Annotated in this window: 48 protein-coding genes, 11 tRNA genes, 3 rRNA genes and 2 other annotated features (1 of these 64 cut by a window edge); of the genes, 61 read left to right on the top strand and 1 reads right to left on the bottom strand. The window is 32.9% G+C overall.

Annotated features, from left to right (window positions below; genetic code table 11):
- Nucleotides 1-84: 84 nt before the first annotated feature.
- From ACSVC9_RS14040 to disA, 43 genes are all read left to right on the top strand, one after another.
- Complete coding sequence (locus ACSVC9_RS14040) at nt 85-1,296, top strand: S1C family serine protease (protein WP_446898061.1); 1,212 nt, start codon at nt 85-87, stop codon at nt 1,294-1,296.
- A 256-nt stretch (nt 1,297-1,552) separates the two neighbouring features.
- Entirely contained in the window at nt 1,553-2,116 is a 564-nt protein-coding gene (pth, locus tag ACSVC9_RS14035) for an aminoacyl-tRNA hydrolase (RefSeq protein WP_446899866.1), read from the top strand.
- 84 nt (nt 2,117-2,200) lie between these two features.
- Complete coding sequence (mfd, locus tag ACSVC9_RS14030) at nt 2,201-5,725, top strand: transcription-repair coupling factor (RefSeq protein WP_446898060.1); 3,525 nt, start codon at nt 2,201-2,203, stop codon at nt 5,723-5,725.
- 99 nt (nt 5,726-5,824) lie between these two features.
- Nucleotides 5,825-6,895, top strand: a complete 1,071-nt coding sequence (locus tag ACSVC9_RS14025; protein WP_446899865.1) for a peptidylprolyl isomerase — start codon at nt 5,825-5,827, stop codon at nt 6,893-6,895.
- 150 nt (nt 6,896-7,045) lie between these two features.
- The gene (gene spoVT / locus ACSVC9_RS14020) at nt 7,046-7,591 is read left to right on the top strand and encodes a stage V sporulation protein T (RefSeq protein WP_446898059.1); all 546 of its coding nucleotides are present in this window, start codon (nt 7,046-7,048) and stop codon (nt 7,589-7,591) included.
- A 185-nt stretch (nt 7,592-7,776) separates the two neighbouring features.
- Nucleotides 7,777-9,312, top strand: a complete 1,536-nt coding sequence (locus ACSVC9_RS14015; RefSeq protein WP_446898058.1) for a putative polysaccharide biosynthesis protein — start codon at nt 7,777-7,779, stop codon at nt 9,310-9,312.
- Between the two features lie 13 nt (nt 9,313-9,325).
- Nucleotides 9,326-10,771 carry a bifunctional methyltransferase/pyrophosphohydrolase YabN gene (gene yabN / locus ACSVC9_RS14010; protein WP_446898057.1) on the top strand — a complete coding sequence of 482 codons (1,446 nt, stop codon included), beginning with the start codon at nt 9,326-9,328 and terminating at the stop codon, nt 10,769-10,771.
- Between the two features lie 102 nt (nt 10,772-10,873).
- Nucleotides 10,874-11,149 (top strand): HU family DNA-binding protein, encoded by a 276-nt coding sequence (locus tag ACSVC9_RS14005; RefSeq protein ID WP_446898056.1) that lies wholly within the window; start codon nt 10,874-10,876, stop codon nt 11,147-11,149.
- A gap of 62 nt (nt 11,150-11,211) precedes the next feature.
- Nucleotides 11,212-11,469, top strand: a complete 258-nt coding sequence (locus ACSVC9_RS14000; RefSeq protein ID WP_446898055.1) for an RNA-binding S4 domain-containing protein — start codon at nt 11,212-11,214, stop codon at nt 11,467-11,469.
- A 49-nt stretch (nt 11,470-11,518) separates the two neighbouring features.
- Nucleotides 11,519-11,809: a sporulation protein YabP gene (gene yabP / locus ACSVC9_RS13995; protein WP_446898054.1), complete on the top strand. Its 291-nt coding sequence runs from the start codon at nt 11,519-11,521 to the stop codon at nt 11,807-11,809.
- A 30-nt stretch (nt 11,810-11,839) separates the two neighbouring features.
- Nucleotides 11,840-12,244: a spore cortex biosynthesis protein YabQ gene (gene yabQ, locus ACSVC9_RS13990; RefSeq protein ID WP_446898053.1), complete on the top strand. Its 405-nt coding sequence runs from the start codon at nt 11,840-11,842 to the stop codon at nt 12,242-12,244.
- Nucleotides 12,245-12,362: 118 nt separating this feature from the next.
- Nucleotides 12,363-12,638 (top strand): FtsB family cell division protein, encoded by a 276-nt coding sequence (locus ACSVC9_RS13985; RefSeq protein WP_446898052.1) that lies wholly within the window; start codon nt 12,363-12,365, stop codon nt 12,636-12,638.
- A gap of 54 nt (nt 12,639-12,692) precedes the next feature.
- Nucleotides 12,693-13,103, top strand: coding sequence for a S1 domain-containing RNA-binding protein (locus tag ACSVC9_RS13980; protein ID WP_446898051.1), 411 nt, complete (start codon nt 12,693-12,695; stop codon nt 13,101-13,103).
- 131 nt (nt 13,104-13,234) lie between these two features.
- Nucleotides 13,235-13,323 (top strand) — tRNA-Leu (locus ACSVC9_RS13975).
- A gap of 8 nt (nt 13,324-13,331) precedes the next feature.
- Nucleotides 13,332-13,407, top strand: a tRNA-Met gene (locus tag ACSVC9_RS13970).
- A 13-nt stretch (nt 13,408-13,420) separates the two neighbouring features.
- A tRNA-Met gene (locus ACSVC9_RS13965) sits at nt 13,421-13,497 on the top strand.
- Nucleotides 13,498-13,603: 106 nt separating this feature from the next.
- Nucleotides 13,604-13,679: transfer RNA gene (locus ACSVC9_RS13960), tRNA-Met, on the top strand.
- Between the two features lie 332 nt (nt 13,680-14,011).
- Nucleotides 14,012-16,399 carry a stage II sporulation protein E gene (spoIIE, locus tag ACSVC9_RS13955; RefSeq protein WP_446898050.1) on the top strand — a complete coding sequence of 796 codons (2,388 nt, stop codon included), beginning with the start codon at nt 14,012-14,014 and terminating at the stop codon, nt 16,397-16,399.
- A gap of 99 nt (nt 16,400-16,498) precedes the next feature.
- The gene (tilS, locus tag ACSVC9_RS13950) at nt 16,499-17,884 is read left to right on the top strand and encodes a tRNA lysidine(34) synthetase TilS (protein WP_446898049.1); all 1,386 of its coding nucleotides are present in this window, start codon (nt 16,499-16,501) and stop codon (nt 17,882-17,884) included.
- 3 nt (nt 17,885-17,887) lie between these two features.
- A complete protein-coding gene (gene hpt / locus ACSVC9_RS13945) occupies nt 17,888-18,433 on the top strand; it encodes a hypoxanthine phosphoribosyltransferase (RefSeq protein WP_446898048.1) in 546 nt (181 codons plus the stop codon).
- 78 nt (nt 18,434-18,511) lie between these two features.
- A complete protein-coding gene (gene ftsH / locus ACSVC9_RS13940; protein WP_446898047.1) occupies nt 18,512-20,314 on the top strand; it encodes an ATP-dependent zinc metalloprotease FtsH in 1,803 nt (600 codons plus the stop codon).
- Between the two features lie 158 nt (nt 20,315-20,472).
- A complete protein-coding gene (locus ACSVC9_RS13935) occupies nt 20,473-20,862 on the top strand; it encodes a thioesterase family protein (RefSeq protein ID WP_446898046.1) in 390 nt (129 codons plus the stop codon).
- Between the two features lie 178 nt (nt 20,863-21,040).
- Nucleotides 21,041-21,838 carry a type III pantothenate kinase gene (locus ACSVC9_RS13930; protein WP_446898045.1) on the top strand — a complete coding sequence of 266 codons (798 nt, stop codon included), beginning with the start codon at nt 21,041-21,043 and terminating at the stop codon, nt 21,836-21,838.
- Complete coding sequence (dusB, locus tag ACSVC9_RS13925) at nt 21,829-22,794, top strand: tRNA dihydrouridine synthase DusB (protein ID WP_446898044.1); 966 nt, start codon at nt 21,829-21,831, stop codon at nt 22,792-22,794. Before ACSVC9_RS13930 ends, dusB begins: the two co-directional genes overlap by 10 nt.
- Before the next feature lie 61 nt (nt 22,795-22,855).
- The gene (locus ACSVC9_RS13920) at nt 22,856-23,680 is read left to right on the top strand and encodes a hypothetical protein (RefSeq protein WP_446898043.1); all 825 of its coding nucleotides are present in this window, start codon (nt 22,856-22,858) and stop codon (nt 23,678-23,680) included.
- Between the two features lie 102 nt (nt 23,681-23,782).
- Nucleotides 23,783-24,262, top strand: a complete 480-nt coding sequence (gene greA / locus ACSVC9_RS13915; RefSeq protein ID WP_446898042.1) for a transcription elongation factor GreA — start codon at nt 23,783-23,785, stop codon at nt 24,260-24,262.
- A 17-nt stretch (nt 24,263-24,279) separates the two neighbouring features.
- Nucleotides 24,280-25,782, top strand: coding sequence for a lysine--tRNA ligase (gene lysS, locus ACSVC9_RS13910; protein ID WP_446898041.1), 1,503 nt, complete (start codon nt 24,280-24,282; stop codon nt 25,780-25,782).
- Between the two features lie 26 nt (nt 25,783-25,808).
- Nucleotides 25,809-25,976 (top strand) — a binding site (T-box leader).
- 76 nt (nt 25,977-26,052) lie between these two features.
- On the top strand, nt 26,053-27,438 hold the full coding sequence (locus ACSVC9_RS13905) for a glycine--tRNA ligase (protein WP_446898040.1): 1,386 nt from the start codon (nt 26,053-26,055) through the stop codon (nt 27,436-27,438).
- A 398-nt stretch (nt 27,439-27,836) separates the two neighbouring features.
- Nucleotides 27,837-29,216, top strand: coding sequence for a UDP-N-acetylmuramoyl-L-alanine--D-glutamate ligase (gene murD / locus ACSVC9_RS13900; RefSeq protein ID WP_446898039.1), 1,380 nt, complete (start codon nt 27,837-27,839; stop codon nt 29,214-29,216).
- 257 nt (nt 29,217-29,473) lie between these two features.
- Nucleotides 29,474-29,550: transfer RNA gene (locus ACSVC9_RS13895), tRNA-Ile, on the top strand.
- A gap of 3 nt (nt 29,551-29,553) precedes the next feature.
- Nucleotides 29,554-29,629, top strand: a tRNA-Ala gene (locus tag ACSVC9_RS13890).
- Between the two features lie 424 nt (nt 29,630-30,053).
- A 16S ribosomal RNA gene (locus ACSVC9_RS13885) occupies nt 30,054-31,562 on the top strand.
- Between the two features lie 254 nt (nt 31,563-31,816).
- Nucleotides 31,817-31,892 (top strand) — tRNA-Ala (locus tag ACSVC9_RS13880).
- 9 nt (nt 31,893-31,901) lie between these two features.
- Nucleotides 31,902-31,978, top strand: a tRNA-Ile gene (locus ACSVC9_RS13875).
- Between the two features lie 224 nt (nt 31,979-32,202).
- A 23S ribosomal RNA gene (locus tag ACSVC9_RS13870) occupies nt 32,203-35,091 on the top strand.
- An 88-nt stretch (nt 35,092-35,179) separates the two neighbouring features.
- Nucleotides 35,180-35,296, top strand: a 5S ribosomal RNA gene (gene rrf, locus ACSVC9_RS13865).
- Together the 16S, 23S and 5S rRNA genes with 5 tRNA genes alongside form the textbook arrangement of a ribosomal RNA operon.
- A gap of 12 nt (nt 35,297-35,308) precedes the next feature.
- A tRNA-Asn gene (locus ACSVC9_RS13860) sits at nt 35,309-35,383 on the top strand.
- 477 nt (nt 35,384-35,860) lie between these two features.
- Nucleotides 35,861-36,325 (top strand): CtsR family transcriptional regulator, encoded by a 465-nt coding sequence (locus ACSVC9_RS13855; RefSeq protein ID WP_446898038.1) that lies wholly within the window; start codon nt 35,861-35,863, stop codon nt 36,323-36,325.
- A 54-nt stretch (nt 36,326-36,379) separates the two neighbouring features.
- A complete protein-coding gene (locus ACSVC9_RS13850) occupies nt 36,380-36,913 on the top strand; it encodes a UvrB/UvrC motif-containing protein (protein WP_446898037.1) in 534 nt (177 codons plus the stop codon).
- A gap of 3 nt (nt 36,914-36,916) precedes the next feature.
- A complete protein-coding gene (locus tag ACSVC9_RS13845) occupies nt 36,917-37,957 on the top strand; it encodes a protein arginine kinase (protein ID WP_446898036.1) in 1,041 nt (346 codons plus the stop codon).
- Nucleotides 37,958-37,975: 18 nt separating this feature from the next.
- Nucleotides 37,976-40,417: an ATP-dependent Clp protease ATP-binding subunit gene (locus ACSVC9_RS13840; protein WP_446898035.1), complete on the top strand. Its 2,442-nt coding sequence runs from the start codon at nt 37,976-37,978 to the stop codon at nt 40,415-40,417.
- A 123-nt stretch (nt 40,418-40,540) separates the two neighbouring features.
- On the top strand, nt 40,541-41,908 hold the full coding sequence (radA, locus tag ACSVC9_RS13835) for a DNA repair protein RadA (RefSeq protein WP_446898034.1): 1,368 nt from the start codon (nt 40,541-40,543) through the stop codon (nt 41,906-41,908).
- 15 nt (nt 41,909-41,923) lie between these two features.
- Nucleotides 41,924-42,997, top strand: coding sequence for a DNA integrity scanning diadenylate cyclase DisA (gene disA, locus ACSVC9_RS13830; RefSeq protein ID WP_446898033.1), 1,074 nt, complete (start codon nt 41,924-41,926; stop codon nt 42,995-42,997).
- Between the two features lie 27 nt (nt 42,998-43,024).
- On the opposite strand, the gene ACSVC9_RS13825 is transcribed toward disA, so the two are convergent.
- Nucleotides 43,025-43,429 carry a DUF1573 domain-containing protein gene (locus tag ACSVC9_RS13825; protein ID WP_446898032.1) on the bottom strand — a complete coding sequence of 135 codons (405 nt, stop codon included), beginning with the start codon at nt 43,427-43,429 and terminating at the stop codon, nt 43,025-43,027.
- Between the two features lie 328 nt (nt 43,430-43,757).
- On the opposite strand from ACSVC9_RS13825, the gene ACSVC9_RS13820 reads away from it, so the two are divergent.
- From ACSVC9_RS13820 to rpoB, 18 genes are all read left to right on the top strand, one after another.
- The gene (locus ACSVC9_RS13820; RefSeq protein WP_446898031.1) at nt 43,758-44,864 is read left to right on the top strand and encodes a PIN domain-containing protein; all 1,107 of its coding nucleotides are present in this window, start codon (nt 43,758-43,760) and stop codon (nt 44,862-44,864) included.
- Between the two features lies 1 nt (nt 44,865).
- Nucleotides 44,866-45,561 (top strand): 2-C-methyl-D-erythritol 4-phosphate cytidylyltransferase, encoded by a 696-nt coding sequence (ispD, locus tag ACSVC9_RS13815; protein ID WP_446898030.1) that lies wholly within the window; start codon nt 44,866-44,868, stop codon nt 45,559-45,561.
- 150 nt (nt 45,562-45,711) lie between these two features.
- Nucleotides 45,712-47,109, top strand: coding sequence for a cysteine--tRNA ligase (cysS, locus tag ACSVC9_RS13810; RefSeq protein WP_446898029.1), 1,398 nt, complete (start codon nt 45,712-45,714; stop codon nt 47,107-47,109).
- The gene (locus tag ACSVC9_RS13805; protein ID WP_446898028.1) at nt 47,110-47,523 is read left to right on the top strand and encodes a Mini-ribonuclease 3; all 414 of its coding nucleotides are present in this window, start codon (nt 47,110-47,112) and stop codon (nt 47,521-47,523) included. It abuts the gene before it with no gap.
- Nucleotides 47,524-47,545: 22 nt separating this feature from the next.
- The gene (rlmB, locus tag ACSVC9_RS13800) at nt 47,546-48,322 is read left to right on the top strand and encodes a 23S rRNA (guanosine(2251)-2'-O)-methyltransferase RlmB (RefSeq protein WP_446898027.1); all 777 of its coding nucleotides are present in this window, start codon (nt 47,546-47,548) and stop codon (nt 48,320-48,322) included.
- Nucleotides 48,319-48,831, top strand: a complete 513-nt coding sequence (locus ACSVC9_RS13795; RefSeq protein ID WP_446898026.1) for an NYN domain-containing protein — start codon at nt 48,319-48,321, stop codon at nt 48,829-48,831. The genes rlmB and ACSVC9_RS13795 overlap by 4 nt, the downstream gene beginning before the upstream one ends.
- A 72-nt stretch (nt 48,832-48,903) precedes the next feature.
- Nucleotides 48,904-49,545 carry an RNA polymerase sporulation sigma factor SigH gene (sigH, locus tag ACSVC9_RS13790; protein WP_446898025.1) on the top strand — a complete coding sequence of 214 codons (642 nt, stop codon included), beginning with the start codon at nt 48,904-48,906 and terminating at the stop codon, nt 49,543-49,545.
- Between the two features lie 75 nt (nt 49,546-49,620).
- Nucleotides 49,621-49,695 (top strand) — tRNA-Gly (locus ACSVC9_RS13785).
- A 9-nt stretch (nt 49,696-49,704) separates the two neighbouring features.
- Nucleotides 49,705-49,780, top strand: a tRNA-Thr gene (locus tag ACSVC9_RS13780).
- An 89-nt stretch (nt 49,781-49,869) separates the two neighbouring features.
- Nucleotides 49,870-51,063: an elongation factor Tu gene (gene tuf, locus ACSVC9_RS13775; protein ID WP_291724456.1), complete on the top strand. Its 1,194-nt coding sequence runs from the start codon at nt 49,870-49,872 to the stop codon at nt 51,061-51,063.
- Between the two features lie 319 nt (nt 51,064-51,382).
- Nucleotides 51,383-51,532, top strand: coding sequence for a 50S ribosomal protein L33 (rpmG, locus tag ACSVC9_RS13770; protein WP_446899864.1), 150 nt, complete (start codon nt 51,383-51,385; stop codon nt 51,530-51,532).
- Between the two features lie 46 nt (nt 51,533-51,578).
- On the top strand, nt 51,579-51,806 hold the full coding sequence (gene secE, locus ACSVC9_RS13765) for a preprotein translocase subunit SecE (RefSeq protein ID WP_446898024.1): 228 nt from the start codon (nt 51,579-51,581) through the stop codon (nt 51,804-51,806).
- Between the two features lie 45 nt (nt 51,807-51,851).
- The gene (gene nusG / locus ACSVC9_RS13760) at nt 51,852-52,373 is read left to right on the top strand and encodes a transcription termination/antitermination protein NusG (protein ID WP_446898023.1); all 522 of its coding nucleotides are present in this window, start codon (nt 51,852-51,854) and stop codon (nt 52,371-52,373) included.
- A 12-nt stretch (nt 52,374-52,385) separates the two neighbouring features.
- Nucleotides 52,386-52,811, top strand: a complete 426-nt coding sequence (gene rplK / locus ACSVC9_RS13755) for a 50S ribosomal protein L11 (protein WP_446898022.1) — start codon at nt 52,386-52,388, stop codon at nt 52,809-52,811.
- Nucleotides 52,812-52,863: 52 nt separating this feature from the next.
- Nucleotides 52,864-53,553 carry a 50S ribosomal protein L1 gene (gene rplA / locus ACSVC9_RS13750; protein ID WP_446898021.1) on the top strand — a complete coding sequence of 230 codons (690 nt, stop codon included), beginning with the start codon at nt 52,864-52,866 and terminating at the stop codon, nt 53,551-53,553.
- A gap of 34 nt (nt 53,554-53,587) precedes the next feature.
- Nucleotides 53,588-53,717, top strand: a sequence feature (ribosomal protein L10 leader region).
- A gap of 24 nt (nt 53,718-53,741) precedes the next feature.
- Nucleotides 53,742-54,248 carry a 50S ribosomal protein L10 gene (gene rplJ, locus ACSVC9_RS13745; protein ID WP_446898020.1) on the top strand — a complete coding sequence of 169 codons (507 nt, stop codon included), beginning with the start codon at nt 53,742-53,744 and terminating at the stop codon, nt 54,246-54,248.
- 33 nt (nt 54,249-54,281) lie between these two features.
- Nucleotides 54,282-54,653 (top strand): 50S ribosomal protein L7/L12, encoded by a 372-nt coding sequence (gene rplL / locus ACSVC9_RS13740; RefSeq protein ID WP_446898019.1) that lies wholly within the window; start codon nt 54,282-54,284, stop codon nt 54,651-54,653.
- 293 nt (nt 54,654-54,946) lie between these two features.
- A protein-coding gene (rpoB, locus tag ACSVC9_RS13735; RefSeq protein ID WP_446898018.1) for a DNA-directed RNA polymerase subunit beta crosses the window boundary here: on the top strand, nt 54,947-57,671 show its 5' portion. 965 nt of this gene lie beyond the right edge of the window; the window shows 2,725 of its 3,690 coding nt (coding positions 1-2,725); the start codon lies at nt 54,947-54,949; the stop codon falls past the right edge of the window.

Here is a 57,671-nt window from a genome sequence, read left to right as displayed (position 1 = left end):
TGAATTATTACAGTATTGTTCATATTTGTGTAAAAAGTTGCTATTATAATGATGCTAAATTAAGTAATTATGAGGTGTAATTTAATGGATGATAACAAAAATAATGGCGTAAGAGATGTTAAATGGCAGAATGTTGGTGATGGTAAATCCAAGATAAAGTTTGTAAACAGCAGAAGAAAATCCAATATAAAAAAATTCGTTAAGTTATGTTGTTTTATTTTGATAGCAGCAGTTTCTGGCGGAATATCAGGAGCTTATATAGCCGGTAAGAAGGAAACTAATAAAGTCTATACGCCTAATAATCAGACATTAATGAATTCTAAAAAGAACGAGAACAGTGTTATATCGGATATCCAAAAGCCATCTCAGGAGAATAATTATGAAGAACAAAATTCAATAACAAGAGTGTCAGAGATAGTAGGACCTACAGTAGTTGGTATAAGTAATAAAAGTCAAGGTTATTTTGGACTTCAGGATACAGGAAGTGGATCTGGAATAATAATAAATTCAGAAGGATATATAGTAACTAATTATCATGTAATACAAGATGCAGACAAGGTTACAGTAAAACTTTCTAGTGGAAAGATATTGGATGCTTCTGTAAGTGGAATAGATGAAAGATCTGATCTGGCTGTAATAAAAGTAAATGCTAAAAATCTCCCTATAGCCAAATTAGGTGATTCCTCAAAGATAAAGGTTGGGGATGCTGCTATTGCCATAGGGAATCCCCTTGGTGAAGATTTTGCAGGCTCTGTTACGGCAGGGATAGTAAGTGCGTTAAATAGAAATATATCTTATAATGGTGTAGTATATAGCAAATTAATACAGACCGATGCGGCAATAAATCCAGGTAATAGTGGAGGACCACTTTGTAATGACCAGGGAGAAATCATTGGCATAAATAGTTTTAAACTAAGTTCTGCAGGAAGTACTGAAGGTATGGGATTTGCTATACCTGTAAATGAGGTTAAAGATATAATAAAGCAGCTTATAAGTAATGGGCAGGTTAAAAGGCCATATCTAGGAATATATGGTGAAAGTGTAATTTCGGAGGATAGTAAAATTCAAGGAATATATATTCAGGAGGTAAAAAAAGGAAGCGGAGCTTATCAGGCTGGTTTAAAGCCTACTGATATTCTTATGGTACTAGATGGAAAAAAAGTTTTACAATTGGATGATGTTCAGAAAATAATAAATTTTCATAAAGTTGGAGATAAAGTTAAGTGTAAAATTTGGAGAAATGGAAATAATATAGAATTAGTTGCAACTTTATTGGAGCTTAAAGAAAGCAAATAAAATTTTGTCAAAAATAGCTAACTTTGTAGTTATGCCTATATATGGTTACTTGATTGTATATGTGTTATAATAATATTATTATAATACATATGCGAATATTAAGTGAAAATTTAGATGAGTTTTAACTTAGTCATTATGGCTAAGCTAAAACTTTTATGTGTATATTTGCAAATTCTACTGGATAATTATACTTTATGTGTAAGATAATCACTTAATATTAACAGGTATTTAGATGATTTTAGATTGGAGCAAAAAGATGTTTTTAATAGTTGGACTAGGCAATATTGGTGCTAAATATGAACATACTAGGCACAATATAGGATTTGATACTATTGATTTTATAAGTAAAAAGCATAACATAAATGTAAATAAGCAAAAATTCAAGGGTACTTATGGAAATGGTATCATAGTTGATAAAAAGGTAATCATATTAAAACCGAGTACTTATATGAATTTAAGTGGTGAGAGTGTAAAGGAAATAGCTGATTTTTATAAAATAGCTGATAAGGATATAATAGTAATCCAGGATGATATAAGTCTTCCAATAGGTAAGATCAGGGTAAGGCACAAGGGAAGTGCTGGTGGACACAATGGTATAAAAAATATAATTTATAATCTAAACACAGATAAATTTATAAGAATAAAAATTGGTGTTGGACATCCTGATAGTGATGTTATATCATATGTTCTTAGTAGATTTGAAAAAGAAGAGAGAAGTCATATAGAAGAGGTTTTTAAATTTGCTTCAGATTGTGTTGAGTGTATTTTGGGGGAAGGTATATTTGAGGCTATGAATAGATTTAATGGATTGAATGTTTAAAACATGTATTTTTATACCGTAATTTCTTAATCAAAGAAATTAACGGTTATTGTGCGTTAATAATTTTGTAGGGTGGTTGTTAAAATGAGACTAAATGGACTTATAAAGCCTATTGAAGATAGCTTGGAGTTTAAAGATATTATGGCTTCAGTTGAAAACAAGAAATTCCCAGTTGGAATATTTGGTCTTTCAGAATCGGGAAGAAGTTGTTTAATTGATGCTGTATATGAAAACGTAGGTAAATCGTTTTTAGTTATTACTCACAGTGATATTGAAGCAAGAAAATTATATGAAGATTTATCTTTTTATGACAGCAAGGTATTTTATTTTCCAACGAAGGAAGTTGTTTTTTATAATATAGATGCTATATCTGGAGATTTGAGATGGGAAAGATTAAAAGTAATCAGGAAGATGCTAAGCAGAGGTAAAAAAATTATAGTAACCTGTATAGAAACTTTGGCATCAATGTACATACCTGTAGATTTATATAAAAAGTATACTTTCAAATTATTTCAAGGCAAAAATATTAATTTGGAAGAATTTAGTGCAAAATTAGTTCAGTGTGGGTATGAAAGGGTAGATATAGTAGAGTCTAAAGGACAATTTTCCATAAGAGGAGGGATAATGGATATATATTCACCTATCCTATCTGAAGCATACAGGATAGAATTATTTGGAGATGAGATAGAATCAATAAGAAACTTCAATTTAGAGTCTCAGAGAAGTATTGAGAAGATAAAAAGCATAGAGATTTTTCCGGCAAAAGAAATGATACTAGATAGCCAAATAGTTAAAAATGCTTATAAAAGTATAGAAAAGGATAGGGATTTAGTCATAAAAAGATTGCAAAAAGGTAAAAACGAAGAGGCTGCAAATAAGCTTAAAGAACTTGTAGATAGAAACCTAGAGTCCCTTAAAGAAAATTGGGGTTTTGAAACTATAGATAGTTTTATGCCATACTTTTATGATCAACCCTCTTCATTTTTAGACTATGCAAAAGATTATTTTGTAGTAATTGATGATGTTAAAAGATGTAGTGGTAAGCTTGACAGTGTATATTTTGAATTTGAAGAAAATTATAAAAGCTTTCTTCAAAGAGGTAGTGTGTTGCCTAGACAAGTTAAGCTTCTTATAAGTAAATTTCAGGTTATGGATTTTTTAGCATCCAAAGAAATTATTACTTTGGATTCAATTGAGAAGTCCAGCGAATATTTGAAACCCAAATCCGTAGCAAAATTTTCCCAGATAACATTGAATGACTATAGTGAACAAATTGATCTATTAGTTGAAGAAATAAAGGAAAAAAAGGCAAATAGGTTTAAAGTTTTAATTTTGTCAGGTACAAGGCCTCGAGGAGAAAGACTTGTTAAGACTTTAAGGGATATGGGTATAGAGAGCAGTTACAAAGATAAAGTCGATGATATTATGAATGGTGAAGTTGTAGTAACTTTTGGAAGCCAGCTGCGTGGTTTTCAATATACTGATTTTAAAATATGTGTAATATCAGATAGAGGAGTTTTTGGAGCGACAAAAAGAAAAGTATTAAGAAGAAAACCTAAAAAAGGTGTAAGCAGGATAAAAAGCTTTGTTGAATTAAAACCAGGTGACTATGTGGTCCATATAAATCACGGCATAGGGGTATATAAAGGCATAAAACAACTTGAGCTTCAGGGACATAAAAAAGATTACTTGGAGTTAACATATTATGGTGATGATAAATTATATGTACCTGTAGAGCAACTGGATATGGTTCAGAAATACATAGGTAATGAAGGAAAAGCACCAAAGATCAACAAACTTAGCAGTGCAGAATGGGCTAAGACAAAAAGAAAAGTAAAAAAATCCATAGAAGAGATAGCGGATGATTTAGTAAAATTATATGCAGTGAGATCTACAATTAAAGGTTATAGATATTCTAAGGATACTATATGGCAAAAACAGTTTGAAGATGAATTCCCATATGAAGAAACTCCAGATCAAATTGCTACAATACATGATATAAAGTCAGATATGCAATCGGATAAAGTTATGGATAGGTTGTTATGTGGCGATGTAGGATATGGGAAAACAGAAGTGGCAGTAAGAGCAGCTTTTAAAGCTGTAATGGATGGAAAACAAGTTGCTTTTTTAGTACCGACTACAATACTTGCACAGCAACATTATAATAATTTTGTAAAAAGATTTTCTGATTTTCCTATAAGAATAGATATGGTAAGCAGATTTAGAACAGCATCTCAACAGAAAAAAACTATAAAAGCTTTAAAAAATGGTGATATAGATATCCTTATAGGAACGCATAGAATGCTTCAAAAAGATGTAAAGTTTAAAGATCTTGGACTTTTAATAATAGATGAGGAACAGAGATTTGGAGTCACACATAAAGAAAAAATAAAGAAAATAAGAAAAAATGTTGATGTCCTTACTTTGAGTGCTACTCCTATACCTAGAACTCTTCATATGTCACTTGTTGGTGTTAGAGATATAAGTGTTATAGAAACTCCACCGGAGCAAAGACATCCCATACAGACTTATGTAGTAGAATATAATGATCAATTGATAAGAGATGCAGTATTAAGGGAGGTAAACAGGGGAGGACAAATATATTTTGTATACAATAGAGTAGAAAATATAAATAAAATGGCAGGTTATATATCTAAACTAATTCCAGAGGTAAAAGTTGCAGTAGCTCATGGACAAATGCAGGAAAAAGAACTTGAAAACGTAATGGTTTCTTTTATGAATAATGAATGCGATGTACTCTTATGTACAACTATTATAGAGACTGGCATGGATATACAAAATGTTAATACAATGATAATTTATGATGCAGATAAGATGGGATTATCACAATTGTATCAATTAAGGGGAAGAGTTGGAAGAACTGATAAAATAGCTTATTGTTATTTAACCTATAGAAAAGATAAAATACTTACTGAAGTAGCAGAAAAACGGCTCAAAGCGATTAAAGATTTTACAGAATTGGGATCTGGTTTCAAAATAGCATTAAAGGATCTAGAAATACGTGGAGCCGGTAATATTATGGGATCATCACAGCATGGACATATGGCATCAATAGGTTATGATCTTTACTGTAAGATGCTTGAGGACACTATAAAATTGATAAAAGGCGAAATAGAGGAAGAACCTGTGGAAACTACTGTAGATTTAAAAGTAGATGCTTATATATCTAATGATTACATAGAAAATGAAGTTCAAAAAATAGAAGTATATAAGAAGATAGCAGCTATCACTTGTTATGAAGATATGATGGACATAAAAGAAGAACTGGAAGACAGATTTTCTACTATACCAGGTCCAATATACAATCTAATAAATATAGCATACATAAGAAGTATTGGCAAAAAACTTAATATAGAAGAGATAAAAGAAAAAAAAGGTGAAGTAGTTTTTCTGTTTAAAAGTAAAGATAAAATTGATAATAATGTTTTAAAATCTATCCTAAAAAAATACTCAAGGAATATAACTTTAAAAATGGACGATAAACCTGGATTTGGATATAGGATTAAAGATGTAAAAAGGGATAATCTTACTTTAAATATAAAGGAGTTAATGGAATTTATGATAAAATGCAAAGAAGAATCACTATAATTCCAGTTTATTACAAAATTATGAATAAAAATAGTTTTGTTATAGAATTGTGTTTATGATAAAATTAATCTGTATTTTATAAAAAGATATGTGGAACTGATGTTAGTGAGAAGTTTTCAATATACAAATGAGAGTGGAGGAATAGTAGTGAATATAAAAAAATTTTTAATTACTGCCCTAGCAACTGCGACAGTACTTTCTGTTTCTGGTTGCAGCATGATAGAAAAAACACCAGAGGCTATAGCTAATAGTACTGTAGCAGTAGTTAATGGAGAAAAGATAACAAGAGCTGAACTGGATAAAGATCCTAATACACTTCAAGTAATTCAACAAGCAAAACAGCAATATGGAGATAATTATTCTGAAAATGAAGAGGCAGTAAGTGCAATAAAATCCCAAAAAGAACAAATTCTAGACAATATGATAACTGAAAAAGTATTGAGTCAGAAAGCCAAAGAATTAAATCTATCTCCAAGTGATTCCAAAGTAAAAAGTGATGCGCAGACACAGATAGACAAGATGAAGAAACAGTATTTTGGGAGTGATGAAAGCAAATTTAAGGCGGCATTAAGTCAACAAGGATTTACTGAACAATCTTTGAAGGAAATGTATATAACTCAAATTAGAAATCAGGAGATACAGGAAAATATAGCCAAGAGCTTAACAAAAAATTTGAAAATTACTGATAAACAGATTGAAGATTATTATAATAAGAATAAAGATAAATTTACTGAGCAACCTAATAAAATGCATTTGGCTCATATACTTGTAAAAACTGAAGATGAAGCTAAAAAAGTCAAAGAAAGACTTGATAATGGTGAAAGTTTTGATAAAATAGCAAAAGAAGTTTCCCAAGATACTTCAAATAAGGATAAAGGCGGAGATTTGGGTGAAATAAGTGTTAATGACACTAATTATGATGCACAGTTTATGACAGGGGCTAAGGCATTAAAAGAAGGCCAAATATCTGATCCTGTACAGAGTAGTTTTGGGTGGCATATAATAAAATGTATAAAGAAAATAGAATATCCCGTTAAAAAGCTTTCAAAAGTTAAATCTCAAATAAAAAGTCAATTAGAAAATGATCAGAAAACTAAAATAGTAAGTCAAAAAACTAGCGAGTGGAAGAAAACTGCAAAAATAGAAAAAAAAGAAAAAAATATAATGTAAAAAATTTTATTCTAATAAAAATAACCTTAATTAGATAATTCTAATAAGGTTATTTTTAATTTTTTCTAATTTTAATAACAATTGTGTATAAAATTTCATATTTAGAAAAATAATAATAATACAATTCATATAATTAAGGAGGAATACAGCATGAAAGCAACTGGAATTGTTAGACGTATAGACGATTTAGGCAGAGTTGTTATACCTAAGGAGATAAGAAGGACTCTTAGAATAAGAGAAGGAGATCCACTTGAGATATTTACAGACAGAGAAGGTGGGGTTATTTTAAAAAAGTATTCACCTATCGATGAATTGAGTGAAATATCTAAAGGATACACAGAATCTCTTGAACAAACCATCGGAAATATCATTATGATATGTGATAATGACAGCATAGTATCTATAAGCGGTGCACCAAAAAAAGAGTATATAGACAAAAAGATAAGTGAAGAGCTGGAAGAAATAATTGAAAATAGAAAATTGGTGTCATTAGGCGAGAAAGAAATAATTGATCTATATGAAGATGAAGAAGCTAAAAAGAAATATAAAGCTCAAGTAATAGCGCCTATTATATCGGGAGGAGATACAATTGGAGCTGTTATAATAACTTCAAAAGAAGAAGTGGATTTTGGTGATGTAGAAGTTAAATTAGCTGAAACTGCATCGTCCTTCCTTGGAAAACAAATGGAGGAATAATATAATGGCAGTAAAACTGCCATTATATTATTTTCAAGTATAAATTTTATACTCATTAAATAATTATTGACAATAATTAAAAAAATACTCACCGGAAGTAATAATAATTATAAATCTAAAGTAATTATAAACATATATGCTATGTTTAAATAGATTTGTGATTATGGATATTCGGGGGTATTTTTATGATAAAGCAATCACTTATGAAAGGTACTTTAATTTTAGGAATGTCAGGAATGATCTGTAAGTTTCTAGGACTATTTTTTAGATGGCCATTACAGATGCTTATTGGAGATGAAGGTGTAGGATATTATCAGATGTCATTCCCGTTGTATATGTTCTTTATAGCAGCTGCATCAGGCATACCTGTAGCAGTTTCTAAGATGGTATCAGAGAGTTATGCAATGGAAGACCATATAAAAGTAATACAGATATTTAGAAAAGCCATGATGTTGATGTTTATATTGGGCACAGGATTTACTGCGCTATTATTAATTTTTTCCAGACCTATAATATCATTTCTGAAATGGGATGGTAAATCTTATTATTCGTTAATTGCTATTGCATTTGCACCTATGTTTATATCCATAATGAGTGCATTTAGGGGATTCTTTCAAGGATTACAGAATATGAATTATACAGCTATATCTCAAATAATAGAGCAAATAGGAAGGGTTCTGGTAGGAGTTGGACTTGCTTATGTACTTCTGCCAAGAGGAATAGAGTATTCAGCAGGAGGAGCAGCTTTAGGGGCAGCAGCAGGAGGATTATTTGGAGGGATATATCTAATAAAAAAATATTTTAATGTAAGGAAGGAAATGCATATATATAATCCTCCAGATAATCAAGATGTGCTTACTACCCTTTTGTATATAGCTATTCCAGTATCAATAGGAGCAGCAGTAAGCAGCATAATGAGCCTTATAGATTCTGCACTTGTTCCACAGAAACTTTTAGAAGCTGGTTTTACATATAGGCAGTCTACTATATTGTATGGAAGACTTACGGGGAAGGCATTTATACTTATTAATGTACCTCTGACTCTCTCTGTAGCTTTATGTTCTTCACTTGTTCCTATAATTGCTGAATATCATGTTTTAAATAAGAGATTTGAATTGGAGGACAAGGTAGATTTGGCATTTAAACTATCTACAGTAATAGCATTACCATCTATGTTTGGGTTATATACTCTGGCACATCCAATTTTGGAATTGCTTTTTCCTGGTCAATCACAGGGCTATGATATACTTCAATATTCTGCAATTTCTATTCCGTTTATAATAATTGCACAAACTTCAACCGCAATATTGCAGGGCTCAGGATATTATATTATACCTGTTTTAAACTTAGCTATAGGATGTATTGTAAAGATAATATTTACTCTATTGTTAGTTCCAATTCCTAATATAAACATATATGGAGCTATATTTGGAAGTACAATTGGATATGCATTGGCTGCAATTTTAAATGTAAATTTATTAAAACGAAAATTGAATATAAAAATGAATTACTTTCAAATTATAATAAAGCCAGCTTTTGCCTCTATATTAATGATAATAGCTGTTGTAATTATCTATATTAATGTCTATAATTATACAATAAGTAGTAGATTTTCATGCTTTTTTTCCATATTAATTGGGATAATTGTATATTTTATTTTATTAATTCTGTTTAGAATATTTAGATATGACTATATTAAAAGTAGATTTTTAAAGAAATAGAGGAGACATTTTCATGATAAAAATAGTAGGTTTAGGACCTGGATCTATAGAAGCCCTTACTTTAGGCACTATAAATATACTGAAAAATTCATCAAAAATTTATTTAAGAACGGAAAAACATCCCACAGTAAAATACCTGAGGGATCTTAATATAAAATTTGAAGCATATGATATCATATATGAACGTGAAGAAAGCTTTGAAGATGTCTATGAAAATATAGCAAAAGATTTAATAAAAAAAGAAAATAAATATGGAGATATAGTATATGCAGTCCCGGGACATCCTTTAGTGGCTGAAAGGTCTGTAACTATGCTTCTTGATCTTTGCAAGGCTAATTTTGTAGAAACCGAAATATTCCCATCTATAAGTTTTATAGATGCTATTTTTGAAGCTCTTGGAATGGATATATATAAAAATTTAAGGATTATAGATGCATTTGATATAAAATTTCAGATGATGGATAAGAGATGTGGAATTATAGTAACTCAAATATATGATAAATTTATCGCTTCGGATGTGAAGTTGATTTTAATGGACTATTATAAGTATGATATAGATGTGTATTTTATAAGAGCAGCTGGGATTAAAGATCTGGAATCAATAAGAAAGATAAAATTATATGAGCTGGATAGACAGGAGGACATAGATTATTTAACATCTGTCTATATACCACAGAACTCAGACGCCATATACGATTTTACAGATTTACTTGATATAATGGATAAACTCAGAGGAGAAAATGGATGCCCCTGGGACAGAGAACAAAATCATAAAAGCTTAAAGAAGTACCTTATTGAAGAAAGCTATGAAGTTGTAGAAGCAATAGAGAACAATGATGATTCTGGATTAACTGAAGAACTTGGAGATGTGTTATTTCAGGTAATTTTTCATTCTCAAATAGGTAGAGAAGAAGGATTCTTTAATATAAATGATGTAATTAATACTGTCTGTAAAAAGATGATAGATCGACATCCTCATGTATTTGGGAGTATTAAAGTGAAAGATTCCGGAGAGGTGGTGACAAACTGGGATGAAATAAAGAAAAATCAGCAGGGACTGAAGACATATACGCAGCAACTTAAACATATTCCTAAAATACTTCCGGCTTTAATGCGGGCTTATAAAGTTCAGGAAAAGGCATCAAAAGTTGGATTTGATTTCAGTAAAACGGAAGCTGCGTTGGATAAAGTGTTAGAGGAGTATTATGAACTGAGATATGTATATAATAGCAAAGAAAGGGCAAAAATAATAGAAGAAATGGGAGATTTGATATTTGCAGCAGTAAATGTTGCCAGATTCCTTGACATTGACCCTGAATTTGCATTAAATTATACTATAGAGAAGTTTATAAAACGATTTGCATATATAGAAAATAAAGCTAAATCCATGAAATTATCAATGATAGAGATGACACCACAGGAAATGGATAAATTTTGGATGGAAGCTAAAAATAAGTAACGAGATTTTTTATATGCAAAAAAGAAGGATTTTTTGTACTGATGAAGAATATGCTAATATGTCAATATATAGGCATGTTAATTATTTAAGGAGGTAAAAAAGGTGAACAAATCAGAATTAATTGCAAGTATATCAGAAAAATCTAAACTAACTAAAAAAGACGCAGAGGCAGCTCTAAGAGGTTTTATACAGAGTGTTGAGGAAACACTTGAACAGGGTGATAAAGTTCAATTGGTTGGGTTTGGAACATTTGAAACAAGAAAAAGAGCTGCAAGAGTTGGAAGAAATCCAAGAACTAAAGAGGAAATAAATATACCAGAATCAACAGTTCCAGTATTTAAAGCAGGGAAAGAATTTAAGGATAAGGTAAATAAATAAAGTATTTTCAAGGAACCTGGGTGTAAATCTAGGTTTTTTGTTTTAATAAGGAGAATTTTTTTATGAGATTAGATAAATACCTTAAAGTGTCAAGAATAATAAAAAGACGAACTATAGCAAAAGAAGCTTGTGAGAGTGGAAGAGTAAATATAAATGGCAAGGTGGCCAAGCCGAGCAATGAGATAAAAGAGGGTGATATAATAGAAATAAGATATGCAAATAATGTGTTAAGGGCAAGAATATTAAATGTCAAACAACATGTTGTTAAGGAAGATGCCCAAAATATGTATGAAATAATTTCAGATACAAATAATAAGTAATAAGTATATATCCATCCACATATAATTATTAAAGGTGGAGGGATGTTTTATGGAAAAAAAAGAAGCCGATTTAGGTAATAAGAAAAGTTATTTAAGTCTTGAAAATAGAAAGAAGTTAGTAATAACAGGTATTATAGAGGTAATAAGCTTTAATGAAGATCATATAAATTTAAATACAAATTTGGGTATGCTAGATGTGAAAGGCATATCATTAAAAATGAATAAATTAGATGTGCAAAATGGACAGGTAATTATAATAGGAAGTATAAATTCCTGTATATATACAAATAGTCAACCGAAAAAAAAGAGACGCAATGTAATCTCAAAAATATTTAAATAGCAATTAAAGGTCAAGGTGTGTATAATGATTATGTCGATAAGTGCACAGGTTAAACTTATAGTGTTTAGTGCTGCTGCAGGTATTATAACCGGTGTATTATTTGATGTCTATAGAATTATAAGAGGATATACTAATATCAACAAACTGGTTATTTTTATAGAAGATATATTATTTTGGATTTTTTCGGCGATAATGATATTTGTATTTTTACTTTATACGAATTATGCATATACGGATATGTACGTATATTTATGGATAGCTGTGGGAATAGTTATATATTTTAAATTAGCAAGTAAGGCATTTTTAAGTTTAGAAAAGAGGATATTTAAATTTTTAGGAAGAGTTATCAGAATAACATTAAATACAATTAAATATCCATTTCAGTTTATTATTTATTATTCTAAAGCAAAAAATAATAAAAAATGCAAAAAATAACTTGAATAAAATTCGAAATGAAATTACAATATAAGTGTATATATTTTTAAATGGTTATTAATTTTTACTTGATATACTTTATTAGCTATATTGATTTTATATTTAGGAGAATAGGAATATGAAAAAGGCAAAAATCAAAATAAAAAATATAGTGGCATTATTATTGACATTATATGTTAGTTATATATTTGTAAATCAACAAATAACCATGTGGAATATAAAAAAACAAATAAATGATAAATATGCTGAAGAGCAGAAAATGAAAGAAAAAAACATAAAATTACAGGATGAAATTAAGATGTCTACATCTGATATGTACATTGAAAAGTTGGCAAGAGAGAGACTTGGTTTTATTAAACAAGGCGAAACTCCTGTAATAAATATTAAAAATTAATACTTAGCTTATAATTTATTATATATATTATTTTTAAGGAGGAGTCTTTTTAATATGACCTTAAAGGCAGGAAGCATACTAGAAGGTACTGTAGTTAATATAACCAATTTTGGAGCTTTTGTTGAAGTAGATGGCAAAACTGGGTTAGTGCATATATCTGAGATATCTGATACCTATGTAAAAAATATAAGAGATTATTTGAAAGAAAAAGATAAGGTAACTGTGAAGGTAATTTCTATTGATGACAACGGTAAGATAAGTTTATCTATCAAACAAGCAAACACTGGTAAGAAGAGTTTCAAACCGGTAGAGATAGATTGGCAAAAAGATCAGAATAAGCAAATGCAAGGAAATTTTGAAGATAGGCTATCAAAGTTTTTAAAGGATAGTGAAGAAAGATTTCAGGATATCAAGAAGCATCAGGATTCAAAAGGAAGAGGGTATAAGAAATCATCCAATTATTAATTTATTGACTAAAAGAGGCTAATATATTAGCCTCTTTATTATATGAAAAATGTTTATACAAAGTAGTTGACAGTAGAACATTTATAATATATAATTGTTTATGTTGTCAAATCGGGAAGATTTGGACTGATGCTGGAGTGGCGGAACTGGCAGACGCACAGGACTTAAAATCCTGCGGGCTTTAAAACCCGTACCGGTTCGATTCCGGTCTTCAGCACCAATAAATATCGCGGGGTGGAGCAGTTGGTAGCTCGTCGGGCTCATAACCCGAAGGTCGCAGGTTCAAGTCCTGCCTCCGCAACCATTTATTTTATTGTGGCGGAATAGCTCAGATGGCTAGAGCATTCGGTTCATACCCGAAGTGTCATAGGTTCAATTCCTATTTCCGCTACCATTTTGCATTATTTAAATTAGGATGTAAAATAGTAGAATTTGGTAAATGCATATAAGATTAAAGTTTGCATCGGTTTTGTTCTGGTTTTTAGTATCAATAAGGATATCGCGGGGTGGAGCAGTTGGTAGCTCGTCGGGCTCATAACCCGAAGGTCGCAGGTTCAAGTCCTGCCTCCGCAACCAAAAATATATATTTTGAATCTAAAATCTATGAGGAATTTCATAGATTTTTTTATTATCTTAAAAACTGTACTTTTTTGAAAAATATAGTTTTTTTACATGATTCATTAAAAATAAGTCATATTGTGTATGATATTATAATCAAGTTGTATATAAGATCACATATAAAAATATACAGGTTATTTTTATAGATATAATTGTCTAAAATGAAAAGGATTAAGAATCATAGGAATAAATGTCCTAAAAAAAATAAGAGCAGCTATCACTATATGACATTTATTTCCATAATGAATTGCTATAATAGAGACAGTTATTTTATGAGGTGGGTGATATATATGCAATATGGATTAGAAGTATTTCCTTATCAAAGGTCAGAAAGATTAAATAAGCAAGAAAAGAAGAGCAAGTTTCAAGATTTTCAAAACATTTTGAAATTTATATCTTATTTTTTAGCAGCATTTCTAGTAGGAAGAGTTATGATGGTAAATCTAATGGCACCTTTTGGAATAGCTTTTCTTACTGCGATTATAATATCTGAAAAAAGAAAGATTGTATGTTTATCGGCTTTGGGAACCATAATGGGCTACATCTCGATGTATGGAAATATAAAATATCTTGCTATGTACTGTACTATAAGTGTAGTATTATTAGCCATAAGTTATATATTAACGGGATTTGACAGAAATAAGAAATTGATTTTGCTGTTTGCATCTATTTTTATGTGTATACTTTTTTACAAATTCCTAATAGTTAAGTTTTCATTTACAGTTGCACTTTTCAATGCTTTTTTTGAAATTTTATGTATATTCCCATTATATTTTATTATTAACTATTCTATAATATGCTTTAGAGAATTGAGAACTAGACATTTATATAGTAATGAAGAGATAATAAGTATGGCAGTTACTATATCATTTATAGTATCTGGCACATGGGGAATTATGATATATGGGGTGTCCTTTAGAAATATAATAGCATTGACTTTTGTATTAATACTTGGATACGTAAAAGGAAGTACACAGGGAGCTGCTTCAGGTGTGGCTATGGGGACTATTATAGGAATAACTTCAAGTGAGATGATTGTATATATTGCTGTATATGGATTATGTGGACTTATATCTGGTATTTTTAGAGAAACGGGAAAATATATGAGCGCATGTTCATATATGATCGTTTTTATAATATTAAAATTATATTGTAACATAGATTTCCAATTTAAAATTCCAGAAATACTAATAAGTTGTGCTATATTTATAGTAGTACCGAAGAAAATATATAAGCAAATGGAAATAGAATTGGATTGGCAGAAGAAAAGAGAAACTCAAAAGGAAAACTATGCGGAAAAAATTAAGTCCATATTAGTTGAGCGACTAGAGAATTTTGCTGAAGTACTTAGCAATATGTCATTGACACTTGGAAGACTGGCTGACAATGATAAACTTACTATGAAAAATAAAAGCAGTGCTTTAGTTGAAAATCTTGCGGATAGAGTTTGCTCAAATTGTTCCATGAGGGCATTATGCTGGAAAAGGGAAAGCTATAATACTTACAATACATTTTCTGAAATTATACAGAATTATCAGGAGAACAAGAAAATTATTCCTTCAGACTTGGAAAGAAAATGTATAAAAAGAACAATGCTTGTGGATAGCACTTATGATATTGTTAATAATTATATTATAAATGAAATGTGGAGAAATAGGTTAAGTGAGTGTAGGGAATTTCTTGCAGGACAGATAGGAAATATGAGTAGATCTGTATCTGAGATTGTTAATGAATTTAATACGGATATAAAATTTAATACAGACATAGAAAATAGAATGAGAAGAATACTTACAAAAAATAAAATTCACTATAGGGATATATTTTGTTTTAATGATAAAAATGATCATCTTATTATAAGAATGTCTATGGAGGCATGTGGTGGAGAACAAAAATGTGTAAAACAGGTACTTCCGCTTATAAATAATGTGACGGGGAAACTTATGTGCGTGAGTGAAGATGGGTGTAAAATAGATACAGGTATGAAGGAGTGTAGCATAATTTTTGAAGAAACTCCTAAATATCATGTAGCGGCATATGTAAATAGGAGATGTAAGGATGGAGAAAAATATAGTGGTGACAGCTATACTTATGGAAATTTGCCGGATGGGAGTTATATGACAATTATAAGTGATGGAATGGGTTCAGGACCACAGGCTGGCAAAGAAAGCAGTGCTGCAGTAGAACTTATAGAAAAATTTGCCACAGCAGGATTCAATAAACTAACAGCGATAAATACAGTGAATTCCATTATGAGTATTAAATTTACGGAAAATGAGAAGTTCTCGACATTAGATTTAAACAGCATAGATTTATATAAAGGTGAGGTAGATTTTATGAAGGTAGGAGCAGCTGCTAGCTTTATAAAAAGAGGAAGTGAAATAGATGTAATTAAGTCAAAGACTTTACCAATAGGTGTACTTGACAAACCTGACATAGAAATAATAAATAGAAAAATTTTAAATGGAGACTTTATAATAACTGTTAGTGATGGGGTATTGGACTATAATGCGGGAGTTGCTGGTAGTTATGACTGGATGGTAAAATTTCTTAAAGAATTTGACTGTAATGACCCTAAAAAAATGTGTGAAGAAATTATAAAGAAAGCAGTTGAATTATCTAAAAATAAAATAAAAGATGATATGACAGTAATAGTGGAAAAAGTTTATAGTCTTTATTAGTATAAAGTTATAGTTTTTGTTTAAGCACAAATATTAATACAGTTATGCTATAATATAAATATTATTTCTAAAATAAACTATTTTTAGGAAGTGTTTAGTTTGCTTGAAACTGTACTGGATACTATAAAAAAAAATAATATGTTTGATAAAAAGGATAAAGTGATAGTCGCTGTATCTGGAGGACCAGATTCATTATGCCTTCTTCATATATTGTATACTCTTAGGGAGAAACTTGGGATATTATTATGTGTTGTACATTTGAATCATGGCTTAAGAGGAAAAGAAGCCGACGAAGACGAAGAATTTGTAAGAGAGTTTTGTAAAAAAATAAATGTTGGATTCAGAAGTAAGAAAGTGAATATAAATAAGATAGCAAGGGAATATAATATATCATCGGAGAGTGCTGGAAGAAAGGTAAGATATGAATTTTTTGATGAAGTAAAAAAAGAAATAGGAGCACACAAAATAGCTATAGCGCATAATGCGAATGACCAAGCTGAAACTGTTTTGATGAGAATTATGAGAGGTAGCGGGTTAGAGGGGTTGACTGGTATAAAAGCAGTAAGAAGTGATACCTTTGTAAGACCTCTCATAAATAATACGAGATATGAGATAGAACAATATTGCAGGGAAAATAAATTGAATCCCCGAATAGATAAAACAAATTTTCAAACTATATATTCGAGAAATAAAGTTAGATTAGAGCTTATACCGTATATAGAAAAAAACTTTAATAGAAATATTATAAGAACTTTAAATAGGTTATCTGATATTATTAAGGTAGACAGTGATTATTTAAATAGAATTTCACAAGAAAAGTTTAAAAAATATTGTGATATAACGTCAGAAAAGGTTATAATATCTAAAGAGGCATTTTTGGAAGACGAATCAATAATATCTAGAATTTTAAGGTTAGCGCTGCAGAAAGTATCAGGATATTTGCATAACTTTGAAAGAATTCATATTATGGATATAATACGTATTCAAAATCATCCTACGGGAAAGCAGCTTATGCTTCCAAATAGTATAGTTGTATTAAATAATTATGGAAGTATAATTATAAAAAAGAATATAGAAAAATATGCACAACATATTAATAATTACATATTACATGAAGGCATTAACAATATTTCAGAATATAATTGTAAAGTATATATAAATACCTATTATGGAAAATATAATAGATATAAAGGTAAGGATAGATATATTGAATATTTTGATCTGGATAAAGTAAAAGGCGATATAGTTCTTAGGAATAGAAAGGAAGGAGATAGATTTAGACCATTGGGGATGGATGGAAGCAAAAAACTGAAAAATATGTTTATAGATCTTAAGATAGCTAAAGATAAAAGAGAGAATATTCCGCTCATATGTTTTGGAAAGGATATAGGATGGGTAGTCGGATATAGAATAAGTGATCTTTTTAAAGTTGATGAAAGTACTAGAAATATTTTAGCTATAAGTTTTGAAAGTGAGGAACTGTGAATTATGTATAATATGAGCGATGATATTAAAGAAATACTTATTAGTAGCGATGAAATAGAAAAAAAAATTGAAGAATTGGGAAAGAGGATAAGTCAGGATTATAGAGGGGAGGACCTGATGCTGGTAGGCATACTGAAAGGTTCTGTTCCTTTTATGGCGGATTTATTGAGAAAAATAACTATTCCTTGTACTATGGATTTTATGGCAGTTTCGAGTTATGGAAATTCAAGCAAAAGTTCAGGGGTAGTAAGAATATTAAAAGATTTGGATTTTGAAGTTGAAAACAAACATATATTAATAGTTGAAGACATAATAGATTCAGGTACCACATTGTCATATCTTGTAGACTATTTGAGACGAAGAAGGGTTAAGAGTATTGAAATAGCCTGTCTCTTAAACAAGGAAGGGGCGAGAAAAGTAAAAATCAATGCAAAGTACATAGGATTTCAGGTCCCTGACTACTTTTTAGTAGGATTTGGTTTGGACTATGCAGAAAAATATAGAAATTTTCCCTATGTAGGAGTATTAAAGGAGGAAGTTTATAAATAATGCTAAAATTTATTGTAAAGGGAATTTGCTTATGATACAATTTTACAGTGTAAAACTACAAAGAGAGGGGGGCCTTTAATGAAGAAATTTTCAAGTGCAACGGCCTGGGTGGTAATTTTTGTATTTGTAATTCTCGCAGCACTACTGCTTGTAAGGACTAATCAGAGTTTGACGGCTATTAGTTTTAACGATTTTCAAAAAGATTGGTTAAATAACAATATAAAAAGTTTTCAACTTAGAGAAGATAAAATGACAGTACAGGGAAGCTTAAAGAATGGTACCCAATATGAGACAATAGTACCATCTGAAAGGTTATTCCAGTTCATAGGTCAGCATCCTAAAGATGGCCAGGTTAAGGAAATGTATGTTAAACCAGCTACAATCCCTATGTGGGTACAGTACTTACCTACAGTTCTATTAATATTGGTATTGGTAGCTTTTTGGTTTATGTTTATGCAACAATCTCAAGGCGGTGGAGGTAACCGGGGTGTTATGAATTTTGGCAAAAGTCGTGCCAAGATGGCTACACCAGATAAAAAGAAAGTTACATTTAAAGATGTAGCTGGAGCAGACGAAGAAAAACAGGAACTTGCAGAAATTGTTGACTTCTTGAAACAACCTAAAAGATACATAGAGATGGGTGCTAGAATACCTAAGGGAGTTTTGCTCGTAGGACCTCCTGGAACGGGTAAAACATTACTTGCAAAAGCCATATCTGGTGAGGCAGGAGTACCATTCTTTAGCATATCAGGCTCTGATTTTGTAGAGATGTTTGTTGGCGTAGGTGCTTCTAGAGTAAGGGATTTATTTGAACAGGCAAAAAAGAATTCACCTTGCATAGTATTTATTGATGAAATAGATGCAGTGGGAAGACAAAGAGGAGCAGGACTTGGCGGTGGACATGATGAAAGGGAACAGACTTTAAATCAGCTTTTAGTTGAAATGGATGGTTTTGGTCAGAATCAAGGAATAATCATGATAGCAGCCACAAACAGACCTGATATATTGGATCCTGCCCTGTTGAGACCAGGACGATTTGATAGACAAATACTGGTAGGAGCACCAGATGTAAAGGGCAGAGAAGAAATACTTAAGGTTCACTCGAGAAATAAGCATTTATCAGATGAAGTTAAGCTAGATGTATTAGCCAAGAGAACACCAGGATTTACGGGTGCAGATCTGGAAAATTTAATGAATGAATCGGCACTTCTCGCAGTTAGGAAAAATAAAAATTTAATTGGAATGGAAGAATTAGAAGAAGCGGTAACAAGAGTAGTTGCAGGTCCTGAAAAAAAGAGTAGGGTAATTGATGATGACGATAAAAAGCTTACAGCATATCATGAGGCAGGTCATGCAGTAGTTATGCAGTTACTTCCAACGGCTGATCCAGTTCATGAGATAAGTATAATACCGAGAGGAATGGCTGGTGGATATACTATGCATCTTCCGGAAAAAGATAGATCTTATATGTCAAGAACTAAGCTAGAAGAAGAAATTGTAGGACTTCTTGGAGGAAGAGTGGCTGAAAAACTTGTAATAGGAGATATAAGTACAGGAGCTAAAAATGATATTGAAAGAGCGACAACTATTGCTAGAAAGATGGTAATGGATTATGGAATGAGTGATCTTGGGCCTATAGCGTTTGGATCAGGACATGATGAGGTATTTTTGGGTAGAGATTTAGGTAAAGGAAGAAATTTTAGTGAAGAAGTAGCATTTGAAATAGACAAAGAAATAAGAAAATTGATTGATGACAGTTACAATGAAGCTGAAAAACTTCTAACCGAAAATATAAATAAATTGCATGCTATAGCAAGTAAATTAATAGAAAAAGAAAAGATAGATGCGGATGAATTTTTGAGGATATTTAATGAAGCTTAAAAAATCCACTTTATGGTAATATACTATAAAGTGGATTTTTTATATGTTGTTCTACTTGAAAAGTAAAATGATTTTTAGTACTATTAAAGTATGTTAAGAATTAAATAATTAGTAGCTTACAGATTGTAAATATTTATTGAAGGAAGTGAGGTTATTAAATGGAATTTAATTTAAGAGAGGGAATATCAGCTGTTAAGGAAATGAAAGTTACAGAAAATGATACAGCAACAAAAATGGGTTCAGGTCTTTTAGAAGTTTATGCGACACCATCCATGATAGCTCTTATGGAAAATGCAGCAAGCAGTTCAGTAATAGAGGAACTTCCGGAAGGATATACTACTGTCGGTATTAATATGAATGTGAAACATATTAAGGCATCCCCAGTTGGAGCAAATATAAAATGTAAAGCTATTCTTACAAAAGTTGATAGAAAGAAATTGTTCTTTGATGTGGAGGCAAGTGATGATAAGGGTATTATAGGAAAAGGCTCACATATAAGATATATAGTAAATTCCAAGGATTTTATGGAGAAAGCAAAGAACAATTAAATAAAATTTTAACATATTGTGTATATGTTATGGAGCTCTTGACAAATAAAATTTTATTGATACAATTAAGTTATTAATTGACAGTGTTGTAATTAGGGCAGCTTTAGAGCTGCTCTTTAATTATGTAATCTCAAATGATATATTCTTAATTTAGTTTTGCTAAAGGTGGTGTTACCTTATGATTTTAGTTTTAGATGTAGGAAATACTAATATTGTTATTGGAATTTATGATGATAATGATTTAGTATCCGTATGGAGATTATCTACAGATTCAAAAAGAACAGCGGACGAATATGGTATCCAAGTCACACAGCTTTTTCTCAGAAACAATTTAAATCCATTGGATATCAAAGGTGCAATAATATCTTCTGTTGTTCCAAATATAATGTATTCTCTAGAGCATATGATAATAAAATATTTCAAAGTTAATCCTATTGTAGTTGGACCAGGAGTAAAAACTGGGATAAACGTAAAATATGATAATCCAAGAGAGGTGGGTGCTGATAGGATAGTAAATGCAGTTGCAGCACATGAGATATATAGGCGAGCTTCTATTATAATAGATTTTGGCACTGCAACTACTTTTTGTGCCCTTACAAAAGATGGAAATTATTTAGGAGGAACCATTTGCCCTGGGGTTCAAATATCCTCAGATGCATTATTTGAAAAAGCAGCAAAACTTCCTAAAGTTGAACTGTTAAAACCTAAAAATATTATATGTAAAAATACTGTTACAAGTATACAGGCAGGAATAATATATGGATATGTAGGACAGGTTGAATACATAATAAAAAAAATGAAGGAAGAAATGATGGACTATGGTGAGAAAGAACCACTTGTTATAGCTACTGGAGGACTTGCAAAACTTATAAATGAAGAATCCAGATCTATAGATATAATAGATCCAATATTAACTCTTACAGGACTTAGGATAATATATTATAAAAATAGGGAGCATATACTCAAATGCAAATAGGCAATCTGCAAATTAAAAATAATGTATTTTTAGCTCCTATGGCGGGTGTTACAGATATTGCTTTTAGGGAATTGTGCAGGGAACAGGGGTGTGGTCTTACATATACGGAAATGGTAAGTTCAAAGGCTCTATTTTATGGAAGCGAGAGAACTAAGAATATGTTTATCATATCAGAAAAGGAATCACCAGCTGCTGTTCAGATATTTGGTAGCGATCCTTCTATAATGGCTCGCACTTGTGATTATTTTAATAGGATTAGTAATATATGTATAATAGATATAAACATGGGTTGTCCTGCACCTAAAATAGTAAAAAGTGGGGATGGATCTGCACTTATGAAAGATCCAGAACTTGCAGAGGCCATAGTTAAAGAGGTCAAAAGAGCTTCCTTAAAGCCGGTTACAGTAAAAATGAGAATTGGGTTTGATTTTGAACATATAAATGCAATAGATTTTGCTAAGAGAATGGAACAGGCAGGTGCGGATGCAATAACAGTCCATGGTAGGACTAGTAAACAGATGTACACAGGTGAAGCAGATTGGGACATTATAAGTCAGGTTAAAAAAGGGGTAAATGTTCCAGTTATAGGGAATGGAGATATAATGACTGCTCAGGAAGCAGAAAGTAAATTAAATATCTCTAAATGTGATGGAATTATGATTGGGAGAGGTGCATTGGGAAATCCATGGATATTTAAACAAATACAGCAGAAGAGATCAAAAATAGAGGTTGAATATCCAACGAATACTGAAAAAATAGATATGTGTCTTAAACATTATAGGAGAGCTGTATATTATAAAGGCAATAAAAAAGCCTTATTGGAAATGAGGAAACATATTGGCTGGTATTTAAAGGGGATCAAGGGTAGCAAAGAAATAAAAGATAAGATAAACTATGAAAAGGATACTGAAAATGTTATTGAAATTTTGAATATATATAGAAAATCTTTATTATAGCAGTAATGTTAATTTAATTATAGTAATAATATATTATGTAAGTAATTTATAGAGATGTTATATGAAACCAATTTTATATGCCAATGCTTATTCAGATAAAATGTACAGTAGTAAAAGTGTTGTTACCAGGATTAAAGACAGATTTAAGATAAGAGTTAAAAGGAAATATTTTATAAAAGACCTTGATTTAACAATAACAAATATTGTGTTACCTCCCAATATAAATGAAATTTCATACCGCAATAATTTACTGAGGGCCGAGAAAAAATGTAGATGTAAAAATTTAAAATTAGCGCCTAAGATCTATAGACATCTAGATTATAATTTTTATAATAACTTTCAAAGAAAACTTATGGCATATAGTATTTGTAAAAGTACACAAATGGTACTTAGGAATATGAAAAAAAATATAAGAAGCAGTTGTATAGTAATATATGATGCTGCTGATGATATTCTTTTTAATACTATATGTTTTTTTGCGAAGCATGCAAAATTTATTGTACTTCTTTCAGAAAACATGCATAAAATAAATAAAATAATGGAATATATAATTGCAAATTACGGAATATCGCCGGTAGTTACGTCAGATCAAAAATTTTCTTTTGAAATTGCAGATTTTATTATAACATCCAAGGATATAATTTTTAATAAAAATTCATGTGTATGGTATGTTTGCAATAGCCCTATGGAAGTTTATAAAGATGTAATCAATATCAATGACGTCAATTATAAAATTCCATGGAATTTTGAAAAAGGAGAAATGTGTTTTGAAATTTTGGGTTCTATATTGGGTCAGATGGATGAAAAAGACATAGAAAAATCTTTAAAGTATAATGGTGTATTCCTAAATGATATAAAATATAATGAAGATATAATTAACCTTTGATGTTGACATAAAAATAAGGCTGTCTTATAATAACTTCAATAATTATTAATTATAAAAATTAAAGGGGTATGATTTTATAAAATTTTGAAGGGGAGAAGATGAATGAGCAATATAAATAAATATGTAATGACTTATAGTGGAGTAAAAAAACTTGAAGATGAACTTGAATATCTAAGGACTGTTAAAAGAAAGGAGATAACAGAAAAGATTAAATCTGCACTTTCTTTTGGAGACTTAAGTGAAAATTCAGAATATGATGATGCCAAAAACGATCAGGCGTTTACGGAAGGAAGAATAGTACAACTTGAAAATATGTTGAAAAATGTTACTATAGTGGATGAGAACGAAATTCCATTAGATGTAGTAAGTGTAGGTTCAACTGTAAAAATTAAAGATTATGATTTTGATGAAGAAGCTCAATATACTATTGTTGGATCTGCAGAAGCAGATCCAATTAATAATAAAATATCAAATGAATCACCTGTTGGTAGAAGTCTTTTAGGAAAAAAAATAGGAGATATAGTGGAAGTTCAAATCCCAGATGGACTCAGCAAATACAAAATACTCAGTATAGGAAGATAATTGGAGGATAAGATTTAATGGCAAATGATAAGGACAATTTTAATAAACTAGAAAAAAAATTTAATTCACTTGTAATGGAAAGAATAGATAAATTTAAACAATTGCAGGATAAAGGTAAGGATCCTTTTGATGTGTATAAGGTTGATAGAACTCATACTTCGCAACAGATAAAAGATAATTATGATGACCTTGAGGGTAAAATTGTTACTGTTGCAGGCAGGCTAATGTCAAAACGGGTACATGGTAAGGCTGGTTTTTCAGATCTATATGATAGGTATGGTAAGATACAGCTTTATATAAAGATAGATGATGTAGGGGAAGAAAATTTAAAGGAATACAAGACTTATGATATAGGTGATATTTTATCAATAACAGGAAGAGTTTTTAAAACAAAGACTGGTGAAGTAACAATCCACATTGAGGATTTTAAATTGGTTTGTAAATCATTAAGACCTTTACCAGAAAAATGGCATGGATTAAAAGATCCAGATTTAAAATATAGACAAAGGTATGTTGATTTAATAATAAATCAAGATGTGAGAGATACATTTATGAAAAGAACTGCTATAATTAGGGCGATTAGGGAGTTTTTAGATAATAAAGATTTTATTGAAGTAGAAACTCCTATATTGTCTACAATAGCAGGAGGAGCAGCAGCTAAACCATTTATAACCCATCATAATACACTGGATATGGATATGTATCTTAGAATTGCAACTGAATTGTATCTAAAGAGATTAATTGTAGGTGGATTTGAAAAAGTCTATGAAATAGGCAAGAATTTTAGAAATGAAGGAATGGACATAAGACATAATCCTGAGTATACGTCTATAGAATTATATGAGGCATTTGCTGATTATAATGATATGATGGAAATTACAGAAAATATGGTGGCTTATATATGTAATAAAGTTCTTGGTACTACTAAGGTTGTCTATGAAGACAAGGAAATAGATTTTAAACCTCCATGGAACAGGATTACCATGGTTGATGCAGTAAAGAAATTTACGGATATAGACTTTAATGAAATAAAAGATGATGCAGAAGCACAGCAAATTGCGAGGGAAAAAAATATCCAGCTCAAAAAGGAATTGAAGGATTGTACAAAAGGATATATATTAGATATGATATTTGAAGAATTCTGTGAAGAAAAGTTTATTCAACCAACTTTTGTACTAGATTATCCAGTTGAGGTATCTCCTCTTACCAAGAAAAAAAGAGGAAATGACAAATTCACAGAAAGATTTGAAGGATTTATATATGGAAGAGAAATATGTAATGCTTATTCTGAACTGAATGATCCTATAGTTCAGAAGGAAAGATTTATGCAGCAGCTGAGAGAAAGAGAACTAGGTGATGATGAAGCGTATATGATGGATGATGATTTTATAAATGCTCTTGAAATTGGAATGCCACCAACGGGTGGATTAGGAATAGGTGTAGATAGACTTATAATGTTTTTGACTAATTCCTCTTCAATAAGAGATGTTATATTGTTTCCTACTATGAAGCCACTTTAATAGTAGAATTAAATTTATAATTTAATATTGCAGTAATGATGAAGATTAGTAGTGATGAGGATATCAAAAGAGAGGCTGTGTTTGGTGGAAAACAGCTGAAATTCCATTGCGAAAGGAACTTTTAAACTGTTTATATTCAAAGATGAGCATATGCTAAAAAGGGTGGAACCGCGGATAATAAATTCGTCCCTTTAGCTAGGCTCTTTTTTTATGTTTTAAAAAGATGTATAAATAATTACTAATAATAAAATTACAAAAGGAGATTAGCATATGGAAAAGAATATGGATAAAGTTGTTGCTTTAGCAAAGAATAGGGGATTTGTATATCCTGGATCAGACATATATGGAGGACTTGCAAATACTTGGGATTATGGACCAATTGGAGTTGAACTCAAAAATAATGTAAAAAAAGCATGGTGGCAGAAATTTGTCCATGAGAGTAAGTATAATGTAGGAATAGATTGTGCCATACTTATGAATAATGAGGTATGGGTAGCTTCTGGGCATGTAGGAAACTTTTCAGATCCCCTTATGGACTGTAAAGACTGTAAATCAAGATTTAGAGCAGATAAATTAGTTGAAGAGCATATGACATCTCAGGGAGTTGAAAAAGCTAGCGCAGATGGATGGAGTAATGAAAAGCTTGAAAAGTATATAAAGGATAATGGAATAGCTTGTCCTAATTGTGGAAAGAGCAATTTTACAGATATAAGGCAGTTTAATCTTATGTTCAAAACATATCAAGGGGTAACGGAAGATTCTAAATCAGAAATATATTTAAGACCGGAAACTGCACAGGGAATATTTGTAAACTTTAAAAATGTTCAGAGAACAAGCAGAAGGAAAATACCTTTTGGAATAGCACAAATAGGAAAATCTTTTAGAAATGAAATAACCCCTGGGAATTTTACTTTTAGAACCAGGGAATTTGAACAGATGGAACTGGAATTTTTCTGTAAACCAGGAACTGATTTGGAATGGCATAGTTACTGGAAGGAATACTGCTGGAATTTCCTGATTAATTTAGGATTAAATAAGGATAATATAAGATTCAGAGATCATGAAAAAGAAGAACTTTCTCATTACAGTAGTGCAACTTCTGATATAGAATATCTATTCCCATTTGGATGGGGAGAATTATGGGGAATTGCAGACAGGACAGATTATGATTTGAAACAACATCAAAACTATTCGGGAAAGGATATGAATTATCTGGATCCGACAACTCATGAAAAATATATTCCTTACTGTATAGAACCATCAGTTGGAGCAGATAGAGCGGTATTGGCATTTTTGGTTGATGCATATGATGAAGAAGAGCTTGAGGGAGGGGACATAAGGACAGTTATGCATTTTCATCCGGCCATAGCCCCATTTAAAGCTGCGGTGCTTCCTTTAAGTAAGAAACTATCTGAACATGCTTTAAAAGTATATGATTTATTGAGAGAAGAATTTAATGTAGATTACGATGAAGCAGGAAGTATTGGCAAGAGATATAGGAGAGAAGATGAAATAGGCACTCCTTATTGCATAACTGTTGATTTTGATACTCTTGAGGATAATACTGTTACAATAAGAGATAGAGATACTATGAAGCAGTTTAGGGTAAAAATAGAAGAACTTAATAAATTTTTAAAGGAAAAGACACATTTCTAATTTAATATTTCTAGAATAAAAGCATGTAGTGTAAAGAAAATAACTTCATGCTTTTTATTTTTAATAGCAAGATATGAATAAAAAATTAACCGGATGTTTAAGCATCCGGTTAATTAGGGTTTAATTATGGGGATATGTTATATGTTTAATTAAAACTTGGGGAATTATATTAATGTTTCCTTACGGCATGTTTATAGTATATCATACAGAATGAATAATTTTCAATAGAAAAAGTAAAGTCAATAAATTTAATATTTTCGTACAATTTCGATTTTATTTGTCATAAACTACTATATTGTAACATTGAAACTCTAAAAAAAAATTATCACAGTGTGATATTATAAGTGATATAATTGATTGGTAAAGATTAATAGACAGTTTATTGTGGAGGTTTTTTGATGAGAAATAATTTTGATAGTTTTAAACAATTTATAAAAAATAAAAAAGTTGCTGTAGTAGGCATAGGAATTAGTAATAGGCCTTTAATAGACTTTTTATTGAGACTTGATGCACAAGTAAGTGCTTTTGATAAAAAGACTGAAAAACAATTAGGGAATATTGTAAAGGTGTTAGAGAATAAGGGAGTTAAGCTTATATTAGGAGATAATTATTTAAATAATCTAAATGACTTTGATATGATATTTAAAACTCCATCAATGAGAATAGATAGTCCGGCACTTATTAGAGCAGAAAATAGTGGTGCATATATAACTTCTGAAGTTGAGGAATTTGTTAAATATTGCTCAGCTAAAATATTTGGAGTTACAGGAAGCGATGGCAAGACAACTACAACTACGCTTATATATAATATGTTGAAAGAAGAAGGTTATAAAAGCTGGATTGGTGGAAATATAGGAACTCCTCTTTTTGATAAAATAGAGAAGATAAATAAAAATGATAAGGTTGTAATGGAGCTTTCCAGCTTTCAGCTTATGACTATGAAAGTTTCTCCACAAGTAGCTGTAGTTACAAATATAAGTCCAAATCATCTGGATATACACAAAAATATGAATGAATATGTGGATGCTAAGAAAAATATATTCAAACATCAAAAAGAAAAAGATTTAGTAGTATTGAATAAAGATAATGATTATACCAATGATATGGTAAAAGAAGCATTAGGAAGAGTAAGGCAATTTAGCATTAAGGAAGAACTTAAATCTGGGGGATATCTAAAGAACGGTGCATTGTATATTGATAATAATGAAGTATGTAAGCTTGATGAGATTAAATTGAGGGGCATGCATAATGTAGCTAACCTATTAACCGCATTTTGTGCTGTAAAGGATGATGTGTCCACCTGTAGTATGAGGAAAATTGCCACTACTTTTGAAGGAGTGGAACATAGATGTGAATTTATAAGAGAATTAAATGGTGTTAAATATTATAATGATTCCATAGCATCAAGTCCTACAAGGACTTTGGCAGGGCTCAAGGCTTTTGAAAAACCTGTTATACTTATAGCAGGAGGATATGATAAAAAAATTCCTTTTGATATACTTGCAGAAGAAGGATATTCTAAAATAAAGATGCTTATTTTACTTGGTGCAACAAAAGATAAAATAATGAAAGCATTTGAAAACTTAAAGATATCAAAAAAAGTTGAAGTCCCAATAGTTGTTGTTAATTCACTTGAGGAAGCTGTAGTGAAAGCTAAACAGGTAGCCATTAATGGTGACATTGTTACTCTTTCACCTGCATGTGCTAGCTTTGACATGTTTGAAAATTTTGAGGTCAGGGGAAATAAATTTAAAGATTTAGTGAGAAATCTAAAATAAAGTTATCTTTCATACATACACATGGATTAAATTCATAAAATCAATAATCCGTGTGTATGAAAAAAGTGTTGACAGTTTGAAAAAAAGAAAGTATAATAATAAACTGTAGTAAAGAGGAATATATATGAAACTATCTGGCAAGGATGGTGTGAATACAACGTGATTTTTTATTTTGAGCAGGTAAGTTAACTGTTATTGTTTTAATATTATAGAAGAGAAATCCGTTGGAATGTAATTGATTGTCAGACTTTAAATTAGGATCTTTAGCTCAGTTGGTTAGAGCAACCGGCTCATAACCGGTAGGTCTGGGGTTCGAGTCCCTGAAGGTCCACCATATGGGGGTATAGCTCAGCTGGGAGAGCATCTGCCTTGCACGCAGAGGGTCAAGAGTTCGAATCTCTTTATCTCCACCATTGATAAAACCATAAATCATTTTGATTATGGTTTTTTTTTATATGAACAAGATATACCTTACAACTATTCCACGTGTATCATTATATGATAAATGCAGAGATAGGAAGATTTATAGAGAAAATAAAGATTAAATTTGTATATATCTATGTCGAATTATAAAATAGTTTGTTTATTGATGATAAAATATCACTTGTCATTTTGGGAATAACAGTAGAAATTAACCATTATATATTAAATTATGTATAAAATAAGTATTGACATATTTAATGTAATGTGTTAATATAAACGAGTTGTTGATTTGAATAAGATGATCCTTGAAAATTAAACAGAATAAGAAACAAGTGAAAACTTGAAGAAATAAACCAGCAATTCTTTTGGGCTGCAGAGATGCAGCAATGAAGTAAATGAGTAGAGACAAACTTTTAAATTGAGAGTTTGATCCTGGCTCAGGACGAACGCTGGCGGCGTGCCTAACACATGCAAGTCGAGCGAAGGAACCCCTTCGGGGGCAACTTAGCGGCGGACGGGTGAGTAACACGTGGGTAACCTGCCTCAAAGAGGGGGATAGCCTCCCGAAAGGGAGATTAATACCGCATAATACCAGAAATCGCATGAATTCTGGATGAAAGGAGAAATCCGCTTTGAGATGGACCCGCGGCGCATTAGCTAGTTGGTGGGGTAGAAGCCTACCAAGGCAACGATGCGTAGCCGACCTGAGAGGGTGATCGGCCACATTGGAACTGAGATACGGTCCAGACTCCTACGGGAGGCAGCAGTGGGGAATATTGCACAATGGGCGAAAGCCTGATGCAGCAACGCCGCGTGGGTGATGAAGGTCTTCGGATTGTAAAGCCCTGTCTTCTGGGACGATAATGACGGTACCAGAGGAGGAAGCCACGGCTAACTACGTGCCAGCAGCCGCGGTAATACGTAGGTGGCGAGCGTTGTCCGGATTTACTGGGCGTAAAGGGTGCGTAGGCGGATGTTTAAGTGAGATGTGAAATACCCGGGCTTAACCTGGGTGCTGCATTTCAAACTGGATATCTGGAGTGCAGGAGAGGAGAACGGAATTCCTAGTGTAGCGGTGAAATGCGTAGAGATTAGGAAGAACACCAGTGGCGAAGGCGGTTCTCTGGACTGTAACTGACGCTGAGGCACGAAAGCGTGGGTAGCAAACAGGATTAGATACCCTGGTAGTCCATGCCGTAAACGATGAGTACTAGGTGTAGGAGGTATCGACCCCTTCTGTGCCGCAGTAAACACAATAAGTACTCCGCCTGGGAAGTACGATCGCAAGATTAAAACTCAAAGGAATTGACGGGGGCCCGCACAAGCAGCGGAGCATGTGGTTTAATTCGAAGCAACGCGAAGAACCTTACCTGGACTTGACATCCCCTGCATAGCCTGGAGACAGGCGAAGCCCTTCGGGGCAGGGAGACAGGTGGTGCATGGTTGTCGTCAGCTCGTGTCGTGAGATGTTAGGTTAAGTCCTGCAACGAGCGCAACCCTTGTTGTTAGTTGCTAACATTAAGATGAGCACTCTAACGAGACTGCCGCGGTTAACGCGGAGGAAGGTGGGGATGACGTCAAATCATCATGCCCCTTATGTCCAGGGCGACACACGTGCTACAATGGGCAGAACAAAGAGAAGCAATACCGCGAGGTGGAGCGAAACTCAAAAACTGTTCCCAGTTCGGATTGCAGGCTGAAACCCGCCTGCATGAAGCTGGAGTTGCTAGTAATCGCGAATCAGCATGTCGCGGTGAATACGTTCCCGGGCCTTGTACACACCGCCCGTCACACCATGAGAGCTGGCAACACCCGAAGTCCGTAGCCTAACTTAGGAGGGCGCGGCCGAAGGTGGGGTTAGTGATTGGGGTGAAGTCGTAACAAGGTAGCCGTAGGAGAACCTGCGGCTGGATCACCTCCTTTCTAAGGAGAAATGAAACAGTAATACTGTTTCAAAATGTTGGTAGTTTGTTTGAATTAGTAACTTGTAAAAATTGATAGTAACAAGCAGATTGAGGAAAAACGCGAATGAGGAGCAGAGTTTACCTGTGTAAATGAGCACCGCAGTGAGTGGTTTTGACGAAAAGATGCGAAGTTAATAGCAATTTTTATTCTGTTTAATTTTGAAGGATTATAATTCTTCAAAAGATGTTAATTTAAAAGTTGATTATAGGTTTGGGGGTATAGCTCAGCTGGGAGAGCATCTGCCTTGCACGCAGAGGGTCAAGAGTTCGAATCTCTTTATCTCCACCAATTATGTAAGGGCTTATAGCTCAGCTGGTTAGAGCGCACGCCTGATAAGCGTGAGGTCGATGGTTCGAGTCCATTTAAGCCCACCATTTTGTTCTTTGAAAATTGCACAGTAAGAAAAATAGAAGTCGAAAGACTTCATATTTAAAGTAAAGCTGAGGTTAGAAATAACCTTTGTAGATATATGTGGAAAATTAATAGTAGCAAGCAGTTCGAGGAAAGGCTTGAGTGAGGAGCGGAGCTTACTTGTGTAAGTGAGCACCACAGCGAAAGACTTGACGATGAAACGCGAAGCTAATATGAATTTTCTTTAGGTCAAGCTACAAAGGGCGCATGGTGAATGCCTTGGCACCAGGAGCCGAAGAAGGACGTGATAAGCTGCGATAAGCTTCGGGTAGACGCAAATAGTCTGTGAACCGAAGATTTCCGAATGGGGAAACCCACAGTGGAAGCACTGTACTCCAAGCTGAATAAATAGGGTTGGGGAGGTAAACCCGGGGAACTGAAACATCTAAGTACCCGGAGGAAGAGAAAGAAAAATCGATTTTCTAAGTAGCGGCGAGCGAAAGGGAAAGAGCCCAAACCAGGAACTTGTTCCTGGGGTTCGGACAGACAATGTGAACAATAGGTTAACTGAAGAGAGCTGGAAGGCTCCGCCACAGAAGGTAAAAGCCCTGTAAGTGAAAGCTGAAAAAGTTCTAGTCTGTACCAGAGTACCACGAGACACGAGAAACCTTGTGGGAAAGAGGGAGGACCACCTCCTAAGGCTAAATACTACCTGGTGACCGATAGAGAAGAAGTACCGTGAGGGAAAGGTGAAAAGAACCCCGGAAGGGGAGTGAAATAGAACCTGAAACCGTGTGTCCACAACCGATCGAAGCACTTTTACGTGCGACGATGTGCTTTTTGTAGAACGAGCCAGCGAGTTACGGTATGCAGCAAGGTTAAGCACTTAAGGTGCGGAGCCGAAGGGAAACCGAGTCTTAAAAGGGCGGCTAGTTGCATGCTGTAGACCCGAAACCGGGTGACCTATCCATGGCCAGGTTGAAGCGGAAGTAAAATTCCGTGGAGGACCGAACCACGTTGGTGTTGAAAAACCATGGGATGAGCTGTGGATAGCGGAGAAATTCCAATCGAACTCGGAGATAGCTGGTTCTCCTCGAAATAGCTTTAGGGCTAGCGTCGCCAATGAGTAATGGAGGTAGAGCACTGAATGGGCTAGGGGCTGACAACAGTTACTGAACCCTATCAAACTCCGAATGCCATATACTTGAATGACGGCAGTCAGACTGCGAATGATAAGATCCGCGGTCAAAAGGGAAACAGCCCAGATCATCAGCTAAGGTCCCAAAGTGTAAGTTAAGTGGAAAAGGATGTGGGATTTCGAAGACAACTAGGATGTTGGCTCAGAAGCAGCCACTCATTCAAAGAGTGCGTAACAGCTCACTAGTCGAGAGATCCTGCGCCGAAGATGTCCGGGGCTAAAACTTACCACCGAAGCTATGGACTCGAAAGAGTGGTAGAGGAGCATCCTGTACGGATAGAAGCAGTACCGGAAGGAGCTGTGGACTGTACAGGAGAGAGTATGCTGGCATAAGTAGCGAGAAATAAGTGAGAATCTTATTGGTCGAAGACCTAAGGTTTCCTGGGGAAGGTTCGTCCGCCCAGGGTTAGTCGGGACCTAAGCCGAGGCCGAAAGGCGTAGGTGATGGACAATCGGTTGATATTCCGATACCGCAAACTTGCGTTTGACAGAAGGGATGACGCAGAAGGATAGGATGTGCACACTATTGGATGTGTGTCTAAGCACTGAAGCAGGCCGGAAAGGAAAATCCATCCGGTCAATGCCGGGGTGTTATGGGGATCCAATTATGGAGAAGTATCCGATTTCACACTGCCGAGAAAAGTCTCTATGGAGCAGGTTAGTGCCCGTACCGCAAACCGACACAGGTAGGTGAGGAGAGAATCCTAAGACCATCGGAAGAATTGTTGTTAAGGAACTAGGCAAATTAACTCCGTAACTTAGGGATAAGGAGTGCCCCGAAAGGGGCCGCAGAGAATAGGCTCAAGCAACTGTTTATCAAAAACACAGGTCTCTGCTAAAGCGAAAGCTGAAGTATAGGGGCTGACGCCTGCCCGGTGCTGGAAGGTTAAGGGGAATACTAAGCCGTAAGGCGAAGGTATGAACTTAAGCCCCAGTAAACGGCGGCCGTAACTATAACGGTCCTAAGGTAGCGAAATTCCTTGTCGGGTAAGTTCCGACCCGCACGAATGGCGTAATGATTTGAGCACTGTCTCGACAACAAATCCGGCGAAATTGTAGTGCAAGTGAAGATGCTTGCTACCCGCGATTGGACGGAAAGACCCCGTAGAGCTTTACTGCAGTTTAGCATTGAGTTTCGGTATTGTCTGTACAGGATAGGTGGGAGGCATGGAAACCGGGGCGCCAGCCCTGGCGGAGCCACCCTTGGGATACCACCCTGACAGTACTGGAATTCTAACCGGCGGCCATGAAACTGGTCACGGGACATTGTTAGGCAGGCAGTTTGACTGGGGCGGTCGCCTCCTAAAAAGTAACGGAGGCGCCCAAAGGTTCCCTCAGAAGGGTCGGAAATCCTTCTTAGAGTGCAAAGGCATAAGGGAGCCTGACTGCGACACATACAGGTGGAGCAGGGACGAAAGTCGGGCTTAGTGATCCGGTGGTACCTCGTGGGAGGGCCATCGCTCAACGGATAAAAGCTACCTCGGGGATAACAGGCTGATCTCCCCCAAGAGTTCACATCGACGGGGAGGTTTGGCACCTCGATGTCGGCTCGTCGCATCCTGGGGCTGAAGTAGGTCCCAAGGGTTGGGCTGTTCGCCCATTAAAGCGGCACGCGAGCTGGGTTCAGAACGTCGTGAGACAGTTCGGTCCCTATCCGTCGCGGGCGCAGGAAATTTGAGAGGAGCTGTCCTTAGTACGAGAGGACCGGGATGGACTGACCTCTGGTGCACCAGTTGTTCCGCCAGGAGCATTGCTGGGTAGCTATGTCGGGAAGGGATAAACGCTGAAAGCATCTAAGCGTGAAGCCCACCTCAAGATTAGATTTCCCACAGCGTAAGCTGGTAAGACCCCTCGGAGAACACGAGGTTGATAGGTCAGGGGTGTAAGCATGGCAACATGTTGAGCTGACTGATACTAATAGGTCGAGGGCTTGATCAAAATATATCTTACTGTGCAATTTTCAGAGAACAATAGTATTCCATATGGTATACATATGTTTTCCATATTTAATGATTTATGTCAAATATCTGGTGGTTATGACGTGAAGGTAACACCCCTTCCCATTCCGAACAGGATGGTTAAGCTTCATCGTGCCGAGAGTACTGCAGGGGTAGCCCTGTGGCAGGGTAGGTAGCTGCCGGGTTTTATAAATTGTTCCGTGGTAGCTCAATGGTTGAGCATTCGGCTGTTAACCGAAGGGTTGGAGGTTCGAGCCCTCTCCACGGAGCCATTTTTATTTTTTGAATAGAATATAAAAGAAGCAATTCAGATTAAATCTGATTTGCTTTATTTTTATTGTGATTAAATGAATCTTTATTTTTTCTATAATGGCATTATTCTAGAAATTTTGTTGTTTTTAAAATCCAGATATCTTTGAAGAGGACTTGAAATATGGTACTATAATGATAATAGTTCATAATATATTTGAAAAATACTAGTCTTATAAAGAAAATTAAAATAAGCCAAACTTTGAGTAAATATGAATTTTAATACTGAACATGTAAGTTTTTAAGTTAAATGATTAGTTGTCAATAATAATTTTAATATATGAGAAAATAGGAGAAAAATTGAGATATATTAGGGCTTAATGATTATAACTTGAAATTTGGGATAATATAAGAGTTGAATAAAGTAGCATATAATAATATTATTTAACTAAAGTCAAAGAAAGTCAAAGTAATGTCGTTAATATTAAGAGGGTGATGTGGTGGCAAGATTATCTGATATAATAGAGAAATTTATAAAACAGATGATGGAAAGTAATGATGAATCTCAACTGCAAATTAGAAGAAATGAATTGGCTAACCATTTTAGTTGTGCTCCTTCTCAAATAAATTATGTTTTAACTACCAGGTTTACTGTAGATAAAGGTTACTATATAGAAAGTAGAAGAGGAGGTGGTGGGTGTATAATAATAAGAAGATTTGCGTGCAATAGTAATAAAAATCTATTTGACATTATAATTGAAAAGATTGGTGATAGTATAACATATAATGCTGCTTCACAGGTTATAGATGGAATATTCGAAGCTGATATTATTAATGAAAGAGAAGCTAACATATTAAAAATGGTTATGAATGATAGAACTTTTAATGATTATGTAGAAAATAAAAATAAACTTAGAGCTTCTATACTTAAATCTACTATGATGGTAATTTTTGATGAAAACTAAGTATATTTATATATAGAACATAAGTTTTAATAGAACATGGGGTGATAGGATACTATGTTGTGTGATATATGTAAAAAAAATGAGGCTACTGTCCATATAACTAAGATAGTGAATGGTATTAAACAAGATCTTAATCTATGTGAGAAATGTGCTGTTGAAAATGGTGAATTAAGTTTTGTACCTAAAATAAATTTTGTAGCTCCATTTAGTTTCCAAAATATTTTAAGCGGAATTATGGATTATATGAATAATGCAAATGAAGATACGGGAAATTTTGATATAACATGTAAAAACTGTGGTACTTCTTATAGAGAGTTTAAGAAAAGTGGATTTGTAGGTTGCAGTGAATGTTATAAAGAATTCTCAAATATATTGCAACCTGTAATTAAAAGAGTACAGGCAAATTTAGAGCATACGGGCAAAATTCCTAAAAGGGCTGGAAAAGAAATTATAGAGAGAAGAAACCTTGTAAAATTAAAAGAGGACTTACAGAAATCTATAGCCTTAGAAAAATATGAAGATGCTGCCAATATAAGAGACAAAATAAAGGAACTTCAGAGTAAAGATCATGATAAGAAGGGGGAATAGGGTATGGACAATTGGATAATAGATCCCAAAGGAAATAATAAAGATTTAGTTATAAGCAGTAGAGTAAGACTTGCTAGAAACTTATCCAGAATACCTTTTCCTCATAAATTAAGTGAAGAACAAAGCAGAAAACTAATAGAACGTGTAGATAAAGCTTTTTATACAAATGATTGTACTAAAAATGAGTTTACTACAAATTATCTATGGGAAAAAAGTGAAAATGAAAGGGAAATATTTTTAGAAAAACATCTTATAAGTAAAAATTTGATAGAAAATGGTAATAAGGCCGCATTTATATTAAATAAAAATCAGACGATAAGTATAATGTTAAATGAAGAAGACCATATTAGAATTCAATGTATAACAGCAGGATTAAATTTGGAAGAGGTATATAATATAAGTGACAATATAGATAATCTTTTAGAAGAGAATTTAGAATATGCTTTTGATGAAAAGCTAGGTTATCTAACTACTTGCCCAACAAATTTAGGAACAGGATTGAGAATGTCTGTTATGGTTCATCTTCCTGCTATATCATTAAATAATCAAATAAATGGACTTTTAAATGCATTAAGTCAGGTTGGGATGACTATTAGAGGTTTATATGGTGAAGGATCTAAGGCATTAAGTAATGTATATCAGATTTCAAATCAGGTAACTCTTGGACGTAGTGAAGAAGAAATAATGACTAATTTAAAGGCCCTTGTGTCCCAGATAATAAATGAAGAAAAATTAGCTAGAGAAAATCTTATAAAGAATTCAAGATATGAATTAGAGGATAGAATATATAGGGCTCTTGGTATTTTGAGATATGCAGAGCTTTTAAGTACAAATGAATGTTTAAAGCTTTTATCCTATATAAGGTTAGGAGTTGAAATGGGAATAATTAAAGATATAAGTAAAGCCGTGCTGAATAGTCTTCTGGTTGAAATACAGCCAGCTACAATACAACAAAATTATGATAAAATTCTATCTAGTAGAGAAAGAGACTTTAATAGAGCGAAACTAGTAAGAAATAAATTGGCAAAAATTACAGCCAAATAAAAGGAAGGTGAATATATTATGATGTTCGGAAGATTTACAGAAAGAGCACAAAAAGTAATTATATATGCCCAGGAAGAAGCTCAATCTCTTAAACACGGTTATGTGGGAACAGAGCATATTTTATTGGGAATATTAAGGGAAGATGGGATATCTAAAAGCCTTTTAAACAATATGAATATTACGGCTGAAAATGTGAAGGCCCTTATAGAAGAATATGAAGGGAAGGGGGAAATAGAACTATACAATAATGAAATACCTCTTACTCCTAGAACTAAAAGACTTTTGGAATTGAGTCTATTTGAGGCAAGAAATTTGAATCACAATTATATAAGTCCAGAGCATATACTTCTTGCACTTATAAGAGAAGCTGAAGGAGTTGCATTTACTATCTTGAACAATCTTGGTGCAGATTTTAATAAACTTAGGAAAGAATTAACCAATTCGTTATCTGGAGAACAGTCAGCAAATCTTAATGGTGGTAAAAAAGGTGTTGGAGAACCAACCCCAACTTTAGATCAGTTTGGCCGTGATCTAACAGATATGGCTAAGGAAGGAAAACTTGATCCAGTAATAGGAAGAGAGAAAGAAACACAGAGAGTACTTGAGATATTAAGTAGAAGAACAAAAAACAATCCTTGCTTGATAGGAGATCCTGGTGTAGGTAAAACGGCTATAGCTGAAGGATTAGCTGAAAAAATAGTTTCATCTAACATACCTGAGCTTTTAAGGGGGAAAAGAGTTGTAACTCTTGATCTTTCTTCAATGATTGCTGGATCCAAGTATAGAGGTGAGTTTGAAGAAAGACTTAAAAAAGTAATGGAGGAAATAAGAAAATCTGGCAATGTAATATTATTTATAGATGAAATTCATACGATAATCGGTGCTGGTGCAGCTGAAGGAGCTATTGATGCATCCAATATACTTAAGCCAGCTTTGGCTAGAGGTGAAATACAGTGTATTGGTGCAACTACTATAGATGAATATAGAAAATATATAGAGAAGGATTCTGCACTTGAGAGAAGATTTCAGCCTATAATGGTAGGTGAACCTACAAAAGAAGAAGCTGTACTTATATTAAAGGGGCTCAGAGATAAATATGAAGCACACCATAGAGTGAAAATAACAGACGAATCAATTGATGCTGCAGTGAATATGTCAGATAGATATATAACTGATAGGTATCTTCCTGACAAAGCTATAGATCTTATTGATGAAGCATGTGCTAAGATTAGAATACAGAACTTGATCGCACCTCCAGATGTAAAAAAGATAGAAACAGATCTTGAAAAAATAACCAAGGAAAAAGAAGATTCAATAAGGGTTCAAGATTTTGAAAAGGCAGCTAAGCTCAGAGATAAGGAAAAAGCTTTAAAAGATAAACTTCAAGGTATGAAAACTGATTGGAAAACTGAAAAGCAGGTATCTACTTTAAAAGTTACAAAAGAGCATATTGCATCTGTGGTATCGCAATGGACTAATATACCGGTTCAAAAATTAACGGAAAGGGAATCAGAAAAACTCCTTAAACTTGAGGATATACTCCATAAAAGGGTTATAGGACAGGAGGATGCAGTAAAATCTATATCTAGAGCAGTGAGAAGAGCAAGAGTTGGATTAAAGGATCCAAATAGACCTATAGGCTCATTCATTTTTCTTGGACCTACTGGAGTAGGAAAAACAGAGCTTTCTAAAGCATTAGCAGAAGCTATGTTTGGCGATGAGAACAATATGATAAGAATCGATATGTCAGAGTATATGGAAAAGCATACGGTATCAAGGCTAATTGGATCCCCTCCAGGATATGTAGGCTATGATGAAGGCGGGCAACTAACTGAGAAAGTAAGAAGAAACCCATATTCTGTAGTATTATTTGATGAAATAGAAAAAGCTCATCCAGAGATATTCAATGTATTACTTCAGATACTAGAAGATGGAAGATTGACAGATGGAAAGGGCAAAACTGTAAACTTCAAGAATACCATAGTAATAATGACATCCAATGTTGGGGCTTCTACTATAAAAAAACAAAAATCCATGGGATTTGCTTCTGGTAATAAAGAAAGTAATAGAGAAAGTGACTACGAAACAATGAAGGATAATATAATGGAAGAATTGAAAAACTCTTTTAGACCAGAATTTTTAAATAGAATTGATGATATTATAGTATTTAGAAAGCTTGAAAAAGAAGACTTAAAAAAGATAGTGAGACTTATGTTAAAAGAAGTTTCTTCAAGATTGAAAGAGCAGAATATAGAGATTGATTTTACAGAGGATGCGGAAGATCATTTGACTAAAGAGGGCTTTGATATAAATTATGGAGCAAGACCACTTAGAAGGGCTATTACTAAAACTGTGGAAGATAAACTTTCAGAAGAAATGCTAAAGGGAAATGTTAAAAGAGGAGATAAAGTAAAAGTAAGTTTAAATAAGGATGAGTTGGAATTCAGTAAAGTAGAATAGATTTTGTAATACCCCATACCTTTTATAGTATGGGGTGTATTATTAATTTAAAAAGTTATATGAATTACTGCAAAAGTTAAAGCTTATAATGTATAATTATTGTTATATGGAGGAGATTACAAAGTGACAAAAATAAAAACTGTTTTTATTTGCCAAAACTGTGGATATGAATCATTAAAATGGTTGGGAAAATGCCCTAATTGTAATAAGTGGAATAGTATGGTTGAAGAAATTAAGAATACAGACAAAAAAAATGATTCTAGTGATTATTATGGTATTGGTGGGAATAGTGAACCTAGAAATATTAATAATATAAAATCTGGTGAATATGCAAGGTTTGATACTGGGATAAATGAGTTAAATAGAGTATTAGGAGGAGGGATTGTTAGAGGGTCTCTCACTCTTATATCAGGTGCTCCGGGTATAGGCAAGTCTACGTTGCTCCTTCAGACGGCAAATAATATTGCAAAAAAGTATGGAAAGGTTCTTTATATCTCAGGAGAAGAGTCAGAGGAACAGATAAAAATGAGAGGGGATAGACTGGATACCTTATCAGATAATATCTATGTGCTTTCAGAAACAAACTTGAGAAAAATAGAAGAGCATATAGAAAATATCAAGCCTATATTTGTTATAATAGATTCTATACAAACGATGTTTAAAGATACTATAGGATCAGCTCCTGGAAGTGTATCTCAAGTTAGGGAAAATTCTAACGATATTATGCGTATAGGAAAAATAAATGACATATCTTTTTTTATAGTGGCACATATTACAAAACAAGGAGAGTTAGCAGGACCCAGAGTGCTAGAGCATATGGTAGATACAGTTCTTTTCTTTGAAGGTGAAAGAAATGAAGAATTTAGAATTCTTAGAACTGTAAAAAATAGGTTTGGAACCACAAGTGAAATTGGAGTGTTTGAGATGAAAGAAAATGGGCTTTCAGAAATATCGAATCCGTCTGAAATATTTTTGGAAGAGAGAAATTTTCAGCAAGAAGGCTCTGTGGTTATTGGTATTATGGAGGGAACAAGACCGATACTTATAGAGATACAGGCATTAGTGAGCCAAACTAAAGCTGTAATGCCAAGGAGAACTGCTGTAGGTATTGATAATTCACGATTGAATCTCATTTTAGCTGTACTTGAAAAAAAACTTAAAATTCCTTTTTACAATTGTGATGTTTATGTTAATGTAGTTGGTGGGCTCGAACTAGAGGGTACATTTGCAGATTTAGGGCTTGCACTTTCACTTATTTCCAGTGCAAAATCTTCAGAAATAAGGCTAAAAAATCTCCTTGTTGTTGGAGAAGTTGGACTTACGGGGGAGGTACGACCTGTATCATTTTGTGATAGAATTGTACATGAAGCTAAGAAGATGGGTTTTAAAAATATATTAATCCCAAACAGAAACAAAGAAAAAATAGATGACAGTGAGATAAATATTATGGGTGTGTCTTCCCTTAAAGAGGCATTAAATAAAGTCTTTTGATTTAAGGTGATAACTTTGAGAATAGAAAAAAATAGAGAATTAAAAAGTATGCTTAAACTTCTGGCTCCAGGTACACAGCTTAGAGATGGCCTTGAGAACATACTCAGGGCAAAAACTGGAGGACTTTTGCTTCTAGGAGACAGTGAGCAAATATTAAAGGTTGTGGATGGAGGATTTACTATAAATTCTGATTATAGTCCTTCATATGTTTATGAACTTGCGAAAATGGATGGGGCCATAGTTTTGAGCAGTGATTTGAAAAAGATATTATGTGCAAATGCACAACTTATTCCCGATTCAAGTATTGTTACGTCTGAGACTGGAACAAGGCATAGGACTGCAGATCGAGTGGCTAAACAAACAGGTGCTATAGTAATTGCAATTTCTCAGAGAAGAAATATAATAACTATATATAAGGGTTATATAAAATATGTATTAAGAGACAGCAGTATAATATTAGCCAGAGCGAATCAGGCTCTTCAGACGTTAGAAAAATATGTTTCTGTATTAGAAAGAGTTGTAAATAATTTAAATATATTGGAATTTCAGGATCTGGTTACATTGTTTGATGTTATGACGGCTATCCAAAGAACTGAAATGGTAATGAGGATAGTGTCTGAAATTGATATATATATATGTGAACTTGGAAATGAAGGAAGGCTTATATCCATGCAGTTAAATGAATTGATAAAGGACATTGAACAGGATGGAATATGGATGATAAGAGATTATTGCCAAAAAGATATTGATTATGATGAAATCTATAAGCAAATACAAGGAATGTCTCAAGATGAATTGCTCAATTTAGATTGTATCTCAAAAACGTTGGGTTATACAGGTGTACCACTTGTAGATACCTTAATATCACCAAGAGGATATAGAATGTTAAATAAGATACCTAGAATACCAACTAATGTAATAGAAAATCTTGTAAAGAATTTTAGAGAATTAAAAGGTGCTACAGAGGCTTCCTATGAAGAATTAGATAATGTTGAAGGAATTGGAGAAGCAAGAGCAAGAGCCATCAAAAATGGACTTAGGAGGTTGAGAGAACAGATGCTGGTAGATGATAATTTTAGCACAAAATAACATTATATAATTATTTTGTGCATAATTTCATCTGAAAGAATATTTACCTAGAGTATTTATTTTGTCATATTCTTTTAATAATATATCGTATAAATTTAGATTTAATATATTACATAAAGAAGTTAAATAGAAAAGATTATTACCTATTTCATTTGTAATAATTTCTCTGCAATTATTACATAAATCACCGTCTAAGTGAGTTTCTAAACAATTCTTTAGAGTTTCTATGTCAAAATCATTTTTAACAGAAGGTGTATGCTGTTTTTGAGCAGAAATTTTTATACATCCGCAATTTGTGACTGATTTTGCTATTGCCCTATTTATTCTTCCATTTGATTCCTGAAGTTTAGTTATTATATCTAAAATACTTTTATGTCTTAGTAATGATTCATTAACTGCATTTTGAAAATCATCAAAGATTATATCTTTCATTCAATTCAACTCCTTATTTAGAATTAACATATCGTCTATAAATTAATTATAATTTTCATAAGATAATTTTGTCAATAAAGTATGTTGTTATTTCATTTTATAAATATATGATAATCTAATTATGAGATAATGAACAGGGGGATTATTTATAAACTTTTATTTAAGCATTAGGCGAGACGTTTTGATTAAAATAGGAAATTTAGTAAATAATTTATTAAAAAGGTGAAGTCTTATTGAAAAAAATGTTTTGTTAATATATATTGGTATTAGCAATATATTAGTAATAGCGGCGCAATTAAGGAATAAATTTTATAAGGAGGTGAGTCTATTGCTAAAAAAAATATTAAGAGGACTTTTCACAATAATAGGCTTGATAATTGGATACTTGTTGGGAGAAGCTGTAATTCACAGTCATTACTTTAGCAAATTGGAATATTTAAGTAATGGTCCTGTAGGTACAGCATTGTTTTTAATTATAATAACGGCAATTTTTGGAATTATATTATTTTTAATATCACCATGGATTAATTTACTTATAATGAAAATTATGGATTATATTGAAAGAAGCCTTCAAAAACTTCCCGCAGTTGAGATATTAATTGGACTTGTTGGTGCACTTTTAGGTCTGCTGATATCTGCCCTGTTTGTAAGTTTGTTAGCAAGAATACCAGTTATAGGAACAATACTTGCAGTAGTGGTAGCTATACTTATGGCTGCGTTGGGAGGTAATCTTGCAATAAAGAAAAAAGAAGAACTTATAAGTTTATTTAGCAATATATCTATTAAGAGGTCTCAAAATACTAGAGATAGGAAGAATAAAAGTGAATTTAGTGGTGTGTGCCCTAAGGTTCTCGATACATCTGTAATAATTGATGGAAGAATATTTGATATATGTCAGACGGGCTTTATAGAGGGACCACTAATAATTCCAACTTTTGTACTAGCAGAACTTAGGCATATAGCTGATTCCTCAGATAGTTTAAAAAGAACAAGGGGAAGAAGGGGACTTGATGTATTGAATAAAATACAGAAAGAATTAAATATAGATGTGAAAATATATGAAAAAGATTTTCCAGATATAAAAGAAGTTGATAGTAAACTTTTAAAACTTTCACAGGTATTAAAGGGAAAAGTTATAACCAACGATTATAATTTGAATAAAGTAGCAGAATTTCAAGGTGTGCCAGTTTTAAATATAAATGAACTTGCAAATGCAGTTAAACCAGTTGTTCTCCCTGGTGAAGAAATGAAAGTACAGATAATTAAAGATGGCAAGGAATCAGGTCAGGGAATAGCTTATCTTGATGATGGTACCATGATAGTTATAGAGGGAGGAAGAAAATATATAGGAAATACAAAGGATGTAATTGTAACTTCTGTATTACAAACAGCAGCAGGAAGAATGATATTTGCAAAACAAAAAGAGGAGTTTTAATATGGAAGGAAACTATGCTATTATAGTAGCGGCAGGAAGAGGAAGTAGGATGCATGCTAATATAAACAAGCAGTTTATAAATATAGGTGGGAAACCAATGCTGTATTATTCTATAGATACATTTTCTAAAAATAGGTTTATTAATGGAATAATATTGGTTTGTGCGAAAGATGAGATTGAATATTGTAGGCATGAGATAGTTGAGAAATATAACTTCGTAAAAGTCTTGAATATTGTGGAAGGCGGAATCGAGCGTCAAAATTCAGTCTTAAATGGACTTAATGCTTTAAAAAATTATAAATGTAATATAGTACTGATCCATGATGGAGCGAGACCTTTTGTTACGGATAAAATAATAAATGATGGTATAAAATTTTCTAAGCTCTATAGTGCTTGCGCTTGTGGCATAGGATCTAAGGATACTATAAAGGTTAAAAATGAAGAAGGATTTTCTGTAAATACATTGAATAGGGAAAAACTTGTATTGGTTCAGACACCTCAATGTTTTGCTTATGATCTTATTTTGAATTGTCACAAAAAAATTTTGGAGGAAGGTCTGAAAGTTACGGATGATGCCATGGTAGTCGAACATTATGAAAACAAGGTATATTTATATAAAGGAAGTTGTAATAATATAAAAATAACCACACCTAATGATTTAAATATTGCTGAAATGATAGCCAAAAGTTTTATATAAGGTTAAATCTAAGTTCCCTTGTCAAATATATGTGATGAGGGATTTACTTTAAACAAAAAATTTATAAACCTTATATGAGATATAATAATATGATAAAATGAATAATGACTATATATTAAAATTAAAACTGAATAGGAAGTGCAAATGTATATGAAAATTTATAATACTATGTCTAATAAAAAAGAGGAATTTATACCTTTAGTTCCCGGAGAAGTTAGCATGTATGTATGTGGACCTACAGTATATAACTTTTTCCACATAGGAAATGCAAGAACTTTTGTAGTATTTGATACAGTAAGAAGATATTTTGAATATAGGGGATATAAAGTTAAATTTGTACAGAATTTTACTGATATTGATGATAAAATGATTAAAAAAGCAAATGAGGAAGCTATAACAGTAGAGCAGCTTGGAGATAAATTTATAAAAGAATATTATAAGGATGCAGATGCTCTGAGCATAAAAAGAGCCACAGCTAATCCAAGAGCTACAGCTTATATTGACCAGATAATTTCATTTGTAAAAGATCTGATAGATAGAGAATATGCATATGAGATAGATGGAGATGTATATTTTAGTACTAAGAAATTTAAGGAGTATGGAAAGTTATCTGGACAGAATATTGAAGAACTTCAAGCTGGTTCGAGAATAGATATAGATGAAAGGAAAAAGGATCCTATGGATTTTGCAGTATGGAAGAGTCAAAAACCTGGTGAGCCCGCATGGAAGAGTCCATGGGGGATGGGAAGACCAGGATGGCATATAGAGTGCTCTTGTATGGTGTATAACTTATTTGGCGATACTATAGATATTCATGCAGGGGGATCTGATTTGACTTTTCCCCATCATGAAAATGAAATAGCACAAAGCGAAAGTAGAACAGGTAGGACTTTTGCAAAGTATTGGATGCATTCTGCATTTGTAAATGTCAATAATCAGAAGATGTCAAAATCACTTAATAATTTTTTTACAGTAAGAGAAATACTTAAAAATTATAATTCTGATGTAATAAGAATGTTTATGTTATCTGGACACTACAGGACCCAGATAAATTTTAGTTTAGAACTTTTAGACTCTACAAAATCGGCTTTAGATAGATTGTATAATTCTATTACAAATTTGGAAAATCTTTTAAAAGAGACTTTAGTGAAAGATTTAACTGAGGTTGAAAAAGATTATAAAAATGAGTTGGATACATATAGAGACAGATATATAGAAAAGATGGATGATGATTTCAATACAGCTGATGCTATATCTGTTATATTTGATTTAATAAAGAACATAAATATTAATGTAAATAGCAAATCATCAAAACAGTTAATAAGCTATTGTTTAAACATTATTAGAGAACTTGGCAAACCTCTTGGAATTTTACAGAGATCCCAAAAAGTATATATTAAAAATGATATACAAAAATTAATAGAACAAAGACAGCAGGCGAGAAAAGATAAAAACTGGAAATTGGCAGATAAAATAAGAGATGAATTAAAAGAAAATGGAATAGTTCTTGAAGATACATCTCAGGGAGTGAGATGGAAAAGAATATAAATGGAAAAATTTTTATTTAATGACACATTTACTGAAAATGAAGTGAAAAATTTAAATCCACTTGTTTTGGCATTTATAGGTGATTCAGTATATGAAGTTTTTATAAGATCATATTTAGTTGTTAAGAATAGAGATATGTCAGTTCATAAACTTCATGTGAAAGCTATAAAATTTGTAAAGGCACACTCACAAAGTGAGATCATAAAGCAGCTATTTAATGAACTTTCAGATGAGGAACTATATTTTTTTAAGAGAGGTAGAAATGCAAAGTCTGGAACCATTCCAAAGAATGCAGATGTTCAGGAATATAGATTTGCTACTGGTTTTGAAACTCTAGTTGGATATTTATATTTAACTAAAAAAATGGATAGATTAAGATATCTACTGGATATTATAATTCATTTAAAGATTTGAAAGGGAGTTGAAACTTCATAACATGAAAAATAGTGGATTTAAAGATAATTTTACAGAGAATATAATAGAAGGAAGAAATGCAGTTATTGAAGCATTGAGATCTGGTAAAACAATTGAACAAATTTTTGTTTCAAATGGTGAAATTACGGGGTCAATAAATAAAATACTTGCAATAGCTAGAGAAAAAAAGCTTGTAATAAAAAAAGTAGATAAAAAAAAGTTAGATCAAATTTCATATACGGGAGCTCATCAAGGCATAATTGCAAGGGTTACTCCTTATAAATACTGTGAACTTGAAGATATATTTCAATATTCACTACGAAAAAAAGAAAAACCTTTTATAGTAATACTGGACGAAATAGAAGATCCACATAATTTTGGTTCCATAATTAGAACTGCTGAGGTATTTGGAGCCCATGGAATAATTATACCAAAAAGGCGCAATGTGGGAATTACACCTGCAGTATATAAATCATCGGCTGGAGCAGTGGAACATATGAGAATATGTAAAGTAACAAATTTAAGTTTAACTATTGATAAATTAAAAAAGAATGGTATATGGATATATGGTGCAGATATGGGAGGTAAAGAGTATTGCTTTAATACGGATTTGACAGGAAGTCTTGCTTTAGTTATAGGAAGTGAAGGAAAAGGAATTTCAAGGTTAATTAAGGAAAAATGTGATATACTTGTAAAAATACCTATGGTAGGGAGTATAACATCATTAAATGCTTCAATGGCAGGGGGAATAATAATGTATGAAATTTTAAAACAGAAAATAAAAGAGAGTAAAAATTGAGAAATATTTTTGTAGATGGATATAATGTAATAAATAGCTGGCCCGTATTGAAACAAACAAAAAATTATAACTTTGAATTGGCGAGACAGCATCTTGTAGAACTTCTTACCAATTATGCTGCTTTTAAAGGATATAAGATATTTATAATTTTTGATGCACAATTAGTTGCCGGGAATATGGAAAAAAAAGAAAAGATTAGTGAAAACGTGACTATAGTATTTACTAAAGAAGGAGAAACTGCAGATGCATATATAGAAAAAACTGTAAATAATATAGGCCGTAAAAATGAAGTATTTGTAGTAACATCAGATCGATTGGAACAGCAGCTTGTTTTTCAAAGAGGAGCAGTTAGGGTGTCTTCATTAGAATTTTATAAGGAAGTCGAAGCTATAAATCACAGGATTCATAGTAAAATTGAGGTTAATTATTCTGATAAAAAGCATGCATTAGAGGATAGAATAGATAAGAAAATACTAGATGAATTAGAAAAAATTAGAAGAAGTGAATAAAATCTATTGACTATGAATTTATTTCTAATGTATAATCAATATGTGGTGTATATTTGTTTTGGGGGGATAGGCTTGGATAATAGGGGTTATATTAGTAAAGAAATTTCCTCCTTTAAAGAAAATTTGGATGAGGAAGTAGTTGTTGAAGCTAAAAAGGGGAATAAAAGGGCTCAGGAATACTTGATTAATAAATATGAGAACTTTGTTAAATCCAAAGCAAAGTCCTATTTTTTAATTGGGGCAGACAAAGAAGATATATATCAAGAAGGAATGATTGGATTATATAAGGCTATAAGAGACTTTAAAGCGGACAAGTTGTCATCTTTTAAAGCATTTGCGGAATTATGTATAACACGTCAAATAATAACGGCTATAAAGACTGCTACAAGACAGAAGCATATTCCACTAAATACATATGTTTCTTTGAATAAACCTATATATGATGAAGAATCTGATAGAACTTTGCTAGATGTTTTGTCAGAAGCGAAAGTAGCTGATCCTGAAGAACTTATAATAAGTAGGGAGGAACTAAATCATATACAAAGGGAAATAGGTGGTGTACTTTCTGACTTGGAGATGGAAGTACTTATGTCATATTTGGATGGTAAATCTTATCAGGAAATTGCATGCGATCTGGATAGGCATGCTAAGTCTATAGATAATGCTCTACAGAGAGTCAAACGAAAATTGGAAAAATGTTTAATCCACAAATAAATTTATATTGACAAAGAAATGCATATGTATTAAAATTGATAATCGGTATGTAGCTTATAGTTAATATAATTGTAGGCGGGAGTAGTTCAGTGGTAGAACACTAGCTTCCCAAGCTAGTTGTCGCGGGTTCAATCCCCGTCTCCCGCTCCAGCTTAGATTGCCCATGTAGCTCAGTTGGTAGAGCGTCACCTTGGTAAGGTGGAGGTCACCAGTTCAATCCTGGTCATGGGCTCCAATAGAATGTAATTATGTAAGTGAGGTTACAACACACCAGGCTGAGTTTACTCAATTAAGACTTTGAACAAACGAGGAGGAAGAAATAAAATGTCAAAAGAGAAGTTTGAGAGAACAAAACCACATGTAAACATAGGAACAATAGGACACGTAGACCATGGTAAGACAACACTGACGGCAGCAATAACGACAGTGTTGGCAAAAGAGGGGAAAGCAGCAGCAACAAAGTATGATGAAATAGATAAGGCACCAGAAGAGAAAGAAAGAGGAATAACAATAAATACAGCACACGTAGAGTATGAGACAGACAAGAGACACTATGCACATGTAGACTGTCCTGGACATGCAGATTATGTAAAGAACATGATAACAGGAGCAGCACAGATGGATGGAGCAATCTTGGTAGTAAGTGCAGCAGATGGTCCAATGCCGCAGACAAGAGAGCATATACTTCTGGCAAGCAGAGTAGGAGTACAGTATATAGTAGTATTTTTGAATAAGTCAGATCAGGTAGATGACCCTGAATTAATAGAATTGGTAGAGATGGAAGTAAGGGAATTGTTGAGTGAGTATGGATTTCCTGGAGATGATGTTCCAATAATAGTAGGTAGTGCATTGAAGGTACTGGAAAATCCAGATGATCCAGAAGCAACAAAGTGTATACATGAGCTTATGGATGCAGTAGACAATTATATACCAACACCGGAAAGACCAATAGATAAGCCATTCTTGATGCCAATAGAGGATATATTCACAATAACAGGAAGAGGAACAGTTGCAACAGGAAGAGTAGAGACAGGAGTACTTAAAATAGGAGACGAACTTGAGATAGTAGGGCTTAGTGAAGAGAAGAAGAAGACAGTATGTACAGGAGTGGAAATGTTCAGAAAGCTTCTTGACCAGGCAATGGCAGGAGATAACATAGGAGTATTGCTAAGAGGAATACAGAGGGAAGAAGTAGAGAGAGGCCAGGTATTGTCAAAACCGGGAACAGTACATCCTCACAAGAAATTTGTAGGTCAGGTTTATGTATTGAAGAAGGAAGAGGGAGGAAGACATACTCCATTTTTCAATGGATACAGACCACAGTTTTATTTCAGAACAACAGATGTAACAGGATCAATAGCACTTCCAGAGGGAGTAGAGATGGTAATGCCAGGAGACCACATAGATATGAATGTGGAACTTATAACACCGGTAGCAATGCATGAAGGACTGAGATTTGCAATAAGAGAAGGCGGAAGAACAGTTGGTTCAGGTGTAGTTACTAAAATTGTAGAGTAATTTTCAGGGAAGTAAGGACTGGTTTCTTGGATCCAGTCCTTTTCAAAATGGATATAGAATTATTTTGCATTGACATAAAAACTAGGCTATGATAAAGTATATAAGTAATGCATAATTTTAGAATTATTAGAATACATATGGTTTAGTTATTTATAGATTCTAAAAAAATATGAACTTTTATTAACTGCGCGGTGTTGTCAATCATGGTTATAAACTATATGAAGTTTTAAATGCTTTATTTATGTAATGTAATATATTAAATTTCCTTCTCTGTGGAGGTAATTGACATACATCAACGATACTAGGAGGTGTGATGGCAGTGAGAGTAAAAATAACCTTAGCATGTACGGATTGTAAGCAAAGAAATTATAGTACAATTAAAAATAAAAAGAATAACCCTGACAGACTAGAAATGAAAAAGTATTGCCCATTTTGCCATAAACATACAATTCATAAGGAAACAAAGTAAAATAATATGGGTAATATAAATGAAATATTTCAAGGATGTGAGTATAATGGCAACAAGCAATAATAAAAAATCTAAAAAAAATGCAGTTTCATATAGTGAGAATTCCAACTTTTTCACGGATTTAATTGGAGAATTTAATAGAATAACTTGGGCATCAAAAGATAATGTAAAAAAGGCATCTATATCTGTTATTGCATTTTGTGCTGTGTATGTCGTTATTGTTGGAATATTGGATTTCGGATTCAATTTTATAGTTCAAAACATATTGAAATAATAATAAAAAGGAGGTAGGGACTGGAAATTTTTTGTCCCTAGGATTATGGCAGATAAAGCTAGATGGTATGTAGTTCATACATATTCTGGTTATGAGAATAAGGTTAAGGCTAACCTTGAAAAAACCATAGAAAATAGAAACCTCTATGATTGGATAGATGATGTTCAAGTTCCTATGGAAGAGCAGGTTGAAATTAAAGATGGAAAGAAAAAGATAACCCTCAAAAAAGTTTTCCCAGGATATGTTTTAATACACATGGTTATGAGTGATGATTCTTGGTATATAGTTAGAAATACTAGAGGTGTTACAGGTTTCGTTGGACCAGGATCTAAGCCTGTTCCACTTACGGATGAAGAAGTTAGAACCATGGGAATAAATGAAAAACCTGTAAATGTAGATGTATCAGTAGGAGAAAATGTAAAAGTTAAATCCGGTCCTCTTGAGAATTTTTCAGCTGTTATCCAGGAAATCAATACTGAAAAGAAAAAGATTAAGGCATTAGTTAACATGTTTGGCAGGGAAACTCCTGTTGAACTTGATTTTAATCAAATAGAAAAATTAGACTAGGGAGGTGTTATTATGGCTAAAAAAGTAGTAGGGATGATAAAACTTCAACTTCCTGCAGGAAAGGCAAGTCCAGCACCACCAGTTGGTCCAGCACTTGGACAGCATGGTGTAAACATTATGGGATTTTGTAAAGAATTTAATGCTAAAACTAATAATCAAGCTGGCTTGATAATTCCAGTGGTAATTACTGTATATCAGGATAGGTCATTCAGTTTTATATTGAAGACTCCACCGGCAGCGGTATTACTTAAAAAAGCAGCAGGAATTGAAAGTGGTTCTGGGGTACCAAATAAGACAAAAGTTGCTAAAGTGACAAAAGAACAAGTTAAGCAAATAGCAGAGACAAAAATGCCAGATTTAAATGCAGCATCAATAGAAGCTGCTATGAGAATGGTGGCTGGTACAGCAAGAAGCATGGGAATAACTGTAGAAGAATAGTATGAAAATGGTGGGAGGCGAAAGCCGTAGTTACCACGAAGGAGGATTTTAAATGGGAAAGAATTATGTAGAAAGTATTAAGCTTATTGATAAAAATGTATTGTATTCACCAGAAGAAGCTATTGATATAGTTTTAAAAACGGCAAAAGCTAAATTTGATGAAACTATAGAAATTGCATTAAAACTTGGGGTCGATCCAAGACATGCAGATCAACAAGTTAGAGGAGCCGTTGTACTTCCTAATGGAACCGGTAAACAGGTTAGAGTTTTAGTATTTGCAAAAGGTGCTAAAGTTGATGAAGCAAAAGATGCAGGAGCAGATTTTGTTGGAGCAGAAGAATATGTCGAAAAAATTCAAAAAGAGAATTGGTTTGATTTTGATGTAGTTGTTGCAACACCAGATATGATGGGCATTGTAGGTAGATTAGGTAGAGTACTTGGACCAAAGGGTTTAATGCCGAATCCTAAGTCAGGCACTGTAACTTTTGATGTTGCAAAAGCCATAAATGAAATTAAAGCTGGAAAAGTTGAATACAGAGTAGATAAGACTTCCATAATACATGTACCAATAGGAAAAAAATCTTTTGAGTCAAAAAAATTGGTGGAAAATTTTCATGTACTTTTGGATGCTGTTGTAAAGGCAAAGCCATCAGCAGCTAAAGGTCAATATTTAAAATCTGTAGTATTATCAAGTACTATGGGGCCTGGAGTAAAGGTAAATCCAACTAAAGTTTTAGATTAATATTGATATAAATTGGTGATTTTTTTGCCGATTAAGTAAATAAGTAAATATTCCATAGACAGTAGGTGCGTAAGCATAACGGTTATCCAACCTACCCAGGGTTCCGATATAAAAAAGTTTGTTGGTCTCTCTTTGTCTATGGGGGGCCATTTTATAATTGCAGTGTAACTGTGAGGAGGTGTAATACTATGGGAAAAAATAGAGAATTAAAAGAAGCTAAGGTTCAAGAAATAAAAGAAAAAATGGAAAAATCAAAGAGTATAGTATTCTCTAAATATCAAGGATTAACGGTTGAACAAGATACAGAACTTAGGAAGAACCTAAGAGAAGCAGGTGTAGAATATAAGGTTTATAAAAATACATTATCTACATTAGCTGCTAAGAAATTAGGATATGATGATGCAGAGCAAATTCTTAAAGGACCAGTATCAATAGCATTTGGATATGAGGATGCAACTGCACCGGCAAGAGTAATTAATAATTATGCAAAAGATCATAAAATTTTAGAATTAAAGGGTGGAATTGTAGATGGAGAATTTTTTGATGAAGACAAAATTAAAAAACTCGCTACAATACCACCAAGAGAAGTGCTTATTGCGAAGTTACTTGGAAGCTTCAAAGCTCCAGTATCAAAATTTGTGTATTTGTTAGATGCAATATCAAAAGAAAAGGACTCAGCTTCAAAAGAAGCTTAATTAAGGAAAGAAATTTCGGAGGTGTATATTAAAATGAATAAGGAAGAAATCATTCAAGCTATAAAAGATATGAGCGTTTTAGAATTAAATGAATTAGTGAAAGCATGTGAAGAAGAATTTGGCGTAAGTGCAGCAGCTCCAGCAGCAGCTGCAGGCGGAGCTGCTCAAGGAGATGGAGCAGGTGCTGCAGAAAAAACTGAATTCGATGTAGTTTTGAAGGAAGCAGGAGCACAAAAAATAAAAGTTATAAAAGTTGTTAGAGAAGCAACTGGCTTAGGACTAAAAGATGCTAAAGCTTTGGTTGATGGAGCTCCTAAGACAATAAAAGAGGCTGTAAGTAAGGACGATGCAGAAGCTATGAAAGCAAAATTTGAAGAAGTTGGAGCTACGGTAGAATTAAAGTAGTTATAAGATATACTTAAAATTTATAAAGGGACGCTTTGGTTTTGAAGCGTCCCTTTATAAATTTTTAGATAATTATTATAAAAAGTGCTAAATTTTATTGACAAATTTTTGGTATTATGCTAGTATAGTAAATTGCATTGATTAGTTAAGAATCAATATAATAATTGTAAATTAGTATAATTTGAATGAAGTATAAAAAATAGGTTATACTAATTTGATGTTAATGATGAAGAATCCATAAACATATATAGGTGTTTTTGGCTATTTTTAGTTTATGCAAGGGGTGAAAGTCAATGGTACATCCTGTCCAGGTTGGTAAAAGAACTAGAATGAGCTTTTCCAGGCTTAAAGAAATAGGTCATATGCCTAATTTAATTGAAGTACAGTTAGATTCGTATAATTGGTTTTTAAAAGAAGGATTACAGGAAGTATTTGATGATATTAATCCTATTCAAGATTATACAGCAAATCTTAATTTGGAGTTTGTAGGATATAAGCTAGATATGGATAATATTAAATATTCAGTAGAGGATTGTAAGGAAAGAGATGCTACTTATGCAGCACCTTTAAAAGTTAAAGTTAGGCTATTGAATAAAGAAACTGGAGAAGTTAAAGAACAAGAAGTTTTTATGGGAGATTTCCCTCTTATGACGGAACAAGGAACTTTTATAATTAATGGAGCAGAAAGAGTTATAGTAAGTCAGCTTGTAAGATCGCCGGGAGTATATTATGATATGTCTGTTGACAAGACTGGTAAGAAACTTTTTTCATCAACGGTTATTCCTAATAGGGGGGCCTGGTTAGAGTATGAAACTGATTCAAATGATATAATATACGTAAGAATTGATAAAACAAGGAAGCTTCCTATAACTATTTTAGCTAGAGCAATGGGTTATGGTACAGATAGTGAAATTACTGAATTTTTTGGAGAAGATGAGAGATTAAAAGCTACGATTGAGAAGGATAATACTAAAACTCATGAAGAAGCCTTGCTTGAAATTTATAAAAGACTAAGACCGGGAGAACCACCTACAGTAGATAGTGCACAATCACTCATTGACTCTTTGTTTTTTGATGCAAAGAGATATGATCTCTCCAGAGTAGGAAGATATAAGTTTAATAAAAAATTAGCGCTTTATCTTAGAATTGCAAATCAAATAGCAGCGAAAGATATAGTGAATCCACAAACAGGAGAGATATTAGTTCAAAAAGGTGATAGAATTGGCAGAGATAAAGCTGTTGATATACAACAATGTGGTATAAATGTAGTGGATATTCAAATAGAAGATGGAACTTTAAGGATAATAGGTAACAATTTTGTGAATATACATAACTTTGTTGATTTTAATATAGATGATTTGAATATAAAAGAAAGTGTTCATTATCCGATATTAAAAGAAATATTAGATAATTATAATGATGAGGAAAGTATTAAAGACCAGATAAGAAAGCATATGCATGAACTGGTTCCTAAGCATATTGTTAAAGATGACATATATGCTACAATCAGTTATGAATTAGGTTTAGCTGATAATGTGGGTCATACAGATGATATTGATCATCTTGGGAATAGAAGGCTTAGGTCTGTAGGTGAATTGCTTCAAAATCAATTTAGAATAGGTCTTTCAAGAATGGAAAGAGTAGTAAAAGAAAGAATGACTATACAAGATCAGGAAGTAATAACTCCACAAGCGCTTATAAATATAAGGCCTGTAGCAGCATCTATAAAAGAATTTTTTGGGAGTTCCCAGTTGTCACAATTTATGGATCAGACTAATCCATTGTCTGAACTTACACATAAGAGGAGACTTTCAGCGTTGGGACCAGGAGGCTTGTCAAGAGAAAGAGCTGGTTTTGAGGTTAGAGATGTTCATAATTCTCACTATGGTAGAATGTGTCCTATAGAAACTCCAGAAGGACCTAATATAGGCCTAATTAATTCTCTTGCAACTTATGCAAAAGTTAATGAATATGGATTTATTGAAGCACCATACAGAAAAGTAGATAAATCTATTGGTGTAGTGACAAATGAAATTGTGTATATGACTGCAGATGAAGAGGATGAATATTTAATCGGCCAGGCAAATGAACCTCTCGATGAAGAAGGAAAATTTGTTGATAAGAGAGTTACAGTCAGGGATAAGGGTGAAGTTATAGTAGTACCCTGTGAAGACGTTGATTTTATAGATGTTTCCCCAAGACAAATTGTTTCAGTAGCTACGGCTATGATACCTTTTCTTGAAAATGATGATGCAAGCCGTGCTTTGATGGGTTCAAACATGCAAAGGCAGGCTGTACCACTTTTAAAGCCGCAGGCACCTATAGTAGGTACAGGTATTGAGTATAAGGCCGCAGTAGATTCAGGAGTTCTTCCAAAAGCAAGAAATGCGGGTACTGTAGTATATGTAAGTGCAAATGAGGTAAGGGTAAGAAGAGATTCAGATGGTGGTATAGATACTTATAGATTAATTAAATTTAAAAGATCAAACCAGGGAACTTGCATAAATCAAAGGCCTATAGTTGAAAAGGGTGAAAAGGTTGATAAGGGCTCTGTAATTGCAGATGGACCCTCAACGGATTTAGGAGAGATAGCTTTGGGGAAAAATATAAGGATGGGATTTACAACCTGGGAAGGTTATAATTACGAAGATGCCATGCTTATATCTGAAGAACTTGTTAGAGATGATGTATTTACGTCAATCCATATAGAAGAATATGAATCAGAAGCTAGAGATACAAAACTTGGACCAGAAGAAATTACAAGAGATATACCGAATGTTGGTGAAGATGCTCTTAAAGATATAGATGAAAGAGGAATAATAAGAATAGGAGCAGAAGTAAGATCTGGAGATATATTAGTTGGAAAGGTAACTCCGAAAGGTGAGACTGAGCTTACAGCGGAAGAAAGGCTTTTAAGAGCTATATTTGGAGAAAAGGCTAGAGAAGTTAGAGATACATCACTTAGAGTACCTCATGGAGAATATGGAATAATTGTGGATGTAAGAGTATTTACCAGAG

It is taken from the genome of Clostridium sp. LBM24168, from assembly GCF_052953915.1.
Note: the sequence above shows the minus strand (reverse complement) of the source record. Positions and strands in the feature narration are given on the sequence as shown.

Coding starts and splice junctions, on each gene's coding strand:
- ftsH (WP_446898047.1), top strand. CDS start 18,512: ATGAAGAAATTTTCAAGTGCAACGGCCTGGGTGGTAATTTTTGTATTT.
- ACSVC9_RS14015 (WP_446898058.1), top strand. CDS start 7,777: ATGATAAAGCAATCACTTATGAAAGGTACTTTAATTTTAGGAATGTCA.
- rplK (WP_446898022.1), top strand. CDS start 52,386: ATGGCTAAAAAAGTAGTAGGGATGATAAAACTTCAACTTCCTGCAGGA.
- ACSVC9_RS14040 (WP_446898061.1), top strand. CDS start 85: ATGGATGATAACAAAAATAATGGCGTAAGAGATGTTAAATGGCAGAAT.
- yabQ (WP_446898053.1), top strand. CDS start 11,840: ATGTCGATAAGTGCACAGGTTAAACTTATAGTGTTTAGTGCTGCTGCA.
- nusG (WP_446898023.1), top strand. CDS start 51,852: ATGGCAGATAAAGCTAGATGGTATGTAGTTCATACATATTCTGGTTAT.
- tuf (WP_291724456.1), top strand. CDS start 49,870: ATGTCAAAAGAGAAGTTTGAGAGAACAAAACCACATGTAAACATAGGA.
- ACSVC9_RS13905 (WP_446898040.1), top strand. CDS start 26,053: ATGGAAAAGAATATGGATAAAGTTGTTGCTTTAGCAAAGAATAGGGGA.
- murD (WP_446898039.1), top strand. CDS start 27,837: ATGAGAAATAATTTTGATAGTTTTAAACAATTTATAAAAAATAAAAAA.
- yabP (WP_446898054.1), top strand. CDS start 11,519: ATGGAAAAAAAAGAAGCCGATTTAGGTAATAAGAAAAGTTATTTAAGT.
- dusB (WP_446898044.1), top strand. CDS start 21,829: ATGCAAATAGGCAATCTGCAAATTAAAAATAATGTATTTTTAGCTCCT.
- ACSVC9_RS14000 (WP_446898055.1), top strand. CDS start 11,212: ATGAGATTAGATAAATACCTTAAAGTGTCAAGAATAATAAAAAGACGA.
- rplL (WP_446898019.1), top strand. CDS start 54,282: ATGAATAAGGAAGAAATCATTCAAGCTATAAAAGATATGAGCGTTTTA.
- lysS (WP_446898041.1), top strand. CDS start 24,280: ATGGCAAATGATAAGGACAATTTTAATAAACTAGAAAAAAAATTTAAT.
- hpt (WP_446898048.1), top strand. CDS start 17,888: ATGTATAATATGAGCGATGATATTAAAGAAATACTTATTAGTAGCGAT.
- spoVT (WP_446898059.1), top strand. CDS start 7,046: ATGAAAGCAACTGGAATTGTTAGACGTATAGACGATTTAGGCAGAGTT.
- cysS (WP_446898029.1), top strand. CDS start 45,712: ATGAAAATTTATAATACTATGTCTAATAAAAAAGAGGAATTTATACCT.
- ACSVC9_RS13985 (WP_446898052.1), top strand. CDS start 12,363: ATGAAAAAGGCAAAAATCAAAATAAAAAATATAGTGGCATTATTATTG.
- ACSVC9_RS13805 (WP_446898028.1), top strand. CDS start 47,110: ATGGAAAAATTTTTATTTAATGACACATTTACTGAAAATGAAGTGAAA.
- rlmB (WP_446898027.1), top strand. CDS start 47,546: ATGAAAAATAGTGGATTTAAAGATAATTTTACAGAGAATATAATAGAA.
- ACSVC9_RS13845 (WP_446898036.1), top strand. CDS start 36,917: ATGGACAATTGGATAATAGATCCCAAAGGAAATAATAAAGATTTAGTT.
- rplA (WP_446898021.1), top strand. CDS start 52,864: ATGGGAAAGAATTATGTAGAAAGTATTAAGCTTATTGATAAAAATGTA.
- ACSVC9_RS13930 (WP_446898045.1), top strand. CDS start 21,041: ATGATTTTAGTTTTAGATGTAGGAAATACTAATATTGTTATTGGAATT.
- rplJ (WP_446898020.1), top strand. CDS start 53,742: ATGGGAAAAAATAGAGAATTAAAAGAAGCTAAGGTTCAAGAAATAAAA.
- mfd (WP_446898060.1), top strand. CDS start 2,201: ATGAGACTAAATGGACTTATAAAGCCTATTGAAGATAGCTTGGAGTTT.
- secE (WP_446898024.1), top strand. CDS start 51,579: ATGGCAACAAGCAATAATAAAAAATCTAAAAAAAATGCAGTTTCATAT.
- ACSVC9_RS13825 (WP_446898032.1), bottom strand. CDS start 43,429: ATGAAAGATATAATCTTTGATGATTTTCAAAATGCAGTTAATGAATCA.
- ACSVC9_RS13840 (WP_446898035.1), top strand. CDS start 37,976: ATGATGTTCGGAAGATTTACAGAAAGAGCACAAAAAGTAATTATATAT.
- pth (WP_446899866.1), top strand. CDS start 1,553: ATGTTTTTAATAGTTGGACTAGGCAATATTGGTGCTAAATATGAACAT.
- ispD (WP_446898030.1), top strand. CDS start 44,866: ATGGAAGGAAACTATGCTATTATAGTAGCGGCAGGAAGAGGAAGTAGG.
- spoIIE (WP_446898050.1), top strand. CDS start 14,012: ATGCAATATGGATTAGAAGTATTTCCTTATCAAAGGTCAGAAAGATTA.
- ACSVC9_RS13850 (WP_446898037.1), top strand. CDS start 36,380: ATGTTGTGTGATATATGTAAAAAAAATGAGGCTACTGTCCATATAACT.
- ACSVC9_RS14025 (WP_446899865.1), top strand. CDS start 5,825: ATGTTAGTGAGAAGTTTTCAATATACAAATGAGAGTGGAGGAATAGTA.
- ACSVC9_RS13980 (WP_446898051.1), top strand. CDS start 12,693: ATGACCTTAAAGGCAGGAAGCATACTAGAAGGTACTGTAGTTAATATA.
- greA (WP_446898042.1), top strand. CDS start 23,783: ATGAGCAATATAAATAAATATGTAATGACTTATAGTGGAGTAAAAAAA.
- yabN (WP_446898057.1), top strand. CDS start 9,326: ATGATAAAAATAGTAGGTTTAGGACCTGGATCTATAGAAGCCCTTACT.
- ACSVC9_RS13935 (WP_446898046.1), top strand. CDS start 20,473: ATGGAATTTAATTTAAGAGAGGGAATATCAGCTGTTAAGGAAATGAAA.
- ACSVC9_RS13920 (WP_446898043.1), top strand. CDS start 22,856: ATGAAACCAATTTTATATGCCAATGCTTATTCAGATAAAATGTACAGT.